The organism is Phyllobacterium sp. LjRoot231 (assembly GCF_964253365.1).
GTDB lineage: Bacteria > Pseudomonadota > Alphaproteobacteria > Rhizobiales > Rhizobiaceae > Phyllobacterium.
This window is the reverse complement of record NZ_CAXUQT020000001.1, coordinates 4,636,803-4,693,401: the sequence shown is the minus strand read 5'-3', so window position 1 is coordinate 4,693,401 and position 56,599 is coordinate 4,636,803. Positions and strand designations below refer to the sequence as shown.

The following is a 56,599-nucleotide window of genomic DNA, read 5'->3' as shown; positions in this document are numbered from 1 at the left end:
AAATCGTCGCCAGCATCGTGAATGGCACCAAGCTTGCCGGAACCGATCAGGGTGAGTTCCTGATCAACAGCGTCACCTCCAGCCTCGTGCAGGGCATCGCCGCGGCGGCGGGCGGCGGCGATGCCGCAGCCTACGCGGGGCATGAGTTCAAGTACAACTACCTGACGCACAGGCAGCTGGAAAAGCAACTCGAAGAAATGAAGGAGTGTAAGGACAAGTCATGTATTGCTGAAGTTGAAAAAAAGTACTTCGCGATTGACCTTGCACAGGACAACGAGGTGGCTGCGTGCGAGACAGTGGCGTGCGCTCAGTTTCATCTTGCTGCAATTGAGGAAGCCAAAAAGTTTTTGGCAGAAGGCGGCTATCTCGAAGAGCTTGGCCAATATTCCTTTAGTGCGGAAACTAGAATTGCCGCCAATCAGTTTGAAGGTATGTCGCCTGCTGAAGTGGCAGCGAATGCTGCTCTCGTAGATGGAGCTTATTGCGAAAGAAACTCTGGCGACCACTGTAAGATACTTAGTCGCATCCACGAAGCAGTGCATGAAGGCGCAACTGCACTTGTGCTTGGCAAAATCCTGAATGTTGCGATAGAATTCTTGTCTCCAGCGGAAGTCGCCGCTGTGAGAAGTGGCCTGCTGCCGGTTTCATAGACACTGAGTTAAGGTGTTCTGCATGAAACCGGAGAGTATGAATGCAAAGACGGAAGTTCAGCCGCGAATACAAGCTTGAAGCGGTGAAGTTGGTGAAGGAGCGTGGCGTGGCTGTTGCGCAGGCTGCCCGCGACCTTGAAGTTCACGAGAATATGCTGCGCAAATGGATCAGGGAGCACGGCTCCGATCCGGTCCAGTCCTTTCCAGGGCATGGACAGATGAAGCCGGAACAGCTTGAGATCGAGCGGCTACGTCGTGAGGTCGCGAAGCTGAAGGCGGAGCGCGATATCCTAAAAAAGGCCGCGGTGGGTTCAACCGGTCAACGCAACATCTTCGGCGAGTTTATCAGCGGGCGATCGAAAGCCAAGTGTCTTGCGAGGTCGAGTATTCAGTCGCATCGCGACCGCGTCCAGATCAGCCTGGCTATAACCTAACAAGCTGGTCCCCTTCGGAAAATATTGTCGCAGCAATCTGTTTGTATTCTCGTTGGTGCCGCGCTGCCACGGACTTTGAGGGTCGCAGAAGTAGACCTTCACATTCGTTGCCAGGCTAAATCGCTTGTGCTGCGCCAATTCGCTACCACGATCCCAAGTCAGACTCATCATCAAGTTCTCGGGAAGCTTTAACGCCTCTCTGGTCAAAGCGCCGACGACGCTGTCGGTGTCCTTTCCAGCCACATGCACAAGAACAATGTACCGGGATTTCCGCTCGACGAGAGTCGCAATATGGCTGTTGGCACTTCCAGAAAGAAGGTCTCCCTCCCAGTGGCCAGGAACTGCACGATCTTCAACGTCAGCAGGTCGCTCCCGGATCGAAACGGCGTCAATAATCTGACCGCGTGGCTGACCTTGTGTCGTCGATTTCCTGCTACGTCGCATCATGCGGTTCGTTCGCAAGTGCGCGAGCAGTTCTTTCTTCAGGACACCGCGAGCCTGAATGAAAAGGCTTTTATAGATCGTCTCATGAGACACGAGCATCGTCTCGTCGCAGTGGGAGAATTTTACTTTTAGCCATCCAGCGATCTGTTCAGGGGACCACTGGCACGCCAGTTTCCCGGCCACGATAGCACACAATGCCTGGTTCCGGGTCAGCAGGCAGGGTTTGGGACGGCAAGCCCGTTGCCAGGCGCGTTCGTCAGCTCTTACCGCTCGATAGTGCCTTCGTCCGTCATTACGGTTGATCTCACGGCTTACCGTGGATGCTGACCGTCGTAACCCTGCAGCTATGCTGCGAACGGACATGCCCGCAGCCAGCCCCCTGGAAATCTCTTCGCGTTCATATAAACGAAGTGACCGCGAGGATCGTTTACGATCCGTCGGCTGAATTCCACCTGTCGCGGACAAGACGCCGTGAACAGAGCCTGCATGTTTGCCGAGCGCACGCCCGATATCACTGAGAGACTGGCCATCTTTCCAGCGTTGCCAAAGCTCTTTCTTCTGTTGTTGCGTTAAACCTGGTCGACCTGTTCTCGCCATCGTGAGCCTCCGGATGCTTCATGAAATCAATCATGTTGCGTTGACCGGTTGAACCCACCGCAGCCTACTTTGCAAGGGACGCGATATGAAGTTCGCATTCATTGCAAAGCACCGTTCGATCTGGCCGGTGGCATGGCTCTGCGAAGCGCTGGGGGTTTCCCGTTCCGGCTTTCATGCCTGGCTCAACCGCTCGCCGAGCGACCATGCCCTCTACGACGAGGTTCTGTTGGACAAGATTGGGCAGAGTTTCAAGTCCAGCGACAGAACCTATGGTGCCCGGCGTGTCTGGCATGATGTGCTGGCTGAAGGGTTGTCGTGCGGTCTTCATCGCATAGAGCGGCTGATGCGTCAGAATGCGCTCAGAGCGAGGCCGCGTCGGCGCGGTCTGCCGAAAGATGCTGGCGACCGATCTATCATCATGCCCAATGTCCTGGATCGCCAGTTCGAAGCCGACAGACCGAACCAGAAATGGGTGGCCGACTTCACCTATATCTGGACGGCCGAGGGTTGGCTTTATGTTGCCGCCGTCATCGACCTGTTCTCACGCCGTGTCGTCGGCTGGTCGATGAATGCGAACATGACGGCGCAGCTCGTCACCGATGCCCTCATCATGGCGATATGGCGCAGAGGAAAGCCGGATGCGCTGTTGCATCATTCCGATCAGGGCAGCCAATACACCAGCGAACAGTTCCAGCGCCTGATGGGCGATCACGGCATCACCTGCTCCATGAGCAGATCGGGGAATGTCTGGGACAACGCAGCGATGGAAAGCTTCTTCTCATCACTGAAAACGGAGAGAACGGCACGAAAGGTTTATCGGACAAGAAATGATGCAAGGGCGGACGTGTTCGATTACATCGAGCGCTTCTACAACCCAAGGCGTCGCCACTCGACATTGGGCTATCTCAGCCCGAACGATTTTGAAACCAAGGTGGGATTAGCTTAACCTCGTGTCCGAAAAACCGGCAGCAGGCCACTCATGGTGAGCTTGTCGAACCACGCACTGGTAGTTTTGCCAAAAATAATTCCCGCAAACTTATCCACGCTCTCCCAACCTCGCTTATTCTAACGGCGTCCTTTCCATGGGGAACTGCTTCCGGAGCCGTTCGAAGTGGGGAGAGGATCGGCGCCTCCGATGGCGGGTAACGGACCCGTCGTCCGGGGAAGTTCTGTCCAAGGGTTCCCCTGCCGGTACTAAGGCCGGTGCGTGCTGGACGAGCACTGTGAGGGCGGCAGATTGGCTGGGCGCAGTCCTGGCCGCTGGCGTTTCCGACGCGGAACGGACGGGATCAAAAAACGCCGGACGGGCGGTCTTCGGATCGCATTTTTATTCTACAAAGACGCGCTTCGACGACCGCCCGTCTTTCCCACTACCATTCAATGGCCAGACGCGAAAGCGGGCGTGGCAAGGGGGAAACCTATGTCGCAGCTTGCACGCTTATTCCATCACCGCCGCATGATCCGCAGGGGCAGCGTTGGAGCCCGGCTTGCGCAGGAGCATGACCAAAGGGATCGATACAAGCGACATGATCATCAGCAGCTTGAAATCATCCATATAGGCGATGATCGTTGCCTGCGTCGTGATCATCCCATCCAGCGCGGCACGGCCTGCCGCCTTCAGCGGATCGAGATTTTGCAGCACCGCCGGGGCGTTGAATGCGTGGTTGAACGGCGTGACATAGGCGGCGATCGACGAATGATTGCTCTGCACATTCTCCGTGATCAAGGCTGTAACGACGGCGATGCCGACGCTCGAACCGATATTGCGCGAGAGATTGTAAAGCCCGGTGCCTTCGCCGCGCATGGGTGCGGGGAGGGTGGCAAAGGCGATTGTCGTCAAGGGCACGAACAGGAAGCCGAGACCCGCGCCCTGGATGAAGCCGACATAGACGATCGTCCATTGCGACACGTCCGGCGTCCAGCCGGTCATGTCATACATGGCCCACGCGGTCAGGCCGAAGCCGAGCACCAGCAAAAGACGCGTATCGACCTTGCCGATCAGCCGGCCGACGATGAACATGCAGACCATCGTCCCGACGCCGCGCGGTCCCATGACAATACCGGCGGTGACGACGGGATAACCCATCAGTGTCTGCAGATAGGGCGTCATCAAGGCGAGAGAGGCGAGATAGGTCACGCCGACGACGAAGATGAAGAACATGCTGACCGAGAAATTCCGGTCGAGAAACAGCCGCGGATTGACGAAGGATTTCTTCGCGGTGAACGTGTGTACGAGAAAGAGATAGAAGGCTCCGGCACAGATCAACGCCTCTATCTGGATTTCGCCGGACGAGAACCAGTCGAGCTGTTCGCCGCGGTCGAGAAAAAGCTGCAGCGTTGCGATGGCAAGACTCAAGGTGCCGAAGCCGAACCAGTCGAGCTTGGCGCTCGCCTCTTTCGTCGTTTCCGAGACGAAGGCAACAATGCCAAAGAAGGCCAGCATACCGATGGGCACGTTGATATAGAAGACCCAACGCCAGCTGATATGGTCGGTGAGCCAGCCGCCGATGACCGGCCCCAAAACTGGTCCGACCATCACCGATACGCCGAAAAGCGCCATGGCCCTGCCGCGATCTTCCACCGAATAGATGTCGAGCAGAATTCCCTGCGACAACGGCACCAGGGATGCGCCGAAGAGGCCCTGCATCAGCCGGAAGACCACGATCTGCGGCAGAGACTGGGCGAGACCGCACAGCACAGACGCGACGACGAAGCCGACAATGGCGGTCAACAGCACGTTCTTGCGGCCGAAGCGGGCAGCGAGAAAGCCCGACGGCGGCGTCATGATGGCGGCCGCAACGATATAGGAGGTGAGAACCCAGTTGATCTGATCGGCGCTCGCCGACACGCTGCCCTGAATATAGGGCAGTGCCACATTGGCGATCGTCGTGTCGAGCGCCTGCATGATGACCGCCAGGATGACGCAGGCGGTTATTGCGCCGCGATTGGCGACAACCGGTGCGGCGCTGGGGATTGCGATGGTGTTAGACATGATCCTTGCTGCCGAAAAGTCCGATAACGTCAGCAACAAACGACGGCAGGCCACGCGCATGGCCGGTATCGACACCGACGGTGACGCTCATGCCGACGCGCAAGGGAGGCTTGCCGGCCATATCATCGATGCTGACGAGCATGGGAATGCGCTGGACGACCTTCACCCAGTTGCCTGTGGTGTTCTGGGCAGGCAGCAGCGAAAAGCTGGAGCCGGAAGCCGGGCTGATGCTGGAGACCGTGCCTTTCCACTCGACGCCCGGATAGGTGTCGACACTGATAGCGACAGGCTGGCCGGGACGCGCATAGGTGAGCTCGGTTTCTTTCGGGCTCGCGGCGATCCACATATGCGTCGTCGAGACAAGGCTGAAACCGGCCTGCGACGCCTGCAGATAGGCGCCGGTCTGCAGCGAGCTTACGTTGGTGACGATCCCGTCAAACGGCGCGCGAACGACCGTATGGTCGAGGTTGCGCTGCGCATTGTCGACAGCCGATTGCTGTTGCAAGAAGGATGGGTTCTGCTCGACCGGCTGGTCGGCATTGCCGCCAAGCTGCGCCAGGGTTGCCGCAGCTTCGGCTTTGGCGACGTCGACCTTCTGCTGGGCCGCGTCGAGATCGTGCTTGGCCTGATCGTAGGTTGCGCGAGATGCGAACGAGCTGGCGTTCAGGTCCTGCTGGCGCTGCAACGACTTCTCGAAGAATGGAATGTCGGCTTCCGCCTGCGTGATCTCGGCGAGCGATTGCTTGTAGCTGGCTTCGAGGTTGAGGATCTGGTTGCGCACAACGCCAAGCTGCGCCTTCGCACCGGCAAGCGCGATGCTATAGGGGGCAGAATCGAGACGGAACAGCACGTCGCCCTGCTTGACCTGCTGATTGTCGCGGACATCGACCGACTGCACGATACCGGATACGTCGGTCGAAATGCCGACCATGTCAGCCTGTATATAAGCATTGTCGGTGGACATCACCTGTCCGCCGGTCGCGTAGAAATAGCCTCCAACGATCAACAGCACCGGCAGGAGCCCGAAGAGCAGCGGGCGCTTCAGGCTGCGCCGGGGACGCGCCGGTGCGGGAGGCACAGGTGGCGTGGTTTCCTTGGCCACGGGAACGGCGGGCGCCGGATCGATGGTCGTATCGGGCTTTTCCATGACCGCGTCATTGCGCGCGGCGGTGTCTGTATTGGCAGGAATGCGTAAGGAAGGTGAACCGTCAGCCATGATTTTTCTCTTTGTCCTCGACCGGCGTCTGGCATGCGTCGATCAAATTTGTCTTCATAAGGGTCAGTGTTCGAATGAGATGTTCGCGATCTGCATCCGGGACATCGGCGAGCGCTTCAGAGCGGGTAAGCTCTGCAACACGGCGAATGCCATCGAGGAGGGGTCTTGCCTCTTCACGGGAGAACAGCAACCGGATGCGCCGGTCAGTCGGATGCTTGCGACGTTCGATCAGGCCGCGCTCCTCAAGTTTGTCGAGGATACGGACCAACGTGATCGGCTCGACTTCCAAAAGCTCGGCCAATCCCGCCTGGTGGATTCCCTCATTTTTGGAGAGATACGCCAGCGTTTGCCACTGCGACCGGGTGAGGCCCAGATCCTTGGCGCGCTGCTCGAAACGCTTGCGCAACAACCGCGCGACTTCGTGCAGCAGAAAGCTCAGTGTCGGTGCATTGTCCATGATCGGAGGGTCAAACTCATAAGGTTGCTTATAACAGTCATGCATATAGCAAGGGTGCTCGTCGAATTAAAGGCGACAGCTTGCCTCAGCCGCAAAAATATCGAGCGGGGCCTTCAACATATTGTGAGGAGTGACACCGTTCAGTCTTTGCGCGGGAGAAAAGTTTGTTCGAAACCGCTGACGAACCGGTCAAAGAGTGTAGCAAAAGCCTCGACATCGGAGGCGGGCCAGTCTGCTACAATACCTTGCACAACCGTGAGCTTCTGCGCCTGGATTTCCGAGACCAGCCTATGCCCAAGCACTGTGATGACGACAACGATGCGCCGCGCATCAGCTTGAGAGGCCTTGCGGCGCAAGACGCCCCGCGTGACCATTTCCGCAACGATCCGGCTCGCCCGGGACGGATCGATACGCAGGATTTCTGCTATCGCGCCGACCGTCACTTCGCCAGCCGTTTCAACACGTCGTACGGCGTCGAGGACATCGAGATGCGAGAGTTCCAGGTCGGGTGCAATGTTTTGAATTGCAAGGCGGCCAATCAGACGTCTTCCGATCAACAGGCGCATACGCGTCATCACCTGGCCGATACGCACGATCTCTTCGCTGTCGGTTCGATTGGGTGCTTCACGTTTATTTGTCGTCATGGTGCCTGTCATAATTTCAGCATAACAGATATTTGCAGTCATAAGAATATGCAAATGGCATTCGAGTGCTATTGACAATTATATGCTAATAGCACATTTATGCCTGTAATCAAGCTCGAATCACTTGCTCCATGGACATGCATGCACCGCCTGCGCCGCTCGTGACGGACCACCGTCTGCGGCTCATCATCTTCTTTTTCCTGAGTTCGGCCATGTTCATGGCGACGCTGGACAACCAGATCGTCTCGACTGCCTTACCGACGATCGTTGGCGAATTTGGACATCTGGAACGTTTCGGCTGGATCGGATCGTCCTATCTGCTGGCTTCGAGCGCTGTCATGCCGATCTACGGCAAGCTCGGCGATCTCTTCGGGCGCAAATATGTGATGATGACTGCCATTGCCATCTTCACCATCGGGTCCGCTGTTTGTGGTCTCGCTGTGTCGATGAACACGTTGATCGCCGCGCGCGTACTGCAGGGGCTTGGCGGCGGTGGCATCATGGTGTCGATCTTTTCCATCAACGCCGATCTGTTCGAACCGCGCGAACGGGCGCGGTATCAGAGCTACTCAAGCCTGGTGCTGATGGCGTCCGGCGCGATCGGCCCGGTTCTCGGCGGGACCATGAGCGATCTTTTTGGCTGGCGTTCGATCTTTCTCGTAAACATTCCGGTCGGGGTCATCGTTCTCGTCGGTCTGTTCACCATGCTTCCCTACCGCAAGCCTGAACGCAAACCAACAATCGATTATGCCGGAGCTATTCTGCTGGCCCTGACCACCAGTAGTATCGTTCTCGCCGCCGACAGTGCCGAATTGTTCGGGTCACTGGTTTCACCGCAAAGCATCGCCATCGTTGCATTCGGGATTATTTGCGCTACGAGCTGGGTTTTCGTAGAGCGCCGCGCACCAGAGCCAATCGTTCCGCCGTCGCTGTTTCGAAACCCGACATTCTCGCTGCTCCTCATTATCTCGATCACGAGCGGCGCGATCGCGATCGGCATGGTCAACTATTTTGCGCTTTTCCTGCAGACAACAACGGGCCTATCGCCCTCACAGGCAGGCGTGTTTTTCATCCTGTTGACCGGCGGCATTGTCTGCGGATCGTTGATGGGTGGCCGGCTGATCTCCACGACTGGACGCTACAAGCCGTTGTCCATAGCCAGCCTTTCTCTCAGCGCCGTGGCATTCACGCTCTTTGCCCATGTCCAGGCCGGAACGCCGGTGTACCTCATCGGTATTCTTATCGCGATGCATGGCATTGGCATCGGTCTCGGCCAGCAAGTGCCGGTGATCGGCGTGCAGAATGCGGCGGACAGCCGGGACGTCGGGGCAGCGACCGGATCGGTAACGCTATCGCGCATGGGGGGCGCATCCATCGCCATTTCTGTCTACGGCGCTATTGTTGCAGCGAATCTTTCCCGTGTCGGCGTTAGCATACCCGGTGTCAGTAACATCGAGCAATTGACGCCGAAAATGCTGGCAGCGCTGCCTGAGGGCGCGCGCCAGGCCGTCGCGGACAGCTATGCTGCAGCCTTCACGCCGCTCTTCCTGACCTCTGCTTGCTTTGCCATCACGGGATTGCTGGCGGCACTCATGCTCAAACCAGTGCTGCTGCCGATCGCAGGCGCTGTGAAAAAACTGAGTGCAGCAGAATGATGATGAGTGAAATGGTGCCGCTTAGGTGACTCGAACACCTGACCCCATCATTACGAATGATGTGCTCTACCGACTGAGCTAAAGCGGCAGGGAAAGAACTTCCCGATCCTTGAAATCGGCCATCATGATATGCCGATGATGACGCGCCTGATACCTTCATTGCGCTGCGATTGCAAGCCTAGAGATCAGCGGCGCCGTCAAAATACCGGGCCCTCATGCATCCTTGATCCTCAAATGATCGCCAAATTAGAATTTATCTATTTTGACGATAGACAAGCGCGCAAGAGCGGTTAATCTCCTCTCTACCACATGAAGTCCGGAAGAGACGCATGAGTCCACGTTCTGGGAGGAACCTATGGCTAAAGTGGAACTGTTCGTGAATGGGAGAGCCGTCAAAGGCGAAGCTGAAGACCGCACGTTGCTTGTGCATTTCCTGCGTGAAAATCTTGGACTAACAGGCACCCATGTAGGATGCGACACATCGCAATGCGGGGCATGCGTAGTGCATGTCGATGGCAGGGCCGTAAAGTCCTGTACGATTCTGGCGGCCCAGGCTTCTGGCTCGACGATCACGACCATAGAGGGCCTCAGCCCGAACGGCGAACTGCATCCGCTTCAGGCTGCTTTCCGTGAAAACCATGCACTTCAATGCGGATTCTGCACGCCGGGTATGATCATGAGCTCGGTCGACATGATCCGCCGGCATCCGGACGGACTCGATGAAGAAACCGTGAGGGCTGAGCTTGAAGGCAATATTTGCCGCTGCACCGGGTATCACAACATCGTCAAAGCCGTCCTCGACGCATCGGACAAAATGGGCAAAGGCGCCGTCAAGGCCGCCTGATCATCTGAATTTCAGTCTTGCAGTCCGCTTTGGCCAGAGGCTCACGTATTTCTCTCGGCAAAGCGCCTGCGACAGGGAGAAGTAACCATGGGCGATGAAGGTATCGGAGCGCGCGTTCTCCGCAAGGAAGATAAGAGATTCATCACCGGCAAGGGCCGCTACACCGACGATATGGTTGTGCCGGGCATGAAGCATGCAGCCTTTGTGCGCAGTCCCCATGCTCATGCGAAAATCACCGGGATCGATGTCGAGGCAGCGAAGAAGATGCCAGGGGTCATTGGCGTTCTGACCGGCAAGGAACTGAAAGCGGACGGTATCGGCAATATCATTTGCGGTTGGATGATTCATTCAAAGGACGGCAGCCCGATGAGGATGGGCGCGTGGTCGCCGCTCGCAACCGATACGGTACGCTATGTCGGGGATGCTGTAGTTATCGTGATCGCTGACACCAAAGGGCAGGCGCGTGATGCCGCCGAGGCAGTCGACGTGTCTTATGAGGAACTGCCCGTGGTTGTCAGCGCAGTCGAAGCGCTGAAGGACGGCGCGCCGCAGATCCATCCTGAAGCGCCCAACAATTTGATCTTCGACTGGGATCTCGGCGATGAAAAGGCCACTAATGACGCCTTCGCCAAGGCAGCTCACGTGACGAAGCTGGACATCGTCAATAATCGTCTTGTGCCCAATGCTATGGAACCGCGCGCGACGCTAGGCGTCTATGATGCTGCGGAAGACCACTACACGTGCTGGACGACATCGCAAAACCCGCACGTCGCGCGCCTCGTGATGAGCGCGTTCTACAATGTCGCGCCGGAGAACAAACTGCGCATCATCGCGCCGGATGTCGGCGGCGGTTTCGGCTCGAAAATCTATATCTACCCCGAAGAAATCATCTGCCTCTGGGCATCGAAAAAGACTGGCGTTCCGGTCAAGTGGGTGGGTGATCGCAGTGAGAGCTTCCTGACGGATGCGCATGGTCGCGATCACGTCAGCCATGCGGAAATCGCCTTCGACAAGGACAATAAGATTCTCGGTCTGAAGGTGCAGACGATCGCCAATCTTGGTGCCTACATGTCGCTGTTCTCAAGTTCCGTCCCGACATATCTCTACGCCACGCTTCTTTCTGGCCAATATGACATTCCGGCAATCCATGCCAATGTGAGGACGGTTTACACCAACACCGCGCCGGTCGATGCCTATCGCGGTGCAGGACGGCCAGAGGCGACCTATGTGCTTGAACGAATTATGGAAACTGCGGCGCGCGAACTGAAAATCTCGCCTGTGGAACTGCGCCGCAAGAACTTTATTCGTTCCTTCCCACACCAGACGCCGGTGATCATGAATTATGACGCGGGTGATTTCGATGCGACGCTCGAAGCAGGCATGAAAGCCGCGGACTATGCAGGTTTCGAGAAGCGTCGCGCGGAAGCCGCAAAGCGCGGCAAGCTGCGTGGCATCGGTATGAGCTGCTATATCGAGGCGTGCGGTATTGCTCCATCCGCTGCTGTCGGATCGCTCGGCGCTGGTGTCGGACTCTGGGAAAGTGCCGAAGTACGAGTCAACGCGGTCGGCACGATAGAAATTCTCACTGGCTCGCATTCGCACGGTCAAGGACATGAAACGACGTTTGCCCAATTGGCGACCGAACGTTTCGGCGTCCCGCTCGATAGTATTTCCATCGTTCATGGCGATACCGACAAGGTCCAAATGGGCATGGGCACCTATGGCTCGCGTTCCGGGGCGGTAGGAATGTCGGCCATCGTCAAGGCTTTGGACAAGGTGGAAGCCAAGGCAAAGAAGATAGCTGCTCATCTGCTTGAGGCGGATGAGGCGGATATCGAGATCAAGAACGGCGATGTCAGAGTTGCCGGTACCGATAAGTCGCTGCCGTGGTTCCAGGTAGCGCTTGCGGCCTACACCGCGCACAATCTTCCCTCCGGCATGGAGCCGGGACTGAAAGAGGGGGCGTTCTATGATCCTTCCAACTTCACCTTCCCCGGTGGTTGTCATATCTGCGAAGTGGAAGTCGATCCTGAGACGGGTGTGACCGAGATCATCCAGTTCGTTGCCGCCGACGATTTCGGCAAGATCATCAACCCGATGATCGTCGAAGGACAGGTCCACGGCGGACTGGCGCAGGGCATTGGCCAGGCGTTGCTTGAGGGCACGCATTATGACGACAGCGGCCAACTGCTGACTGCAAGCTATATGGATTATACGATGCCACGCGCGCAGGATCTGCCATCGTTCAACATTATGACGACGGAAACGCCTTGTCCTTCCAATCCGCTCGGGATCAAGGGCTGCGGCGAGGCCGGAGCGATCGGCTCACCGCCAGCCGTGATTAACGCCATCACCGATGCGATCCACAACAACAACCTGACCATGCCGGCGACACCGCAAACCGTGTGGAACGCCATCCAGGCTGCGAAGTGAAGGGGAAGCGCCATGTATGAGACAAAGTATCATCGTGCCACCTCTGTCGAAGGGGCTGCGAGGCTGATGGGTGAGGCGGAAGACGGCAAGTTCCTCGCCGGCGGAATGACATTGATTCCGACCATGAAGCAACGCCTTGCATCGCCGAGCGATCTTATAGATCTGAGGAGGATCGAAGCGCTGAAGGGCATCAAGATCAATGGCCGCACGGTGCGGATTGGTGCGGTCACCACGCACTATGACGTCTCCGCCGATGTGGACCTCGCAAAGATTTGCCCGGCAATTACCAATCTCGCTGGCCATATTGGCGATCCGCAGGTGCGAAACATGGGAACGATTGGAGGTTCGATCGCCAACAACGATCCGGCTGCTGACTACCCTTCAGCTCTGTTGGCGCTTGATGCGACTATTATCACCAGCCAGCGTTCCATGCCCGCGTCGGAGTTCTTTGTCGGCCTTTTCGAGACCGCGCTCGAACCGAACGAGATCGTTACGGCGGTGGAATTCGTTGCGCCGGACAAGGCGGCCTATAAGAAATTTCCTAATCCAGCTTCGCTTTATGCGATGGCTGGCGTTTTCGTCGCCAAATCGGGCGACCAGGTTCGGGTCGCGGTAACCGGCGCGGGCGAAAACGGTGTTTTCCGGCTGGCGGATGCCGAGACAGCCCTTACCGGAAACTTCAGCCCTTCGGCACTAGACAGTCTCACTGTGGATCCGGATGGTCTCCTGTCCGACATGCATGCTTCTGCCGACTACCGCGCCAATCTGGTCAAGGTCATGGCAAAACGCGCTGTAGCCGAGATCGCAAACAGACCGATGTAAGATAGACGTGTCTGTAGGCGTCAATCTCAAAGCGGCAGTATGCGCCGGACAACGCTGGAAGATTTGATGACCGATGGCCTGGCTACAGCATGTTCGAAGAGAGCTTCCAACACGACCACGAGTGCTCACGCAGCGCAGAGTTTCGTCTTTGCCGCATGATATTCCCGTTCGAGCCGTGCAACGAGATCGCCTGCAGGGAGAATTTCCTTAATCGCGCCAATGCCTTGACCACAGCCCCAGATATCCTTCCAAGCTTTGGCGCCGGTCGTTGCTGCCTCGAAGTCCATCTTTGTAGGATCAGCTTCCGGTAAATGGTCCGGGTCCATTCCGGTCTTGGCGATGGATGGCTTCAGGTAATTTCCATGAATTCCGGTGAAGTAACTTGAATAGACGATATCAGAAGAAGTGGAGTCCACGATCATCTGCTTGTAGCCGTCGACCGCACGCGCCTCATTGGTCGCGATGAATGGTGAGCCGATATAGGCGAGGTCCGCGCCCATGGCCTGAGCGCCTAGGATAGCGCGACCGGTGGCAATGGCACCGGACAGGAGGAGCGGGCCGTCGAACCATTCGCGGATTTCCTGAACAAGTGCGAAAGGCGAGAGCGGACCCGCATGGCCGCCGGCCCCTGCTGCAACCGCTATCAACCCATCCGCGCCTTTGCGAATGGCGGAGTTCGCGTGGCGGTTGTTGATGATATCGTGGAGGACAATTCCGCCATAGGAGTGAATCGCCTCGTTCACTTCCGGAACCGCGCCCAAAGACGAAATTACGATGGGAACCTTGTACTTTACGCACATCATCAGGTCATGTTCGAGCCGTTTGTTGGAACGGTGCACAATCTGGTTCACGGCAAAGGGTGCGGCAGGACGATCCGGGTTTTTCTCGTCGTGATTGCGCAGACCTTCCGTGATCTCGGCGAGCCATTCATCAAGCTGCGCTTCGGGACGAGCATTCAAAGCTGGAAAGGAGCCAACAATTCCGGCCTTGCACTGCGCCAGCACCAACGCGGGGTGCGATATGATAAAAAGTGGTGCACCAACCACCGGAATGCGCAGCTTCGACTTCAGGATTTCCGGCAGGGCCATGGTGTATCTCCGATGAATTTTGACGTTCGCGTAAACGTAAATCTTTAGCAGACCTGTAGGGTTGGGCAAGTGAAAGGTGATCTGCCCATAATCGAACGAAGCGGCACGACACATTGAACATAACAGTTCATGATGGCAAACGGCCATCATTGCGCCGCTACAGTCTTGAATAAGCAGTGAGATACGTTATGGCTACCCAAACATTCAAGCCGCATTGAAGGGATAATCGTCGAGTTGGAAGCGATCGAACAAGCGATCAGGAATGCGTTGACAAAGGTCGACGTCGGGAACCCTGCGATTCGGCAGAAGGTCTACGAATCGGCGTGGGGCGCGCATGAGCGTTCGCTCGCAGCCAACGGGGCGCTGGACGACGAGCAACGGGACGAGCGTCGCGAACGACTGAAGGATGCAATCACCCGGATCGAGAAAGAAGTTCAGACAACTGGTTCGATAACGCTCCCGGTACCGGCTCCCGTTGCTGAAAGGCGCGAACCGGTGCTTTCGCAGTCTTCGACAAGGATCGAACCAACGATTGATGTTGGACCGGAACCTGAACTTGACGCACCGGAACTGGTAACGGATGGACCTGTTGCAGCCGACAATTATCGCCCGGACCGTTTGCGCCCACGGCTGAAGCGAAACGCGGAACGTAAGAAGGCGAGCGGCCTATCCAAATTTGTCATCATTCTCGCCATCCTGGCCCTCGCGCTCGGTCTGCTCTGGCTCGTCGCCTCCGGAATCATCAATTCGAAGCCGTCCAGCATCCCGCCAAGCACCGGCAATCCCGCCGCAAGTGGCAGCCATGAGCCGCTGAAGGAAGGCGAGTTGTCGCCCGAGGGCAACTGGATTACGATTTTCGATCCGTCCGACACGACACAGGTGTCAGTGGCCGGGCGAGCAACGGCGACGATCGATGGCGACCAGGTGGAGAAATATCTGCGTATCAAGTCGCCCAGTGAAGCCGATGAAGTCAGTTTCCAGGTCGGTCAAGGCGTTCTCGAACAGCTTGCCGGTAAAAATGCGATGTTCGATATTGTCGCCAAGAGCGAGGACGGTACGAGGACGCAAATGGCTGTGAGCTGCGACTTCGGCGAACTGGGCGATTGCGGACGCAAGCGTTTCGATGTCTCCGACGCGAGCAATGATTATCTGGTGCAGAAGCAGTTCCCAGCGGACAAGAAACCAGCGTCGGGCGGTACGATCAAGATCAATTCGGACATAACCCAGGCTGGACAATCGGTGGATATCATTTCCATCCGCGTTCAGGTCACGAACTAGACGAAGATGGAGCGCGCATTCCTGTCTTCCGGTGATCTAATTGCTGACCGCCGGGCTTCCTATGCGGACATGCTGTTCGAAACCGGAGACCATGGCGCCGCTGCGGACCTCATGCGGCAGGCGCTGGAGATAACCCCCAATTGGACCGCCGGCCTTTTTCGCCTTGGCGAGATGCATGAGGCGGCAGGGCAGGGTGATGCAGCGGCCGAAGCTTGGCGCAAATTGCTGCAGCTCGACCCAGACGATCGCTTTGGCGCAGGATTGAAGCTCGCAGCGGCCGGCCACACTGCCGTACCAGAAACGCCGCCCACGGCCTATGTTGAAACTCTGTTCGATGCCTATGCACCGACCTTTGAGACAGCGCTTTTGGACAGGCTGGAGTATCGAGTACCCGAATTGCTGGCGAATGCCATCAAGGTAGCTGTGTCGGAACGGCGTTTCCACTCCGTGCTCGATCTTGGCTGCGGTACCGGCCTCATGGGTCCATATTTCCGTGCCTATGCTGATCATTTGGGCGGCATGGACCTCTCCGAAGCCATGCTGCAGAAGGCCACCGAGAAGCAGATATATGACAGCCTCGCCAAAGGCGACGTGAACGAACTCGACACGCCCGCCCAAAGCACTGATCTCATCATTGCCGCGGATGTCTTTGTCTATGTCGGCGATCTCCACCGCGCCTTCGCCAATGTCGCGCGGGCCTTGGCTCCGGATGGGTTGTTCGCATTTTCCGTGGAGAATCATTTGGGCGACGATGAGCTGATCCTGCAGCGATCGCTGCGCTACACCCATTCTGAAGGCTACGTCCGGCGGCTTTTGGCCGAAAATTCGATGACGCTATTAACTCTTCAGCGAGAGACCATTCGCCTCGATCGGGGCGAACCGTTACAAGGGCTTATCGTTGTGGCGCGACCTGACGTCTGATCAATCCTTTCGGAATACGAGCCGTCCCATCCAGCCGGTAATGACGGCGAGGAACACTGCGAAGAGTCCGTAGAGCAGGCTGTACTGATTGGCGGCGCGGTAGATACGGAATTCCAGACCCGCTTTGACGATGTTGAGGCTCGTCGCGCTTTCACGCAAGAATTCACCATTGCGGAACAGATAGGCGCGCGCAACATGCTTACCCACGGGCACGTTAGCGGGCAGCGACAGGGTCGCACGGAACAGGGTAGATGACAGGAACTGCACATCGCCCGGGCGCTGGTTATAGAGCTGCTGTTTGAGCTTCAGCCGCGGTAACTCCTTGGTGAACTCCTTAAGGGATTCGCTTGATCCAAAACCATCGGGCGTCGGCTCGTAGTAGATATTGTTCACGCCGAGACTAAGCTGGCCGAATGTCTTCGGCGTGGTTATATCCTGAAGGTTGCGGGTTGACGCGAGCGAGTAGGAGGCTGGAATGTGCTGGAACGATACCGACTCAGCATTGACCCAGATGCCGAAGAACCTATCTTTGCGGCGTACGACAAAATCGCGTTCTGGTCCTTCCAGGACCACGACGATGTCATAGCGTCCTTGCCGCTGGATCAGTGGATCGGCATTGTCCAGCGCGCCAAATACCGTGAGGTCTGTGCCTCGGAAGCCGGATGTAATGGCGATCGTATCGGTGGAGAGGCCGATTTCAACGGTCTCCTTGTTGCCAGGCAATTGCTGCGCGCGAACCTCTTGTCCAGCAGCGAGCGCGATGATCAGCATCAGAGCAGCGGCGACGGTCTTCATGATGCACCTGTCGCCAGGGCAACAGTGATAGAATAAAGATCATCTGGCGTGACGAAAAGTTCGATCGCAAGGCGCAGGCCAACCGCCAGAACGAGCATGGCCAGCAGGGCGCGCAATTGCTCGCCGCGCAATTTCTGGCCAATACGGGCACCATACTGCGCGCCTATCACCCCGCCCGTCATCAAAAGCATCGCCAGCACGATATCGACCGACTGGTTGGTCGTCGCCTGCATCACAGTAGTGAAGGCTGTGACGAAGACGATCTGATAGAGGGACGTTCCGATAACCACGTTTGTCGGTACCTTTAGCAGGTAGATCATCGCCGGGACCATGATGAAGCCGCCGCCGACACCCATGATTGATGAAAGGAAGCCGATGGCTCCGCCAAGCACTAGAACGGGGATGATGCTCACATAGATTTTCGAGGCACGGAACCGCATCTTGAACGGCAGGCGATGCACCCAATTGTGCTGACCCGGCTTCTTCAGATTGGAGAGCTGGCCAGCTCTTGTCCGCCGCATGGCCTGAACGCTCTCATATAACATGAGGCCGCCAACCGTGCTGAGAAAGATGACATAGAGCAGCGACACGATGAGATCGAGCTGGCCAAGTTCACGCAGCAGGACAAAGACGTAAATGCCGACTCCGGCGCCGATCACGCCCCCGATGACGAGCAGCGAGCCGAGCTTGACGTCGAGCGTGCCACGTTTGAAATGGGTGAGAGCACCGCTGAATGACGAGGCGATGACCTGGTTCGCGCCGGTGGCAACTGCAACCGCCGGTGGAATATTGTAGAAAATCAGCAGTGGAGTGATCAAAAACCCGCCGCCAACGCCAAACATGCCCGATAGAAATCCCACCGCCGCGCCCATGAAAAAGAGCACGAAGACATTGACCGAAATCTCGGCTATAGGCAGGTAAATACCCAATGCGAACCCCAAACCCACTGTGGTGTTAGGACACCGTCGTAACACCACAATGACAGCAATTCTTTAAGGTTTCTTGCCCGCTTGCCGGGCTCAAGTCAAATTCTGACTGAAGGCGGCAGCGCATTGCGGTTTAAACGCGAACCCATGTGTCGCAAGTACCTTTTATCCGGCCAGAACTCGAACTCAACCGTTCTTCCGGAGCAGGTTGCGAACAAGGTCCTTGTCGATATTGCCAGTCGGCTTCAGCCCATTGTCTTTCTGGAAGGCCATGATCGCGTCACGTGTCTTCGAACCGATCTTGCCGTCTGAACCGCCTGCATCATAGCCATGCTTGTTGAGGATGAGCTGGATATTGCGAATTGCCTTTTCCATGTCGATCGAACCCGTCGTTGTCGGGCTCTCGCGCCAATCGTCCGGAACGTTGAGCGCATTGGCATCGGGGTTTAACTGCTTCGGCTTCCAAAGCTCGGCAGCAGCCTTTGCGCGTTCCAGCTGTTCGGGAGACATGGCCTTGGCAACATCGTCCCGCTTCTGGGCGGCGTCCTTGTCGCCGGCATTGGCCGCAAGGGCGAACCATTTGTAGCTCTCTTCGAGGTTCTGCGGCAGGCCCACGCCCTTGGCTGAAAGAATGCCGAGATTGAACTGGCTGTCCTTGACACCGAATTCGGCCGCCTGGGTAAACCAGCGCGCGGCCGCTTCATTGTCCGGCGCCGCGCCGTCGACCCCGGCAGCAAACAGAACTGCGAGGTTGTGCATGGCGCTGGCGTTGCCCTGTTCGGCGGCGAGTTGATAGTAGGTCTTGGCTTTCGCCAGATCGCGAGTGAGGCCAAGGCCCTTTTCGTAGAAGTTGCCGATACGATATTGGGCCGGAGCAAAGCCGCGTTCTGCCGCAAGATTGTACCATTCGGCTGCCTTGGCGAAGTCGCTGGTTACACCTCGCCCGTCCATATAGCGGTTACCGATTTCGAAAAGCGCCTTACTGTCGCCGTTTGCTGCCGCATCACGCAGCGGTTCCGGTCCGGCTTCCGTCGGGATGGACGGAATGGCTGTGGTCGATGCGGCATCGGCAGCCGGTGCGGACAGCGTGGCGTCGATGGTGGATGGCGTCGCCTGCTGCGTAGCGATCACGGCTTCCACGCTGTCCGGTGCGGGCTGTGATGCCGCGAGTTCCTTCGGTGTGCTGTTTTCGACTGGAGTTGCGGGTTCCGGAGCCTTTGCCTGCTCTGCAGGCTGTACTGGTTCGGGCGCTTGGGCAGCAACCTCCGCTGTTGGTTCCGGTGCCGCAGGCTGGGCGATAGGTGCCTTATCGAGCCCGGCCGGATGGTCGAGAAATGCGTTCTTCAACTGCAGGCCGACGATTGCGATCATGATCGCACCGATCGCGAGGAGGATCGGCTTACGCTGACGCGAGAACAAGCTGCCCTTGGCACCGTCGGCTTTGTCCGAAACGGATGAGCGCTTCTGGTTTTCGACTTCCGAAGCTGCTGCCTGGGCTGCGCGGCGGGCGGCTGCGATGAAATCGGCTTTGCCTGCAGATGTATCGCCGGCAAGCAATGTATCCCGGCGGTCATCACGAACGCGCTTCAAGATGGAATTGAGATCGGGCATGCCAGAACCGGGTTCGAGTGGACGATTGAGGATGTCCGGATCGAGTTCCGGCTTTGTATCCGCCTTCTCTGTTTCCTCGACGATATCGATTTCCGGATCCTGCGGTACGATTTCCTGCTTGCCGCGTCCCTTCAGGCTGCGAGTAAGGGTGCCGAACAGAGACTTCTTTTCGCGGGGCGCCTCTTCCGGCACTTCGGCATCACTGGCGAGCGTCAATTCCGACGACAGTTCTTCGCTTTCTGGGAGGATCTGCGCATTGAGAGCCGGCCCGACATCGATGGTGGGATCGTAGGCGAGGGTTGCCTTCATTGCCGGTTCTTCGGGGATGATTGTCTCTTCAATCCGGGCCGCAAGCGGCCTGTAGACCGGTACCGGACCGCTTTCGAGCGAGGCGAGACGGTCGACAATCTTGAGCAGTGTATCGTGGATTGCCTCGAAGGTCTTACTGTTGCGCTCTTCGGATTTGCGCGAAAGTTTTTCCAGCGTCTTCAGATCGTCGGCAAGTTCGCGGGCAATCGTGCTGTCTTGGTCGCTGCCGAAATTAGCGGTATTGCGGATCGCTTCGGCCGCAGCGTTGCGTGCAGCTTCAACGACGAAATCGCGATTGGCAGCCATCGATTCCTCAATCGCGTCGAGGCGTGGCGGGATCGCGGACATTTCCGCGTAGTGGTCATTGGATTGGGCCAGATGCTCTGCCAACCCAGCGATCTGCAGTTCAAGACTGCGGATGGCATCGTGCGTGCCATCAGTCTGAGGCACATTCTGCGCAACGTAACGCGCCATATCCTCGAAGCGGGCTTCGATATTGTCGGTCAGTCGAATATCGCTGTTCTCGGTCATCAGATGGTGATCGTCGAGGCGGCGCGTCAGTTCTTCGAAGCGCTGGTCGATCTTTTCGATGAATGCAGGATCAGCCGCGGGCTGCGGCATGGTTTCGAGCTTGTGAATGATCTGCAGGACGCGATCTTCCAGATCGCGGAAGTCGGAAATGTTGATCGCGGCCGGTGCATTTTGCAGATGGCGCGTTACTGCCGAGAGCTGTTCAGACAAGATGTCGAGATTGATCGCGGGTGCTTTGCTCTGCTCGGTGATCTGATCGACGCGTTGTGCAAGTTCACCCATGCGCTTGAGGATCGTATCCGAGGTGCGGTCGCTCGTGACCAGCGCCGTGATGCGCGCTTCCAGCCGCTCGAAGGCGTCGGCTTCTATGGACGGCGCGGAGACCGGACGTGAGGTGGCAACGATGGCGCGGCTGATCTCATCGAGGCGCTCATCGATCTGTTGCATATATTTGGTGGTCAGCGAGGTACTACTTCCAGATGTTGAAGGAACCCTCCGCGCAAAGTCGTCGAAGCGTTCATCAATTGCATCCCAGCGATTGCCAAGGTTCTGCACTGATTCTTCGCGGGCCAGCGTATTGACGGTGCGCTTCAACTCATCGAGGTCGCCGCGCAGCATGGAAAGATGACCCGTTTCCGGGCGGCTGGCCGAAGTGCGGTTGAACAAGAGATCGTTTGAAGCGGTTGACTGGCTGAGCCTGTTCATCGTTTCGCCATGCGGTTCCGGATCGGCACGGACGGGCGTCTTGATCTCGTCCTGCATCTCTTCACGGAGCTGCTTGAGCTGCGCGGCTATTGCCGAGAGGTCATGCTTGCCATCGGGTCGCTGGCGATTGGAAGCGGGGTTCGCTGCAACGTGCCGTGGCATGGCCAATTGCCCGGCGCGTGAGGCGAGGGCCGCGAAGCGATCGGCGATGTCCTGACTTTCCTCGCGGATTTCCGGTTTTTTCGGTTCCATCGCACTGCGCAACTGGCTTTCGAGGTTTTCGAGGGTGCGGTTGAGACTGTCCAGCGACGTCGCATCACGGCGTGCGCGATTCACATTGACCTGTTCCATTAGTGACCTCTGGTTCGTCATGGACGTCTGCTGCCCGAGTTGACGCCACATTGTGGCGGGTGAAAAATCATCGCTCTAGGGAAACAGCCGGTAGCGCTGTGCGCGTCGGGGCCAAACCGGAGAGCCAGGAGCTTGCGCCCCATGCGATCCGACAAGCCGTGAAAAACAAATCACACATAGACACGGTTCACCGTCATCGTGACATTGGCGAAACGTGGTAAACAACTGGTTAAGACACGGGTTCGAATGGTTAAAAATGTATTCGGCTATATAAATTTACATAGTCGATTTCATCTCAAAGCCATGTCGTGACCTTAAAACCGGTGTGCCTGCCGACTAAATGAATCGGTGAGACGTAAATCAATAAACTTTGACGTTTACGGAAACGTCAAAGTTTGTTAAATTGGACGAAATCTCAACGGCACCATGGCCTGCGTGCCGTTTTTGCTCGTTTGTTTAGGAGGAAGCTAATGCCGAGTTATCGTGCGCCTGTTGAAGACACGCTGTTTATCCTGAACGATGTCCTGGGTTTTGAGCGTTACAACAATTTGCCGGGTTTTGCCGACGCATCGCCCGATATTGTAGAGGCGATTCTGGGCGAGGGCGCGAAGCTGGCTGAGAACACGCTGTTTCCGGTGAACCAGTCCGGCGATCATGAGGGCTGTGTGCGGCATGATGACGGTTCGGTAGCGACGCCGAAAGGCTTCAAAGAAGCATTCGACCAGTATCGCGAAGGCGGCTGGGTCGGACTTGCCGTGCCGCAGGAATTCGGTGGGCAAGGCCTGCCCTATGCGCTGCATGTGGCTGTCGGCGAATATATGGCATCGGCAAACATGGCGTTGGTCATGTATCCCGGCCTGACGCAGGGCGCGATCGCCGCTATTCTGACCCATGGCACTGACGAGCAAAAGCAGGCCTACCTGCCCAAGATGACCGACGGCACTTGGACAGGCACCATGAACCTTACCGAGCCGCATTGCGGAACCGATCTTGGTTTGTTGCGCAGCAAGGCCGTGCCCAACGGCGACGGGTCCTACAGGATTTCCGGGCAAAAGATTTTCATTTCCGCGGGTGAACACGACATGGCGGAGAATATCATTCACCTGGTTCTCGCCCGCATCGAAGGTGCGCCGGAAGGAACCAAGGGCATCTCGCTATTCATCGTGCCGAAGTTCAATCTAGACGAGAATGGCAATCCCGGAACGCGCAATGGCGTGTCGTGCGGTTCAATCGAAGAGAAGATGGGCATTCACGGTAACTCGACCTGCGTCATGAACTATGATGAAGCCACGGGCTTTCTGATTGGCGGCGAGAACAAAGGCCTTCGCGCCATGTTCACCATGATGAACGAGGCGCGGCTGGGCGTTGCCCTGCAAGGCCTGTCCATCGGCGAGATCGCCTATCAGAATGCAGCCATCTATGCGCGCGACCGCATCCAGGGCCGCGCACTGACCGGGCCGAAAGAGCCAAACAAGAAAGCTGATCCGATCATCGTTCATCCGGACATTCGCCGCATCCTGTTGACGATCAAATCATTCAATGATGCCGGCCGCGCCTTCATCCTCTGGTCTGCGTTGAAATCTGACGTAGCGCACCGTTCCGGCGACGAGGCCGAAAAGCAGCTAGCGGATGACATTCTCGGCCTGATGACGCCAGTTTTGAAGGGCGTTCTGACCGACAAGGGTTTCGAGCACGCTTGCATGGCGCAGCAGGTCTTCGGCGGCCATGGTTATATCGAAGAACATGGGATGAGCCAGTATGTGCGCGACGCGCGCATCGCCATGATCTATGAGGGCGCCAATGGCATACAGGCGCTGGATCTTGTCGGTCGCAAGCTCGGTGCCAATGGCGGGCGTGCCGTCATGGCCTTCTTCAAGGAAGTCGGTGATTTCTGCGAAGAAAACCGCGGCGACGAAAATCTCGCCTTCTTCACCAAACATCTGAAGAAAGGCCTCAACGATTTGCAGGCAGCATCTATGTGGTTGATGCAGAACGGCATGGCAAACCCGGACAATGCCGGTGCTGCCTCGACTGACTATATGCATCTCTTCGGTCTGGTTGCTCTCGGCTATATGTGGGCACGGATCGCCAAGGCGTCGCATGCCAAGCTCGCGGAAGGTGCCGACAACAAGGCGTTCTATGAGACCAAGCTGGTCACCGGCAAGTTCTTCATGGAGCGCGTCATGCCGGAGACCTCGGCGCATCTTGCCCGCATCCAGACCGGAGCGGACACGATGATGGCACTGGCCGCGGAAGCATTCTAAGCTGGTCTTACGCATAGGTGAGCCGCGGCTCGCGGCTCTTCCATGGTTATCTCGGGAGGTTTGTTATGAGTCTGCGACCGGAAGAAGTGTTGGGTGTTCCGAAACCCGACTGGAAGACCGACGATGTCGTTATGCTGGAAGATATGGCCACGAAATTTCTTGAGGCCGAGGTGCTGCCGCATTATGACCGTTTCGAAAAGCAGGAAATTTTCGACCGCTCGGTCTGGGAATTAGCCGGTGAAAACGGGCTGCTGTGTGCCTCCATGCCGGAAGAATATGGCGGGGCGGGCGGCACCTATGCGCACGAAAGCGCGATCCTCGAAGCTATCAGTCACGTCGGTGTCGACGGGTTCGGCATAGCTCTGCACAATTCGATCGTTGCTCCCTATATTCTGCATTATGGCTCGGAAGAGCAGAAACAAAGATGGCTGCCGAAAATGGCGACCGGTGAACTGATTGGCGCCATTGCCATGACCGAACCTGGTGCGGGTTCTGACCTTCAAGGTGTCAAGACTAGCGCAAAGAAGGATGGCAATCACTACGTCATCAATGGATCGAAAACGTTCATCACCAATGGCCAGCTCGCTAATCTTGTCGTCGTCGTTACCAAGACCGATCCGGCGCAGGGCGCAAAAGGCACCTCTCTTTTCGTCATAGAGACCGACGGCCAGGAAGGCTTCGAACGTGGGCGCAACCTCGACAAGGTCGGATTGAAGTCAAATGACACGTCCGAATTGTTCTTCAATGAAGTCCGGGTGCCTGCCTCTAACCTCCTCGGCACCGAGGAAGGCCAAGGCTTCGTTCAGCTGATGCAGCAATTGCCGCAGGAAAGACTGCAGATTGGCGGAACTGCCATTGCCATGGCCGAGCGGGCCATCGCGATCACCTCCGACTACGTCAAGGAGCGCAAGGCCTTCGGCAAGGCGGTCATCGAGTTCCAGAATACGCAGTTCAAGCTCGCCGAGCTCAAGACTGAAGCCACCATCGGCCGCGTTTTCTACAATCACTGTGTCGAGCGCCACGTGAACGGCGGCGGGCTCGATCCGGTCACCGCCTCCATGGCGAAATACTGGCTGAGCGACCTCCAGAACAAGGTCGTTGATGAATGCCTGCAGTTGCACGGCGGCTATGGCTATATGAACGAATTTCCGATCGCCCGCATGTTCCGCGACGCTCGCGTCCAGCGGATCTATGGCGGTACAAACGAAATCATGAAGCTTTTGATCGCCCGCAGCCTTTGAGCTGCCGGTTCGAACAGGGAGAATGAAATGACTGAGGCCTATATTTATGATCACGTCCGCACGCCGCGCGGCAAAGGCAAGAAGGACGGCAGCCTGCATGAAGTGCCGGCCGTTCGTCTTGGCGCCCATGTCCTAGAAGCGCTGCGCGACCGCAATGGCCTCGATACTGGGCTGGTCGATGACATCATCTATGGCTGCGTCGATCCAGTTGGCGAGGCAGGCGCCGTCATACCGCGTTCTTCCGCGTTCGAAGCGGGCTATGACTTCAAGGCGCCGGGCATGCAGATCTCGCGTTTCTGCGCATCCGGTCTCGATGCGGTGAATTTCGCTGCGGCCAAGATCGTGCAAGGTGCCGACGATATCGTGATTGCCGGCGGCGTTGAATCCATGTCGCGCGTCGGCATGGGCATGTCGGGTGGTGCATGGTACATGGACCCGTCGGTCGGGCTGCCAAGCTATTTCATGCCGCAGGGCGTTTCCGCCGACTTGATTGCCACCAAGTACGGTTTCAGCCGCGATGATGTCGACGCCTATGCCGTCGAAAGCCAGAAGCGCGCCGGAGAAGCCTGGAAGAAGGGCTACTTCAAGAATTCGGTTCTTGAAATCAAGGATCAGAACGGACTGACGATCCTCGATCATGACGAGCATATGCGTCCGACGACGGACATGCAGGCGTTGGCCTCACTTAATCCGTCCTTCGTCATGCCCGGCGAGATGGGCGGCTTCAATGCTGTCGGCATTCAGGCTCATCCGGAAGTCGAAACGATCAACCACGTGCATCACGCCGGCAATTCGTCCGGCATAGTTGATGGTGCTGCTGGTGTATTGCTCGGTTCGAAGAGCGCCGGCAAGGCACTCAGCGCCAAGCCGCGCGCTCGTATCCGGGCCTTTGCCAATATCGGCTCCGATCCGGCGCTGATGTTGACCGGCCCGGTCGATGTGACGGAAAAATTGTTGAAGCGCGCCAAGATGAAGATTTCGGACATAGATCTGTTCGAGCTGAACGAAGCCTTCGCCGCTGTGGTGCTGCGCTATATGCAGGCATTCGACATTCCGCGTGACAAGATCAACGTCAATGGCGGCGCGATCGCTATGGGCCATCCTCTAGGAGCGACTGGTGCGATGATCCTTGGCACGGTTCTTGATGAACTGGAGCGTCGCGACCTCAATGTCGCGCTCGTGACACTGTGCATCGGTGCGGGCATGGGCACTGCAACCATCATCGAACGCGTCTGAGGGAGAACAGAAAGATGAGCTATACGAACTTCAAATTCGACGTTGACGCGGACGGAATTGCGCTTGTTATCTGGGACATGCCCGGCAAATCCATGAATGTCTTCACCGAAGAGGTGATGAAGGAACTGGACACAATCGTTGATCGCGTTGCCAAAGATGAGGCGATCAAGGGCGCTGTCATCACCTCAGGCAAGGACACGTTTTCGGGCGGTGCGGATCTCACCATGCTCAAGCGCATGTTCCAGCTTTTCCAGGAGGAAAAGGCCAAGGATCCGAAGAAAGCGGTTGAACTACTGTTCGAAAACACAGGCAAGATGGGCGGCCTGTTCCGCAAACTCGAAACCTCGGGCAAGCCGTGGGTTTCGGCGATCAACGGCACCTGCATGGGCGGCGCATTCGAGATGTCACTTGCCTGCCATGGCCGCGTGGTGTCGGATGATCCGGCAGTGAAGATGGCCCTGCCGGAAGTCAAGGTTGGTATTTTCCCGGGAGCTGGCGGTACACAACGTGTTCCGCGCCTTACCAATCAGCAAGACGCTCTGCAAATGATGACGACAGGCTCCAGCCTGACGGCCTCGCGTGCCAAGGCCATGGGACTGGTTCACGAGGTTGTTCCCGCGAAGAAGCTGGTTGATGCAGCAAAGAAGATGATCAAGGGCGGTCTGAAGCCAGTGCAGCCATGGGACGAGAAGGGTTTCAAGCTTCCCGGTGGCGCGATTTATTCCGCGGCTGGTGCCAATCTGTGGCCAGCCGCCACGGCGATCTTGCGCCGCGAAACCTACGGCAATTATCCCGGCGCGGCCTCGATCCTGAAATCCGTCTATGAAGGCCTGCTTGTACCTTTCGACACAGCGCTCAAGATCGAGCAGCGCTATTTCACCAAGATACTACAGTCGACGGAAGCAGGAATGATGATCCGTTCGCTGTTTGTCTCCCTGCAGGAATTGAACAAGGGCGCGCGGCGCCCGACCGATGTGAAGCCAACCAAGTTCAAGAAAATCGGCGTGGTCGGTGCCGGCTTCATGGGCGCGAGTATCGCCTATGTCACAGCTAGGGCAGGCATTCCGGTGGTGCTGATTGACCAGAGTGTGGATGCGGCCGAAAAAGGCAAGGCCCATTCCGCCGATCTCATTACCAAGGAGATGCAGAAGGGCCGTGCGACCGCCGAAGATAAGGAAAAGCTGCTTGGCCTGATCACAGCATCGTCGGACTATGCCGATCTGGAAGGGGCTGACCTTGTCATCGAGGCTGTATTCGAAGACCGGGAAGTCAAGCGCGCTGTTACGGAGAAGGCCGAGGCGGTGTTGAAACCAGCCGCGATCTTCGCATCCAATACCTCGACGCTGCCGATCACCGGACTCGCCAAAGTTTCGCAGCGCCCGAAGAACTTCATCGGCATTCATTTCTTCTCACCTGTCGACAGGATGATGCTGGTGGAAGTCATTCTCGGCAAGAAGACGTCGGACAAGGCGCTCGCCGTTGCGCTTGACTATGTGCGTGCGATCAAGAAAACGCCAATCGTCGTCAACGATACGCGCGGTTTCTATGTCAATCGCTGTGTCCTTCGCTATATGTCGGAAGCCTACAACATGCTGGTTGAAGGCGTGCCGCCGGCGATGATCGAGAATGTCGCGCGTATGGCCGGCATGCCGGTCGGACCGCTGGCACTGAATGATGAGACGGCGATCGATTTGTCGCAAAAGATTCTGAAAGCCACGCTGGCCGATCTTGGACCAAAGGCAGTGGACCCGCGGCATATGGAACTGGTTAACACGCTGGTTGACAAATATGACCGGCGCGGCCGTAAGAACGGCAAGGGCTTCTATGATTACCCGGCCAAGCCTGCGAAGAAACATTTGTGGCCGGAACTGAAGACGCTTTACCCGCAACAGGACCCGGACAAGATCGACGTCGAGGTGCTGAAACAGCGCTTCCTGTTCACTATCGCGCTGGAAGCTGCCCGTGTCATGGAAGAGGGTATCGTCACCGATCCGCGTGAAGCGGATGTCGGCTCAATCCTCGCCTTCGGTTTCGCCCCCTATACGGGTGGAACCCTGTCGTATATCGACGGCATGGGTGCAGCGAAGTTTGTCGAGATCGCCAAGGGCCTGCAGCGGAAATATGGTGCGCAGTTCAAGGCACCGAAGCTGCTGCTTGACATGGCCGAAAAGGGCGAGACCTTCTATGAGCGTTTCAATCCCTATCCGGTTGAAGAGAAGAAGCGGGCTGCTTGATCGCTCCTGTGTTCAAGAAAAGGCGGGCTCAGCCCGCCTTTTTCTGTGTAAAATAAGAAAGTTTTCCGTAATTTTACTCGACTTTTCCAGAATTCCCTCCTAAAACATTGGTGAAGGTATTTTTTCCTTATTTCTGGAATAGACCATGTTTTCACATGACCGCATATGGGCGGCCATCGACGCGCTGGCAGAACGCCATTCCCTTTCCGTTTCCGGATTGGCGAAGCGAGCCGGACTTGACCCAACGACCTTCAACAAATCCAAGCGCTATGCCGTCGACGGACGTGCGCGCTGGCCCTCGACGGAATCCCTGGCCAAGATCATGGACGCCACCGGTGCATCGCTGGACGAGTTTATGACGCTCGTTCTCGGCAGGGCAACAAGTGCGGGCGGCGGCGCAACGCGTTCCGTACCGCTGCTTGGCTTCGCGCAAGCCGGAGCGGGCGGCTTTTTCGACGATGGTGGCTTCCCCGTAGGGCAGGGCTGGGACGTTGTCGAGTTTCCGGTCGGATCTGCTGACGCGGTCTATGCGCTCGAGGTGTCGGGCGATTCCATGCTGCCGCTTTACCGCGATGGCGACACGATTATTGTTGCGCCGGGCGCTGCAGTTCGGCGTGGTGACCGTGTGGTGGTGCGTACAAAGGATGGCGAGGTCATGGCCAAGATTCTTGCGCGTCAGACGCCGCGCACGATCGAGTTGCAATCGATGAATCCCGAACATCCCAATCGCACCTTTGATGCGGTTCATGTCGATTGGATCGCCCGGATCCTGTGGGCGAGCCAATAGGAACGCATTCCGCATGCGCCAGCTACCGCTTTATGTTCTGACCGTTCTGGTGGCTTTGGGATTGGTCTACGCCTTCGTCGCGCCATTTAATGGCGGCCTGGATATGCCGGCAATTTCCAGCCAAGGAGTTGATGTTACGCCAGAGAATTTCGAACTGCCGGACGAGATGAAGAACGCCGCACCGGATGATACGCCTGAAGCTGCACAACCGCAGGCGCGGGTTACGTCTCCGGAGGCACGTCAGGTCGACCCGGATGGGTTTTCGCCCTCGGGCAATGAGTCTGTGCCGCTGGAGCGTGTCGAACCCCGCCAACCCTTGAGCGAAATGGGGCAGGCTTTGCCTCCTGCACCACCACCTCCTCCGACGCCGGTCGATAATACGGCAAAGCCTGTGCTCCTCTATCGTCCGGTTGCGACTGCGGCGGGCACAATTGAAGCGTCGGGCTACAAGATCGCACTTGACGGTATCGAGGCAGTTCCACCCGAGGAGACCTGCAATGCCGAAGGTGGTGCAACCTGGCCTTGCGGCATGGCAGCCCGAACAGCGTTCCGCAACTGGCTGCGATCGCGGGCTGTCGAATGCACCGTGCCGGGCCAGCCGCCAGACGAACTCATTGCGACAGAGTGCAAGCTTGGTGGTACTGATCTGGCCGAATGGCTAGTGCAGAATGGTTGGGCACGAGCAAAGGACGGCACACCGATGGCTGAGACAATGAAGCGAGCTGAAGAGGCAAAGCTCGGGATCTTCGGCAGTCCGCCCCTTGCGCTTCCGGCTACCGGAGATCTGCCGCTGCCATCATTCAGCGATGCACCACCCGCGCCGCCAGAGCCCATACCGGCGCCACCGCCATTGGCAGTGCCGAACGCACCCTTTCCGCCAAGGCCGCAATAGAATTCCTGTTTTATGCTTCGTGACAGACAGCCTCGATGTTGTGGCCGTCCGGGTCCAGCACAAACGCTCCGTAATAATTGGGATGGTAGTGCGGGCGCAATCCTGGCTGGCCGTTATCGCTACCGCCAGCTGTCAAAGCCGCCTTGTAGAAGGCGTCGACTACAGCGCGGCTATTGACGCGGAAAGCGACGTGAAGCGGTGGTTTGTTTGGCACTCCGCTTGCGACCCAGAAATCCGGCTTGCCTCCCTCGCCAAAACCGGCAACGTCCTCATTCCCTGTGACTGAAGCCGGAATTTCGAGGATCAGTTCGTATCCAATTGCGGCGAGTGTTTCAGAATAGAATTTCTTGCTCTGCTCGTAGTTACTTACAGCAACGCCCGTATGGTCAATCATTCAGTCCTCCCGCCGATTTTACCCATGCCAATCTATGATAGTTTACCCGCCAGCGCCTTTGCAATCAGGGCCCGTGTCTCGGCAATACCGTAAAGCGCAACAAACGAGCCGAAACGCGGCCCACGTTCTTGGCCGATGAGAACCTCATAGAGCATCTGGAAGAAGGATACGGATACGCCCGGACCGCCCTCGGGGCTTTTCTTCGTATGGTCCTGATATCGTTCGATGGCGCGAGCGACGTTGAGAATCGCGTTCTGAATGTCGTTGCCGTCAACATCGCTAGGAAGAGCTGCCAGCTTCTTGTCCATCTCTTCCAGCGCGCCGCGTTCCACTTCGTCGGGGGTGCGGAATTTCTTCGATGGCTTTACGAAATCGTTGAAGTAGCGGATGGCGTAACCCACCAGTGCATCCAGTTCCGGATTGTTCTCGGTCGTGACGCCTGGTGCGTAGCGCGAAATGAATCCCCAAAGAACGCTGCTGTTCTCGGCATTGGAGGCGCTGACAAGGTTTAACAAGAGGGCGAACGGAACCGGCATCTCGACAGCTGGCGGATTGCCATTGTGTAGGTGCCAGACAGGATTGTTCAGCCGGTCTTTCCAGGATTGGCGTCCATAAGCGGAGAGATAGGTAAAGTATTCGTCCACTGCCTTGGGAATGACATCAAAATAGAGCCGCTTTGCCGTTCTCGGCTTCTGGAACATATAAATACCTAGACTTTCGGTTGGCGCATAGGTCAGCCATTCGTCAATGCTGATGCCATTACCCTTCGACTTGGATATCTTCTGGCCAACATCGTCGAGAAATAGTTCATAGACGAAGTGCTCCGGAGCGCGGCCACCCAAAATCTCGCAGATGCGGTCGTAGATAATCGCATTCGTCTGGTGGTCTTTGCCAAACATCTCGAAATCAACGCCGAGGGCCGCCCAGCGCATCCCGAAGTCAGGCTTCCACTGCAGTTTGACGTTGCCGCCTGTCACAGGAAGGGTCGTCTCGACGCCGTTCTCGTCGTCAAAAGTTATGGTGCCGTTCTTCGCGTCAATGTTCTTCATCGGAACGTAGAGAACTCGACCGCTTGTCGGAGAAATCGGCAAAAAGGGGCTGTAGGTCGCCTGACGCTCCTCGCCGAGTGTCGGCAGCATTACCTTCATAATGTCGTCATAGCGCTCGGCAGCGCGCAGCAGTACTTCATCGAAGCGGCCCGATTTGTAATATTGCGTCGCGCTGGCAAATTCGTAGTCGAAACCGAATGTATCCAGGAAGCCGCATAACATAACGTTGTTGTGGTCGGCGAAACTGCTGTAGTCGCCGCCAAAAGGATTGGGAACGGCCGACAGCGGCTTGTGCAGGTGCGGTTCCAGAAACGAGCTATCCGGTACATTGTCTGGTATCTTGCGCATACCGTCCATGTCGTCGGAAAAGCACAGCAGCTTGGTGTTTACCTGGTCTTTGGTCAGGATGCGAAACGCGTGGCGCACCATCGAGGTGCGCGCCACTTCGCCGAACGTGCCGATATGCGGCAGACCGGAGGGGCCGTAGCCAGTCTCGAACAGAATCGTCTCGGGATATCCGGTCCTCTCATAACGTTTGATGATTTTCTGCGCCTCCTCGAAGGGCCATGCTTTGGCCTCTGCTGCCGCCGCAATCAGTTCGGGGGTCAGTTCGATTTGAGTGTTAAGGCGCGTAGTCATTCGTTTTTCCTGTGTTTCTTGCCATTTGGTGAGGCGCGCGGACACTATGGCGGCAGGTTGTTCGCGTCAATCGCATGTGTCCGTACGAAGACAATCCGACGCTGATTTTCAAAATCAATCAGAGACGCTCAATAAAAATCGACCGGAAAATAACGCAGATAAAGTTCTGAAACAGTGCCCTTATCTTCTACGGATTTTAGGGCAAAATCGAATGCGTCGACGAGTTTGCTGTTTTCCTGTGTGGTTGCGATCGTCATCCCATCGCCGAGAAACTGCGGCGCGATATAGGGTCCACCCGCGAAGGCGCAGCAGTTGCGCGACTCGAGGCTGCCGATCCAGAAGGATAGGTCGGACCCATCGGCGAACACGGCATCGATCTTCTTCGCCTGCAGGTCCTTGAGCATGAGGTCGCGCGACGGGTAGCCGACCCAATGGCCCTTCGGAAAGTAATCGGCAAAAATCACTTGGTGCACAGAACCCGCTACGACCCCGACTGTCTTCTTGTCGAGAGCATCGGCAAGAGGTTCCGTAAGTGGCGTTTCCTTCAGTGTCACGAATCGTGCAGGCAGCCTTATATAGGGCGTCGTGAACGCGAGTTTCTGGCGCAACGCGGCTGTTGGCCTCAATCCGGCGATAATCGCTTCCGCCTCGCCGTTTTCAAGCGTTGGCTGCAATTCATTCCACGGACGCGCTTCGATCTGACAGATTGCAGTGACAGAGAGTTCATCGCAGATCGCTCGCACCAGATCGATGTTGAAGCCGGAAATGCGCCCGGTGCTGTCGATGAAATTAAAGGGCGGGTAGTCGACCGTAGTCACAAAACGAATGCGTTCAATTGTAGAAAGATCTGGCTTGGAAATATGCTCACGTCCGTCCCAATAGTGCGGAAAATTCGACGCGGCATAAGCTTGCGACAACGCTGTCAGGACGAGGCTTAAACTGATAGCGGCAGATGTGCGGAAATGCATTCGGTCTCAACATGACGGCGTGATTTGCAGCGAGGGTAACACGATCCGGACTGCCTTGACAGATTGGGCCGCAGTCCGTTCAAAAAAAATGATGACAATCACGAAGTTTCAGTATCAATTATTATTTCATCATTTATTCCGCATTCCAAATAGATATTTCGATAAATACTACTACGGGTATGTTCATATTCTGATATTTCAATTTTTGATTGAAGGTTTTCACATGGTAATGTTGCATAGTCACATTTTTTATTTCCAGATGTCATCGAGCAGTTTAGCTGCAAACATCTTTCAATAGAATTTTTCTCGGTGACCAGGGAAATAACGATTTCGCTCGCCGCTCGTCTTTGCGCAGGTGGAATGGCGAAACCGTCGATCATCGCGGCATTCAGGCGATCTTTTACCAATGCAACTTCTTTCCTCGAAGAACTTTATGCATCCGAGGACGCCGATGAAGTGCTGATCGCCGAATGCATCGCTCGCGAAGCAGGGCTGCTGTTAGATGAGATAGCTGCAGACGTGCATGTCGTAGCGCCTGCAGGGCAGGACTTTATCGCTCTGCGCTATATAAGACACGCAGTTGTCGTCATACCCGATCATACGACGCTGATCTATATAGCACCGACATTGCGAGAAATTGCAGTGCTCAAAATGCATCTTCCCCAAAGCCGGGATATAGCAGCTCGATTGCGGATAACGACTCCCTCGCACCTTTTGAAATTCCTGCGACTGCATTACGAGCAGGTGCTCGGGGAAAATGCCGTGGACATGGTCGAAACGGCCAGTCTGGGATTTTCGGCAAGGATTGTTGTGACCGGCAGGCAAGGCATTCTCGTCGGGCTTTTGGGCGCGTCAATCCTGTTCGGACTTGCACTTGCGCCTTCTAGCTTATGGTTGATCCTTCACATGCTTTTCTCAGTGTTTTCTGGATGCATCCTACTACGCCTACTGGCAATCAGTGGAATGACCAAAAGGGTGACGAGTGTCCTCCCGATGGTTCCCGTGCGCAAACTCCCAATCTATAGCGTTATGATTGCGCTCTACCGGGAGGCCGAGGTGGTTCCTCAGCTAGTGCGGGCCATGACTGAGCTCAACTGGCCGCGCTCAAAGCTCGAAGTAACGTTCCTGTGCGAGGCGGATGACTCCGCGACCATTGCGGCGTTCGAGGATCAAGTACTACCCTATGGTTTCAAGGTCATCCCGGTGCCCGGCATCGGGCCTCGTACAAAGCCGAAAGCCCTCAACTACGGGCTGCAAATGGTGAGCGGAGAATTTGTGGTTGTATATGACGCAGAAGACCGGCCGCATCCTGATCAATTGCTCGAGGCATGGCAGCGCTTCAACACGGGAGGGGAATATCTAGGCTGCCTGCAGGCTCCACTGGTCATTGCAAACGCTCATGAAGGATGGCTTGCCCGCTTGTTTGCCTTTGAATATGCTGCGCATTTCTTTGGTTTTTTACCTTGGCTTGCCCGCAACTGTTTCGTGTTGCCACTCGGCGGAAGTTCAAATCATTTCCGCCGCAACTGTCTGGAGGCAGTCGGTGGCTGGGACCCATACAATATGACCGAAGATGCTGAGCTCGGCACTCGGCTCGCCCGCCGCGAATTTCTCGTTGAGATGCTATCGCTGCCAACGATCGAAGACGCCCCGACGGAGACCGGCGTCTGGTTGCGACAGCGGACACGCTGGCTGAAAGGCTGGATGCAGACTTGGCTCGTCGAGATGCGGCATCCGCGGCGGTTTCTTAAAGACCTCGGAATTCGCCGCTTTCTGGTTTATCACATATTCTCAGCGGGGCTGATTGTCTCGACGCTGCTCTATCCGCTCATGCTCGTTTTCATTGCCTATTCGGCACTCGATCTCATTCTGGTGGACGCTACCGTCACCGACCGCAGTATCCTTCTAATCGATTGCGTAAACATTACGATGGGATATTTGTCATTCCACGCACTGGGAAAGCGCAGCCCCGTCGGTAAAAAAGTAGCAGGTCCTATACTGCGCTGTGTACCGCTCTACTGGCTATTGGTGTCCGTGGCGGCATGGCGCGCGGTCAAGCAACTCTGCACGAAGCCTTTTCTATGGGAGAAAACCCCGCACCGCCCGGCCGCTAGAGAAAGCCTGGACCCGAACCGATGATCAACGAGTCCTCGTTGCCGATCACGTCGATATCTCGCCCCTTGTACGGTAGACTCAGCAAGATTCGGCGGATCACGGCAATGCGCGCGCGGCGTTTGTCGTTGGATCGCACGATCGTCCACGGGGCGTAGGCCGTGTGGGTCCGTGCCGTCATCTCGTCGCGCGCCCTGGTATAGTCATCCCACTTCTCGGCGCCCGCAATATCGATCGGCGAGAATTTCCAGTTCTTGAGAGGGCTGTGCCGGCGATCGTGAAAGCGCTTCAATTGCATGATCTGGCCTATATCGAGCCAGAATTTGAAAAAATGGATATTGTCGGCAACGATCATCCGCTCGAATCCGGGTGCCTCTTCGAGAAAAGATTCATGTTGTTCGGGAGTGCAAAAGCCCAACACCGGCTCTACACCGCCGCGATTGTACCAGGAGCGGTCAAAGGTAACGAATTCGCCGGTGGTCGGGAAATGCGAGACATAGCGCTGGAAATACCATTGTCCGCGTTCGGTCTCGCTTGGTTTGGGCAAGGCAACGTTGCGCGCGTTGCGTGGATTCATATATTGGCGCAAGTTGAAGATCGTGCCGCCTTTACCCGCCGCGTCCCGGCCCTCGAAAACCGCCATGACCCGCCCGCCAGTTTCCTGCAACCAGTATTGCATCTTCACCAATTGGATCTGCAGCAGTTCGAGCGTCTCCGCATATTCGTCGTTCGGCATCTTTTCCGCATACGGAAAATCGCCGGATCGCAGCGCGCCATCCTCGATCCAGCCCGGCAGTTTGGGATCATCAATGTTGAAGCTGCGCTTCTTGCCGTCAATCTTCAGTTCGAGTGTGGATTTTCCCGGTTCCGGGCTTTCCGATTTCTTTTTTGAATCTTTACTCAACGCATTCATCCTCAATTGACATAAAGCCATGTTATTGGGAGAGCGTTGCATCGTCCAGAGGCGAAAAAAGCACTGCAACGCAGGAGTTTAGTGCATGAGCATATGGGGACTGGAGGGACGGACGTTGTGGCAAAGAGCGGTGGAAAGACTGATCCGTGCGCGCTTTGTGCTAGGAGTTGCTGCGTTCATCACCGCTCTGGTCCTGAGCTCAGGCGCATCCTGGTGGCTGAGTTTCACCATCCTGATGCTGGTACTTCTCGCTGTGGTCATGCTTTCGGCGGCTTTTCCGCGCGCGAATGATACAGATGCAGATCAGCTTATGAACGACCCCGCAATCTTTCGTCTGTCGGGTCAGCAGCTCGCAGCGCAATTGCCGGATCCGCTGATCATTTTCGACCACGGGGGGACGATCCTTTATGTCAACCCAGCAGCTAGCGGTGCTTTTCGGCCATTGGCCCGGGGCGGCGCGCTATTGATGCATTTCCGTGCGCCGGAGATGCAGACACTGGTTCAGTCGGTAATGGCCGACGCGATGGCGCGTTCTGTCGATTATTTCGAGCGTGTTCCGGTTGAGCGCTGGTACCGCGCGACAGTGCTTCTGCTCGATCAGGCGGGAGGGAGTGATCGTCAATATTTGCTGTCATTCCGCGATCAAACCGAAGCGCACCGTCTGGAGCGCATGCGTTCGGATTTCATCGCCAATGCAAGTCATGAGTTACGCACGCCACTGGCCTCGCTTAGCGGCTTCATCGAAACCTTGCGAGGCCCGGCACGCAACGATGAAGCTGCGCGCGATAACTTTCTCGAGATCATGCAGAAGCAGGCCGAGCGAATGGCGCGACTGATCGACGATCTTCTGTCCCTGTCCCGTATCGAGATGAAGGCACATATCGCCGTCAAGGATCAGGTTGATTTGGCGGTGGTGCTTAATCATGTGGCGGACTCGTTGAGACCGCTCGCTGCCGATCTTGGCGTTGAGATGGAGCGTGACATCGATCCGGGTCCGGTAAACGTTCTCGGTGATCGCGATGAGCTAACGCAGGTCTTCCAGAACCTCATTGAAAACGCCTTCAAATATGGCCAATCCGGCAAAAGGATCATTATCGAGCTGAAGCGGGATGGCGAGTCGATCAAGGCAACCGTCCAGGATTTCGGACCGGGCATCCCGGATGAACACATACCGCGGCTTACCGAGCGATTCTACCGCGTCAGTCTGGAGACGAGCCGAGCGCAGAAGGGGACGGGTCTTGGTCTTGCCATCGTCAAACATATCCTGACCCGGCATCGCGCGCGGCTGGTCGTTCGCTCGAAAGTCGGCGAAGGCTCCTCGTTCACCGTCGTGTTCGGACCGCTGAAAGGCTACGGCGCGTAACAAAAAGGCGCCACTCGGCGCCTTTAGCAACAGTCGGGTCGCGAATTACCGAATGCGGCGACGATCAGACGCCGGCTGGTAGGCCAAGCGGGAATGATAGGTGCAATAGGGTCCCGACTCTCCAACATCATTGCCGCAGAAGTTGAAATCCGGCTGTAGAGGATCACCGACCGGCCATTTGCAAGTCCGCTCACTCAACTGCACAAGTTCGAGACGCCGCGAAATCGGCACGACGACATCGGTCACCGTTTTCGTGACAGTGTGGGTTATGAGGTCAGTGCTGTATTCGGCCTGCAATGCTGTTGCGCCGACGCTGCGGTTCATAACCCTGCTCGACATGTGCCCGATAGAGCCGCTGCTACGCTGACCGCCTGAAGTGCTTGTATTGACCTTCTTGCTGCGCGTTTGGGTTGAAGTGGTCTTGCCGCGTCCCGACAGTTTCAGCCGATGTACCTTGCCGATGACAGCATTGCGGCTGACACCACCCAGTTGTGCTGCGATCTGGCTTGCACTCAGACCTTCGGCCCAAAGTTTTTTCAGCTGCTCTACGCGCTCATCTGTCCAGTTCATCGTTTCCTAGCTCCATATGGGGCTCAGTTTTTGTGCGGACGTTAGACTGAATCCTTCCTCGCATCTGGATTGCTCCAGATTGGCCTGACACTATATCTATTCAGATGACGAGGACGCCGCACGAAATCTAGCTATTTCGTTTCCCAACGTACAATATGGGATGACTCTGTGACAAGAGTCGGGCGTGCGTCCCGGGGTGGGTTTTTGGGGTTTTCCCCAACTTGCGCGGTCAACTGTTGCAAAAAAGACTCGTTATGAGACTTCGAGCTTGCTCGTTAAGGTTGCAGGGACGAAATCTTAAATGCATCAATAGCTCAGGTGGCAATAAAGACTCGTAAAGTGTTCATTTGACAATTGCGGTTCGAATGATGATATTACGTGCGTGTGGCCGCCCCCAAAAATGGCATTGTGGGGCGGCTTTTTGATTTCATCGCTGCCGGTTTCTTCTTTATAATCAGCAGGTTTGATAAACTGGGTTTTGGAGCCCTTGAAGATATGACGGACGCAAACGCGCAACCGCTTTACGACACTTTTGCTCGTGCGGATCTGCGCTTTGAGCGAGGCGAGGGCGTGTGGCTCGTGACAGAGACTGGGGATCGTTATCTCGATTTCGCCGCCGGTATCGCCGTCAACGCGCTTGGCCACGCGCATCCGCACCTCGTCGAGACCCTGAAAAGCCAGGCTGAGAAGCTGTGGCATGTCTCCAATATCTATGAAATTCCCGGCCAGACGCGCTTGGGCCAGCGCCTCGTCGACAGTACTTTTGCGGATAAGGTCTTCTTCACCAATTCCGGCGCGGAGGCGCTGGAATGCGCGATCAAGACGGCGCGGCGCTATCATTATGTCAACGGCAGCCCCGAGCGCTTCCGTATCATCACTTTCGAAGGCGCTTTTCATGGCCGAACGCTCGCGACCATCGCCGCCGGCGGTCAGCCGAAATACCTTGAAGGCTTTGGACCAAAGGTCGAAGGTTTCGACCAGGTGCCTTTCGGTGACGAAAAGGCGCTAAAAGCAGCGATCGGACCCGAAACCGCAGCCATATTGATTGAGCCGATCCAGGGCGAGGGGGGCGTTCGTTCGGTGCCGGACGAAGAACTGCGCGCCCTGCGCAAACTCTGCGACGAACAAGGCTTGCTGTTGATCCTTGATGAGGTGCAGTCAGGTATGGGCCGCACGGGCAAGCTCTTCGCGCACGAATGGTCTGGCATCAAGCCGGACATCATGGCTGTCGCCAAAGGCATTGGCGGTGGTTTTCCGCTTGGCGCATGTCTTAGCACAGCGGAAGCTGCCAGGGGCATGACCGCCGGGGTGCATGGCACCACCTTTGGTGGCAATCCGCTGGCCATGGCGATTGGCAATGCTGTCCTCGACATCATCCTCGAAGAGGGTTTTCTTGAGCATGTGCAGAAAATTGCCCTGGTTATGAAACAGGGGCTGGCTTCGATTTCCGATCGCTATCCGGACGTGATTTCCGAGGTGCGCGGCCGCGGTCTCCTGATCGGCCTGAAGTGCGTTGTCCCGAACACGACGATGGTCCAGGCCTTGCGTGACGAACATTTGCTTACCGTTGGTGCAGGCGACAATGTTATTCGCCTTCTGCCACCGCTGGTTGCAACTGAAGATGAAGCTCGCGACGCTCTCTCGAGGATCGAAGCGGCAGCCGAACGTCTGTCAGTCACTGCCAGACAGAAAAGTGCGTAGAGACAGGTCTCATGATGATCAAACAAGACCTCCGTCATTTCACGGATATCTCGGCGCTTTCGCCTAAGGATTTGCGACTCATTCTCAACGACGCTCGTGCACGCAAAACGCGGCTCAAGGCCGGCGACATCGAAAAACCCTTTGCGGGCAAGGTGTTGGCAATGATATTCGACAAGCCTTCAACCCGCACGCGCGTGTCCTTCGATGTGGGCATGCGCCAGCTTGGTGGTGAGACGATCATGCTAACCGGGTCGGAAATGCAGCTTGGTCGCAGCGAGACCATTGCCGACACGGCAAAGGTATTGTCGCGCTATGTCGACATCATCATGATGCGCACGACAACACATGAGCGTCTGACTGAGATGGCCGAAAACGCCACGGTGCCAGTGATCAATGCGCTGACTGACGACACGCATCCGTGCCAGATCATGGCCGATATCATGACGTTCGAAGAACATCGCGGTCCGGTCAAGGGCAAGACTTTCGCTTGGACAGGCGACGGTAACAATGTGCTGCACTCGCTCGTCGAGGCGGCGGCGCAGTTTGATTTCAATCTCAATATCGCGACACCGGAAGGCAGCGAGCCAGATAGCAAATATCTCGATTGGGCCAAGCGCGCTGGCGGCAAGATCAGACTGACGACTGATCCGATCTCGGCCGTCGAGGGTGTCGATTGCATCGTGACGGATACCTGGGTGTCGATGGGACAGGAAGGTCGCGCGCGCGGTCACAACGTTTTCATGCCATACCAGGTCAACGACGCATTGCTGAAGCATGCTAACCCAGACGCGCTGTTCATGCATTGCCTGCCGGCGCACCGCGGCGAGGAAGTGACGGACTCTGTCATTGACGGACCACATTCCGTCGTTTTTGACGAGGCAGAAAATCGGTTGCATGCGCAAAAGGCCATTCTTGCCTGGTGTCTTGAAGGAGGGCGCCCAAATGCCTGATACTTCCATCCGCGCCGACGAATATATCTTCGCGGGCGATGATGCCGTGGTGCCGTTCCAGGTCGAGGAACTGGATGCGCGTGGACGTGCCGTCCAACTAGGGCCGACGCTTGACGATATTTTGAGCCGTCACGACTATCCGGAGCCGGTGGCAAAGCTCTTAGCGGAGGCGATCGTGCTCACGGTATTGCTTGGCACGTCGCTGAAGTTCGATGGTAAATTCATCTTCCAGTCGCAGTCGGACGGACCGGTCGATATGCTAGTCGTTGATTTTCGCACGCCGAATTCCGTTCGCGCTTACGCGCGCTATAACGAGGAAAGGCTGGCCGAAGCCATTGCCGGAAACCGACTATCGCCCGTGGAACTGATGGGTAGCGGCACGCTCGCACTTACCGTGGATCAGGGCGAATACACTCAACGCTATCAGGGTATCGTCGCTCTTGACGGCTCCAATCTCGAAGAGATCGCCAAGACCTATTTTCGCCAGTCAGAGCAGATTCCAACCGACCTTCGTCTTTCGGTTGCAAAGCTGATCGAACGTGGCGAAGACGGCAAGCCGGTCGAACAATGGCGCGCCGGTGGGATCATTGTGCAGTTCCTGCCTGAATCGGAGCTACGCTTGCGTCAACGTGATCTTCCAGCGGGTGACACGCCGGAATCCGACGACGATGATCAAATCGATCTTGTCGAGGACGATGACTGGGCGGAGATCAAGGCACTCGTAGCGACGATCGAAAGCTCGGAATTGACCGATCCGCAAGTCGGAGCCGAACGGTTGCTATACCGCCTGTTTCACGAGCGGGGCGTCCGCGTTTTCGACGCCGTGCCCGTTAACGATGATTGCTCGTGCTCACGCGAGAAAATCGCCGACGTGCTGTCTGGCTTCACTGCTGAAGAGATTACTGACAGCATCGAGGATGGCAAGATCAGTGTCACCTGCGAATTCTGCTCGACAGAATATGAATTCGATCCGGCAGAATTTTTGCCGAAGAATTGACGATAAGGAAATGCCATCGTGGAAATAAGAGACAGCAACGGCACCGAGCTCCTCGATGGCGATTCCGTCACCTTGATCAAGGATCTGAAGGTTAAGGGTACATCGGAAACGATAAAGCGCGGGACCCTCATCAAGAATATCCGGTTGAACGGTCGCGAGGGCGAGATTGAGTGTAACACCAAGCAGGTCAAAGGTCTTGTTCTGAAGGCCGAATTCCTGAAAAAGGCCTGATCAGGCGCGCATCGGCGCGGTCACTTCATGGACCACTGTCACGACGATCAGAAGTGCGATGAATGCACAGATGATCAGCCAAAGCGGCCATACTCTCGTTGATTTCTTCGCCAGCAGGCCGACGATGAGGCCGGGGACCATCACCAACGCGACCAACTGGCTGACAGCCTCCGTGCTGGTAGTGAAACTTGGCAAAGTATAGCCGAGGAATAGCGCGCCTATGGCTAGAGCGAAGGCGACAGCGGAACAGGCCAAGGCCTTGACGTAAGGCGATTGAGTGCGATTTGTCTCTTGCATCAGTTCAATGTGCGTAACTGGTCAGGAAGGTCAAGCGAGAAGGCTGGAATCTCGATGTCAAAGCGTTCTCCGCTGTCGGTCTGCATTGTATAGCGGCCGAGCATCACGCCGGATGTCGTCGTCAGCGGACAGCCGGAGGAGTATTGGAAAGAGTCGCCGGGATTGAGAATGGGTTGTTCGCCGATGACCCCAGGTCCGCGCACCTCTTCCACATGTCCGTTGCCATCGGTGATTTTCCAGTAGCGCGCACGCAATTGCACTGTGCTTTCGGACTCGTTGGCGATGGTAATGCGATATCCCCAGACGTATCTGTTTTCTTCTGGATTGGACTGCTCCTCCAGATAGAACGGTTCGACGGTGACCTCAATATCGCGAGTAATAGCTTTATACATACCTTCTCTCAGTCTATGTCCCTCATATCGCGGGTCAGCGCCATTGCGTCAACCGTCCAAAGAAAGTTGGGTTTAAATCCTTCGTGATCAGCGCATTTATCGCTAATATAGAGCTGAAGTGGTTCGGTGGAGCTAAGCAATTCTATTGATGAGCCTCGAGGAATTCGCAGAGATGGCCCTTTCATTTCCTGAAACTATTCAGGCAAGTCATTTCAACGCGACCGATTTTCGAGTGAACGGAAAAATCTTCGCGACACTGCGCCCAGAAAAGCTGCGCGGTGTTTTGTTGCTCACCCGCGAAGATCAAGCGCTCTTACATGAAACATCTGGCGAAATGTTTGAACCCGTGCCGGGAAGCTGGGGCGAAAAAGGCTCAACATTTGTCATCCTCGACAGTGCCGATGCGAATGTGGTGCGCCACGCCATGGCGATGGCCTGGAAGAAGGCCGCGCCGAAATCAGTCTCGGCGAGGCACATTCTCTGATTTTTTACCGCGCCGCTCTCAGTGCGGCATCGAGATCTTCGATTAGGTCGTCGGCATCTTCAAGCCCGACCGACAGCCGCAACAGCCCATCGGAAATACCAAGCTCGGCGCGCGCCTCGTCAGTAAGGTTCTTGTGGGTGGTCGTGGTGGGATGCGTGATGAGGCTCTTTGAATCGCCGAGGTTGTTGGAAATCTGAATGATTTCCAGCGCGTTCTCGACATTGAATGTTGCCTTCTTGCCGCCCTTTACTTCGAAGGCGATCAGTGTCGAACCGCCCGACATCTGCTTGGCGATGATGTCAGCCTGCGGATGATCGGCACGTCCAGGGTAGAGAACTTTGGAGACGGCTGGATGATCGGCGAGGAAATCGGCGATCTTCGCTGCACTCTCCGTTTGCTGGCGTACACGTACGGCCAAGGTTTCAAGACCCTTCAGCATGACCCATGAGTTGAACGGGCTGAGACCAGGGCCGGTATGGCGGAAATATTCGTGCAGGTTTTCGTCTACCCACTGCTTGTCGGAAAGGATCACTCCGCCAAGACAACGACCTTGTCCATCGATATGTTTGGTCGTGGAATAGACAACGATGTGTGCACCGAGTTCCAGCGGCTTCTGAAAGAGTGGCGTCGCAAAGACGTTGTCGACAATAAGTTTCGCGCCGACGGAATTGGCGACCTTTGCCACCGCAGCAATATCGATGACTTCCAGTGTCGGGTTGGTCGGGCTCTCGAGGAATAACACTTTGGTGTTCGGGCGTATGGCGTTTTGCCAGTTCTCGATCTTCGAGCCATCGATCAAGGTAAAGTCAACGCCATAGCGCGGCAGAAGCGTCTCGATGATGTAGCGACAGGAGCCGAACATCGCCCGTGCAGCCAGAACGTGATTGCCGGCCTTGACCTGGCAGATGATGGCTGCCGCCACAGCCGCCATGCCTGACGCCGTAGCACGCGCATCTTCAGCGCCTTCCAGTGCGCACATACGCTTTTCGAACATGTCGGTGGTCGGATTGGCATAGCGCGAATAGATGAATCCCGGCTCTTCCCCCTTGAAACGGGCTTCGGCGGCTTCGGCGCTGGGGTAGACAAAGCCTTGCGTCAGGAACAACGCCTCGGATGTCTCTCCGAAGCCTGAACGCAGCGTTCCAGCATGGACGAGTTGTGTTGCGGCGCGCAGTTTGCGGGTGGTGTTCTTGGTCATCGTCTTCTCAATCTGCCAGAATCTGGCCAATAAAAAACCGGCCTTGCGTGAATCGCAAAAAGGCCGGACGAGACCGGGCCTCTTTTAGCAAATTATTTAACGTGGCTGCAAGCCGGCCGGCCAAATCACCACGGGATAAAACTGCTTTAATCCTCTTGGCGTCTTGCGTCAACCGGGCGAGACGGTAAAGCTTTTGTATGTTTTGTAGGGTTTGGCGATCGACATGAGTAGACATCAAGCGGGCATTCTGGCGGATAACGGTATCAGGGCACTCTATCAGTCGGGCGCTCTTAAAACTGCGCGCGATTTCGATAGCGACCAGATCCAACCTGCGAGCCTCGATCTGCGGCTTGGTGCAAAAGCCTATCGTGTTCGTGCGAGTTTCATGCCGGGCCCGGGAACCGCGGTCATCGACAAGCTAGAGCGTCTGAAGCTGCATGAAATCGACCTTACCGAGGGCGCCGTGCTGGAAACCGGCTGCGTCTATATTGTGCCCTTGCTGGAAAGCCTGAGCCTGCACGCCGAGGTTTCTGCCTCCGCCAATCCCAAGAGTTCAACCGGTCGCTTGGATATTTTCACGCGCGTTATCGTCGATGGTGCACAGGAGTTCGATAAAGTGCCGGCGGGCTATCACGGTCCACTCTATCTCGAGGTCAGCCCGCGCACCTTCCCCATCGTCGCACGGACCGGTTCGCGCTTGTCGCAAATCCGCTTCCGTACCGGGCGCGCGCAATTGGAAGAGGCGGAGTTGACGGCGCTGCATGCTGCAGAAACGCTGGTCGCTTCCGATACGCCGAATATTTCCGGGGGTGGCATCGCGCTATCCATCGATCTGACCGGCGACGCGAAAGGTCTCGTCGGTTATCGCGGCAAGCATCACACCGGCGTCGTCGATGTCGACAAGCGTGGCGTGCACGACCTTTTTGATTTCTGGGAACCGATCCATGATCGTGGCGCGCGCGAGCTGGTCCTTGACCCGGACGAGTTCTACATCCTCGTTTCGCGTGAAGCGGTGCATGTGCCACCACTCTATGCCGCAGAGATGACGCCCTTCGATCCACTGGTCGGTGAGTTCCGCGTGCATTATGCCGGTTTCTTTGATCCGGGCTTCGGCCATACGGCGGCGGGTGGAACCGGCAGTCGCGCGGTGCTTGAAGTCCGCAGCCATGAAGTGCCATTCATCCTGGAACACGGCCAGATTGTTGGTCGCCTGATCTATGAGCATATGCTGGAGCGGCCCAAGGCGCTTTATGGCACCGATCTCGGTTCGAACTACCAAGCGCAGGGGCTGAAGCTCTCCAAGCATTTCAAATGACATGCAAATGATGCCGGGTGCCGCTTGACAAACACGGTCTTTGGCGAACACTGATAGGTAGATGCGGGTGTAGTTCAATGGTAGAACGGCAGCTTCCCAAGCTGCATACGAGGGTTCGATTCCCTTCACCCGCTCCATCTCTTTTCCAACACCGGAGAACAAATGTCGGAAAGAATGAACCGCTTCCTGGGAGACTCGCCCGGTCGGGTCTTTGTGAAACTCATCGTGGTTTCGCTGGTGGTTGGCGTCGTTATGAGCGCGTTCGACTGGTCGCCAATCGATATTCTCTATGGTTTCGAGAACTTTATTCGCCGTATCTGGAATCTCGGGTTTGGTGCCATCGAACGTTTTGCCGCCTATTTCCTGCTTGGTGCGGTGGTCGTCATCCCCTGTTTCATCATTTTGCGCCTGCTTAGCTACCGGCGTTGATGCCGAACTTTCCTTCGAGTCGACTTTGGGCGTGAAGGAGCCACAATTACTGGCTAGCTGGATATGTCTCATCCAGGAATTGCCCATGTCTGAAAAGAACTCTCATTTGTCGCGCCGTAACTTTCTCGGGTTCGCCGCTGCCGCCGCTATAATGCCTTTGGCTGCCTGCCAAACCGTAACGCGTACACCTGGAAAAAGCGCTGGCGCTTCGACGTCCGCCGTTTCCAACATGCAGGCCATCAGATCTGCGAGTGGTCTGGGCGGGCTGACCCCAGATTCCACACTTGAACGGGCAGCCCTGCAACAGGCAGGTTACATGGCGAGCACAGGTCGGATGTCCCATACAACACTGTGGGGCCGCAGCTTTGCCGCTCGTGCAAAAGGCAACGGAATTCATGGCGCTGCTGCCGAGAATATCGCAAGGGGTCGCATGGATATGAACCAGGTTTTCGCCAGTTGGATGGCTTCGCCGCCGCATCGGCGTAATATGCTCGACCCAAGGTTCACTCGTTTCGGTCTAGCCTATGCTGAGTCTACGAATGGCAGTACCGAGCGCTACTGGTCGTTGCTTCTGGCTAGTTAGCGCCAGTTGGGGCGATTGCACTGGAAAACGCTGCGAGGCGGTGGCATAGAGCAATAACAGCCGTGTGGTTGCAATCTCCGGTGCTTCATGACGATCGAAATTTCCCCTCCGCCAGGATCAAAAATTGTTCGCCCGTTCGAGGTAACAAACCGGCTGATGCTGGCGATTACGATTCCGGTGATGCTGGCATCGCTGACGACGCCATTGCTCGGACTGGTCGATACGGCGGTGATCGGCCAGCTCGGTGATCCGCATCTGCTGGGCGGCCTTGCAATTGGTGCACTGGTTTTTGACTTTCTGTTTTCGACAATGAATTTCCTGCGCTCAGGCACGACCGGGCTTGTGGCGCAGGCAATGGGCAGGCACGACAATGTGGAACAGCAGGCGGTATTCTGGCGCGCCATCGGTATCGCTGCAGTGGTCGGTGTGCTGTTCATTGCAGCCACGCCGCTGGTGGTGCAAGCGACGATCAGCTTCATGAATCCGGACAAGGCGATAGCGGATGCCATGTCGACCTATGTCTCGATCCGCCTGCTGTCATCACCCATGGCGCTTGGCAATTTCGTGGTCTTGGGTCTGTTGCTCGGGCAAGGCAAGGCTATGCAGGGCCTGTACGTTCAGCTCCTGCTCAACGGCGTCAATGTGGTGATGACCATCTGGTTCGGTCTCGTTATGGGCTGGGGAGTTGCCGGCATTGCGTGGGGCACTGTGCTCGGCGAAACTGTGGCGCTTGTGGTCGGCCTCTTTATGATTTACCTGCAGTTTCGTGCGGTCCCCAATCCATCCCGGGCGCGCGTACTGGATATGCACGAAATCCGCCGCATGTTTACGGTCAACCGCGATATCATGCTGCGGTCGTTCTTCCTGTTGATCGCCTATGCCTATTTCACCCGCGCTGGAACGGAAGCGGGTGCGGTGACGTTGGCAACAAATGCGGTGTTGATGAACTTCCTGCTGATTTCGGGCTATTTGATTGATGGCGTAACCACTGCGGCGGAACAGATTTCCGGTCGTGCAGTGGGGGCGCATTACCGTCCAGCCTTCGACCGTGGTATAAAGCTGTCGTTCCTGTGGGGATTGATGCTGGCGACAGCAATGGCCGCCTTTTTTCTTATATTCGGCGATGCGATTGTTGCGTTCCTGATCAAGTCGGACGAGGTGCAGGCGATGGCATCGCTTTATCTGCCTTGGGCAGCCTTGGCGCCGGTTGTCGGTCTGTTGGCTTTCCATATGGACGGCGTCTTTATTGGTGCGACGTGGTCGCGCGACATGCGCAATATGATGATCCTGTCGCTGATCGGCTATTTTGCCGCCTATTTCATCCTGCCGAAGTTCTTCGGCAATCACGGTCTATGGCTGGCACTGCACCTGTTTCTTGGCTTGCGCGGAATTTCGCTTCTATCGATCCTGCCGAGCCGCGCACGGCTGCAATTTGCCAATTAGGTCGGGATTGCTTTCATGGCCCAATCTTCAACGTCGCAGTCGCGTAGCGCAGCGATCGTGCTGATGCTGTCGCGCTTCAGGGCTGTCGACATGCCTTTGACGATTTCGCCAGCTAGACCGGGCCCGCTATAGATCATGCCGGTATAGAGCTGAACAAGATCTGCGCCGGCGCGAATTTTGGCAATGGCCGTCGCCGCGCTGTCGATACCACCAACACCGATGATCGGTAGGTCGGTACCAACACGCTGGCGCATCTTGGCGAGCACGATGGTCGAGCGCCCGAACAATGGTGAGCCGGACAGGCCGCCGGTCTGGGTTGTGCTCTTGCCGCTCTTCAGACCCGCGCGCGAGAGGGTCGTATTGGAAATGATCAGTCCGTCCAGCGAATGCAGGCCGATCTCGGCGGCGATATCGTCAAGACTGGCTTCGGTCAGATCCGGTGCGATCTTGAGGAAAACAGGACGTCTGACGCCCGGTTGAGCATCGCGTGCGTCAAGTACTTTGCCGAGCAATTCCCTGAGGCTGTCGCGCGTCTGCAGATCGCGCAAACCTGGCGTGTTTGGAGAGGAAATATTGACCGTGAAATAGCTCGCGAGAGAATGGAATTTCCGTATGCCAGCCACATAGTCCGCGACGCGGTCAGTGGAGTCCTTATTGGCGCCGATGTTCACACCGACGATGCCCGCATGAGAACGCCGATCATGCAGCCGGCGAAACGCTGCATCGTGGCCTTCATTGTTGAAGCCAAGCCGGTTGATCACCGCATTGTCCTCGACAAGTCGAAAAATTCGCGGTTTGGGATTGCCGGGCTGTGCCAGTGGCGTGAGCGTTCCGACTTCGGTAAAGCCAAAACCGAGCCGGAGCAAGGCATCTGGCACCTCGGCATTTTTGTCAAATCCTGCAGCCATACCAAGTGGATTAGGGAAGCTCAAGCCGGCGATAGCGACACGCAGCGCCGGATCGTTGTTGGGTATACATGCGGGCACGAGGCCTGTCTTCAATGCTTTGATCGAGAGACTGTGCGCATCTTCTGGGTCGAGTGTAAACAGCATCTTGCGGCCAATCGATCGAAACAATCCGCTCATGCCTGCAATTCCGGAAACTGGTGGCTGCCGTCGCTGCCGAGTGGCAAGGGCCTGACCCATCGTACAACGTCGAGCGGCAATGATGCATAGAGATGTGGAAAGAAATCACCTCCACGCGATGCTTCGTACTTGAGCGCTGTGCCGAGCTTGTCCGCCTCGACGGCGATCAACAAAAGATTATCCTGCCCGGCAAAATGCCTGGCCGCAGTCTCGACTGCCTGTGCCGCAGTTGAAAAATGGATATAGCCATCCGCGTGGTCGATCGGCGCGCCATCGAACACGCCCTTTGTTTCCGCGGCCTGCCAAAGCGCACGCGGAGCAATCTTGTAAATCAGCTGAGTCATAAGCGCATTTACTAGACGCAAAACCGCAATGCGCAAAGGGTAGACTGAACCCTTGCAACAGAAATCTCGCCTCATTTCAGATTTTCGGCGTATTATTTGATCAAGCTCTTGAAACGTAAAACGTTGGAGGTTCATCCATGTCACGAACACGAACTATGCTCATCGCGCTCGCTGCTGGGTCCCTATGGTCATTCGCCGCCATGGCACAGGAAACGACAACCTATACGCTCGAGAGAACTGATGACGGCTATGTCCGCATGAACAACAAGACCGGCGAAATGTCGATCTGTCAGGAGAAGTCGGGTCAGCTAATCTGCAAACTGGCGGCTGAAGAACGTACGGCGTACGAAGACGATATTTCCGATCTCAAGACGAGGGTCGCAAAACTCGAGGACACTGTCGCAGGCATGGGCAAGCTGCCGCCGGTCGTTCGCGATGCTCTTCCGTCCGATGAGGATTTCGAAAAGGGGCTGAGCTATATGGAGAAGTTCATGCGTCGTTTCATGGGAATCGCCAAGGAATTCGAGGACGAAAACAAAAATGACAAGCCGGGGGCACAAACTCCGCAAAAGACCTGAGCGTCGGCTGCCCGGGTGACAGTAGACTGGCAGGAGGCAAGGCCTTACAAAGCGATTTGTTCTTGATTTGTTCGAGGATTTGGTAGACTTTAGTCGCTCGGGATTCTTCTCTGGGAGCGGTGAAATGATAGCAGTGCCAAGACTGATTGGAGAGGTATCGATACGGCTTTTTGTGCGCCACGGCGATCAGCAGAAAGCCCTGGATTTCTATGAAAATGTCTTCGGGGCCCAAGTAGTTGGACGACCCTATTTGCACAATGGCGAACTGATCGCGGCCGAATTGCGCATGGGCGCATCGGTGGTGATGATCGTTGGCGCCAACCCCAAGCGCGATGCGGATGCGTCGCTCGGCGGCCCGAGATCAGTTCACGCCATCGGAGCTACGCCGGTCATGCTTGATATTCACGTGGATGACGTCGACCGCGTGATGCATCATGCGATCGAAGAGGGTGGCAATTTGCGCAATGAGGTCGAGACGCTGGATAGCGGCGATCGCGCCGGTGTGCTTACCGATCCATTCGGACATCTCTGGGTTGTCAAATCACGGCGCAAGCATCTGGCTGCATAGACGACCTGCCGCCGTCGGTTGGTCGTCTAAGACATATCAAGCAGAGAAACGTTTGGTCGCGGCGATTAGTTCATGCACGATACCAGGTTCACTCACCGCATGACCGGCATCTTCCACGATGCGCAGATCGACTTCCGGCCAAACTTTCTTCAAATGCCAGGCATTGAGCAACGGCGTGCACATGTCGTAGCGGCCGTGCACGATCACGCCGGGGATTTCGCGGATTAGGTGCGCATTGCGCAGGAGATGATCGTCTGTGTCGAAGAAGCCCTTGTTCTGGAAGTAGTGGCATTCGATACGCGCGAAGGCGATAGCGAAATGGTCGCTGCCGAAAGCTTCCTCGCGTGCCGGATCAGGCAGAAGTGACAAGGCCGAGCCCTCCCAGCGTGCCCACAATTTTGCAGCGGCCATCTGGATCGCGGGGTCCGGATCGGTCAGGCGCTTGTAGTACGCGGCAATCATATCGCTGCGTTCTGCTTCAGGAATATGCTCCTGATAGGCTTCGAACCGATCGGGATAGATGATGCTGGCACCATTCGAATAGAACCAGTCTATCTCGAAACGCCGAATCATGAAGATGCCGCGCAGGATCAATTCGCGCACGCGGTCAGGATGAGTTTGCGCATAGGCAAGTCCAAGGGTCGAACCCCAGGAACCGCCGAAGACCTGCCACTTGTCGACGCCGAGATGCTCGCGAATGCGCTCCATATCGGCGACCAGATCCCAGGTCGTATTCTCATTCAATTCCGCGTGCGGCGTCGATTTCCCGCAACCACGTTGATCGAAAAGGATGATGCGATAACGCTCGGGATCATGCAGGCGCCGCATCGTCGGATTGATCCCACCCCCCGGGCCACCGTGAACCATGATCACCGGCTTTCCATCTGGATTGCCGCATTCTTCAACATGAATGGTATGCAATTCCGATACTTCAAGCATCTGTTCCAGATGAGGTTGGGTCTCAGGGTAAAGAGTATTTGTAATCATGCATCCCACTTTCAAAAATAATCCCCACACCGAATAATCGCTCGGGAATAAGGTTTTGCCAAGGCATTTGAATGGACTAGCTTTGTCTTCACAAGAGCTTTCTACATTTAAAACTTTGACACGTGTCAAAATGCTCTTGATATATCAGTCAAATTGGCTTTAGTCGTTAGCATTACGGCTTTTGGATTAGAACTGTTTATTTTTAACGTTAAGGACTTTTGCATAATGAAATATACATTTGTCATAGTCGACGACCATCCGTTATTCCGAGGAGCGTTGAAACTTGCGCTATCCTCGAAGACTAGCAATGTTGAGATTATTGAAATTGGCGATCTGGAAAGTGCGAAAACGCTGATCCAGGCATCTACCGACATCGATCTGGTGCTTCTTGACCTGTCCCTGAATGGCATTGGCGGGCTAACCGGGCTTATCAGCTTGCGCGCACTGCAACCGCTGGTTCCTGTCGCGATTGTTTCTGCCACCGACGATGCGGTTACAATTCGGGCTGCTCTGGCGCTCGGCGCAGCGGGTTTCATCTCTAAATCCTCCAGTCCTGAAACCATCAATGAGGCAGTGCAAACGATCCTTGATGGACAAATCTGGTCGCCGCTGGTGGGAGACGAAGGGGGAGAACTCGATCCGGAGATGGTTGAGCTCATATTGTGCATGCGCAAGCTGACACCTCAGCAAGGGCGGGTGCTTGGCATGATGGCCGATGGAATGTTGAACAAACAGATCGCGCACGAACTCAATGTTTCGGAAGCGACGATCAAGGCGCATGTGTCCGCCGTCCTTTATAAACTCGGCGTCGAAAGCCGCACTCAGGCTGTCATTCGGTTGGCGCGATTCAAAGAGGAAGTGCTCCCCATCGAGGCAACGGCGGCAGGACTTCATTAGATTCCGGCGAATTATTCCGCGGCAATTGCCTGACTGAAATGTGAGAGAAGCGCGCGCAGGATAGCTGGGCGAACCAGTTTGTTGACAATGGAGATATCTTCAAGTGCTGCGCGCTCCCGCACCCTATCCGAGCGGTCAGCAGTGATCAGGGCTGCTTTGATATGCCGCTCTAAATGCTCACGGGTATATTGAATGAGGTCGAGGCCGTTTTCTTCGTCAAGATTGTAGTCCGCCAAGATAACCGCTGGCACGGCAGTGTGATTTTCGAGGCAATATGATCTTAATGCTTTGCCGCTTCTGAATGGTAAGACATTGCAGCCCCACGTCGTCAGCAATTCCTGCATGCCAGCAAGTGATCGCTCGTTATCGTCGATACACAGAACAACGAGCCCGGTGAGTGGGCTAAAAGGTCTCGCGGTTTGCTGTGCCTCGATGGCGGACAGAACCAGCATATTCGACGTCGCCATATTGACGGAAAAGACGGACCCTTTACCGACTCTCGACTGAACCATGACCGAGAGGTCAAGGATTTTTGCGACACGCTCGACAATCGATAGCCCGAGACCAAGGCCGTCCGATTCCTTCATTCCTTCAGATAAACGCGAAAATTCCCGGAATATATACTCAAGCTTGTTCGGTGCAATGCCAATTCCGGTGTCGAAAATCTGTAATTCGATTGACTCACTGCGCCGTCGCACCCCCACAAGTATTTTACCAGAGCGGCTGTACTTGATGGCGTTCGACACCAGGTTTTGAATGAGTCTCCTTAAAAGGTTGCGGTCCGTTGCTACCACCGCGGAATTGGCGACGACACGCAGATCCAGACCTTTTTCTCGCGCCATAGGAGAAAAATCCCGCGCAATCTGCTGCAGCAGCGCGTCGAGACGAAATACGGAAACGACTGGCTTGAGTGCGCCTGTATCCAATCGTGAAATGTCGAGAAGCGCACTGATAATGGACTCAACTGCTTCAAGCGATGAATCAACATTGCTGGCCAGTTCTTTCTCACGCGAATTTCCAAGTTGCTCCATCAAGGAAGAAGAGTAGAGGTGGGCAGCGTTCAACGGTTGAAGAATGTCGTGTCCCGCATCCGCCAGGAAGCGGGTCTTGCCGGTATTGGCCTCTTCGGCGCGCCGCTGTGCTTTGGCAAGTAGCTGGTTCGCGTGCGTGAGCTCCGCCGTGCGATCACGTACACGCAACTCTAGGGACTCGTTGGTCTGGCGCAACAGATTGTCGGCATTAACTGCGCTTGTTACATCGGTAAACGTCGTCACCAGACCGCCATCCGGCATGGAGTTGGAACGGATTTCGATCGTCTGCCCGGTTCTGACAAGCCTGATACGCCATGGCGCGGCAAAACCGGTAAATTGCTGAGTGAGTGTCTGGTCGGTGTAGTCAGCAAGATCGCCTCGCTCGAACAAACACGCTACGATACGGCTGAGCGGGGTCCCCATCCGCTGCAGTTCCTTCGGAAGATCAAGTATGAGCCTGAACTGCGTGTTCCAGCAACTCAGGCGATACTGGCTATCAAAGACGCTGATCCCCTGATCCATCTGGTCCAACGCGGTCTGTAACAGGACCCGGTTCTGGGCAAGCGCACCGGTCGCATGATCGAGCAGGATTTGCGCACGGCGTTGAGCGGTGCTTGTTGGCCCCATGGCGAGTGAAAGGATCATTCGAGCCGATGGTGATCCAACAATCCCAGAGAGCAGCTGCTCGGCAAAATGCACCGTCTTGAAATCTGCGGGATCGTTGCCGTCGAGGCTAATGCTTTCCTGCTTATGGAAGGAATTGAAAGCGAGGTCGGTTTGTTCGCTGCCAATATATTTCGATATTGTCGCCTTGAGTTGATTGACGGTCACGCTCGGCTGGAGACTGCCGACAGCATTTATGGACAAGGCGTTTTCTGCGATGAATACCGAGGCCTGGATACGTTCGAGAGGAGTGGCGCTCCTGGAAAGCGAGCCGACGATAAAAAGTATTATATTGACTGATAAGCTCCAGAACAGGGAGTTTATATAATTGCTGGCCTCAAAGCCGAACAGCGCGTGGGGTCGAAGGGCGACCAGGCCGAACAGACCGTCCACGACAATTGACGATGTGGTATCGAGCATGGTTGGCAGCACCATTGTGTAGGCCCAGACGCAGAAGCCTGCGAGCATCCCCCAAATCGCGCCCCTTGCCGTGCCTCGACGCCAGAACAGCCCGCCAAGTAGCGGTGGTAGGAGTTGCATCATGGCAATGGCCGAGATCAGCGCCATGACAGCGAAGTCGACACGAACGGAGACAACAAACTGATAGGCAAAGGCTGCCACGAGAATCCCTATGAGAGTTGCACGTCTCAGATTTGGGATAATCTTGGTGAAATCCTTTGCAACCTCTGGCGGCGTACCAGCAGATCGCTTAAGCGATACTGGCAAGAGAAGATCATTTGAAATCATGACTGATAGTAGAATCGAGGGAGCGATTATCATTGTGGTTGCTGCCGGCACTCCGCCGGCGAAAGCTATGATGGCCAGCCAGGGCTGTCCCGCAGCCAAAGGCAGTGAGAGAAAGTAGAAATCTGCAGATGCTTGCGCTGGAAGAATCATTGATCCGATTGCAGCGATGGGTAAGACAAATATGCCGACAATCAGCAGGAACAATGGAACAAACCATCGCGCCATACTGAGTTCGGAAGGGCCTCGATTCTGGACGATCGTTAGATAGAACTGGTTGGGCAACAACAGGACCGATGACGCGCCAATGAGTATCAGGCCGCTGAAATTGCCGGCTGACATACTTTGCTGGAGTGCTGGTATACCGGGTTGATTTACCGCCACCCGAGCGAAAATTTCGGATGGCGAACCAAACAAAAATGTGACTGCGGCGGTCCCGACCAGCACGAAGCCGGCGAACTTGATGATGGTGCCAACAGCCAAGGCATGAATGAGCCCTTCATAACCCTCTTTGAAATGCGGTGAGCGCGCGCTGTAGAAGACGGTGTATAGACCGATACCGATCTCTACTGCGAATACAAGCAGATGCGGACGGTGCTGATCGACCGTGTCATTGAGGTCATAAGTGCCGCTAAAAACCTCAATCAAATAATGGATTGCCGTCATCTGCAACGAAATATAGGGGATGAGGCCGATGGTGGTAATCACAGTCACCAGTGCAGCTTTTACCGTACCGCGCGCCAATGAAATCCGATATCGACTTGATGCCTTCTGATTTTGCCAACTGGACGATTTTTCGCAGGAGCGGAAAGCCCAAGGTGAAAACAAGAACGATGCCAACATAAAGACCGGCAAATTCGATGCCGTGCTTTGCGGCGTAACTGGTTGATCCGTAGTACATCCAGGAACTGCCGCTCGCGGCCAGGCTCAAGGAGTAAATGAACGGACGTAAGGTGTTGCTCTTCGCTTCAGTCTGTTGATCAGCCGACTTGATCACCCAATACTGTATTGAAAAGTAAATTATTACGACCAGTGATGCAGCCAAGCCCCTCATGGGCCACAACCTTCCGTCATTTTGCGTTAGCCGCTTCCCGTCCAAATAAATTTTAGGTCGGCAGAATCTCGCATAATGTGCCGCGGCGACCATTAATACTGTTGGAAAGAGCAAACACTCTCTCAATATTATAAAAACTTCTGTTACTGTCTTCCTTGCCAAGCAGCATCGCCGTAGACAGTTCGCCTGCATTAACACACAATACTGGAGAGTGGTATATCATGCTGAAGGAATTCAAAGAATTTGCCTTGAAGGGAAACATG

The 56,599-nt window shown here is 56.1% G+C and carries 50 protein-coding genes, 2 tRNA genes, 2 pseudogenes and 1 riboswitch (2 of these 55 only partly in view); of the genes and pseudogenes, 31 read left to right on the top strand and 23 right to left on the bottom strand.

The features are described from left to right. Together ACSQ3H_RS23380 and ACSQ3H_RS23375 are read left to right on the top strand one after the other, a co-directional pair. A protein-coding gene (locus ACSQ3H_RS23380; protein WP_436119251.1) for a hemagglutinin repeat-containing protein crosses the window boundary here: on the top strand, positions 1-650 show its final stretch. Its footprint begins 1,501 nt before the window's first position; only the last 650 of its 2,151 coding nucleotides appear in the window; the start codon falls outside the window, past its left edge; the stop codon is at positions 648-650. 41 nt (positions 651-691) lie between these two features. Then, positions 692-949 (top strand): annotated as a pseudogene (locus ACSQ3H_RS23375) (transposase); the annotation flags it as partial. A 12-nt stretch (positions 950-961) separates the two neighbouring features. Here the strand turns inward: ACSQ3H_RS23375 and ACSQ3H_RS23370 are convergent. Then, positions 962-2,125, bottom strand: coding sequence for an IS30 family transposase (locus ACSQ3H_RS23370; RefSeq protein ID WP_436116132.1), 1,164 nt, complete (start codon positions 2,123-2,125; stop codon positions 962-964). Between the two features lie 58 nt (positions 2,126-2,183). Here ACSQ3H_RS23370 and ACSQ3H_RS23365 point away from each other — a divergent pair. After that, a pseudogene (locus tag ACSQ3H_RS23365) lies at positions 2,184-3,071 on the top strand (IS3 family transposase); the annotation flags it as partial. 492 nt (positions 3,072-3,563) lie between these two features. Here the strand turns inward: ACSQ3H_RS23365 and ACSQ3H_RS23360 are convergent. The 4 genes from ACSQ3H_RS23360 to ACSQ3H_RS23345 form a co-directional block, all read right to left on the bottom strand. Beyond that, positions 3,564-5,117, bottom strand: a complete 1,554-nt coding sequence (locus ACSQ3H_RS23360; RefSeq protein WP_436119250.1) for an MDR family MFS transporter — start codon at positions 5,115-5,117, stop codon at positions 3,564-3,566. Further along, positions 5,110-6,333: an HlyD family secretion protein gene (locus tag ACSQ3H_RS23355; protein WP_436119249.1), complete on the bottom strand. Its 1,224-nt coding sequence runs from the start codon at positions 6,331-6,333 to the stop codon at positions 5,110-5,112. The genes ACSQ3H_RS23360 and ACSQ3H_RS23355 overlap by 8 nt, the downstream gene beginning before the upstream one ends. After that, positions 6,326-6,790, bottom strand: coding sequence for a MarR family winged helix-turn-helix transcriptional regulator (locus ACSQ3H_RS23350; protein WP_436119248.1), 465 nt, complete (start codon positions 6,788-6,790; stop codon positions 6,326-6,328). Before ACSQ3H_RS23350 ends, ACSQ3H_RS23355 begins: the two co-directional genes overlap by 8 nt. A 140-nt stretch (positions 6,791-6,930) precedes the next feature. Beyond that, positions 6,931-7,434 (bottom strand): MarR family winged helix-turn-helix transcriptional regulator, encoded by a 504-nt coding sequence (locus ACSQ3H_RS23345; protein ID WP_436119247.1) that lies wholly within the window; start codon positions 7,432-7,434, stop codon positions 6,931-6,933. A gap of 131 nt (positions 7,435-7,565) precedes the next feature. Between ACSQ3H_RS23345 and ACSQ3H_RS23340 the strand changes: the two genes are divergently transcribed. Next, a complete protein-coding gene (locus ACSQ3H_RS23340; protein ID WP_436119246.1) occupies positions 7,566-9,089 on the top strand; it encodes an MDR family MFS transporter in 1,524 nt (507 codons plus the stop codon). Between the two features lie 12 nt (positions 9,090-9,101). On the opposite strand, the gene ACSQ3H_RS23335 is transcribed toward ACSQ3H_RS23340, so the two are convergent. Continuing rightward, positions 9,102-9,177: transfer RNA gene (locus ACSQ3H_RS23335), tRNA-Thr, on the bottom strand. A gap of 267 nt (positions 9,178-9,444) precedes the next feature. Between ACSQ3H_RS23335 and ACSQ3H_RS23330 the strand changes: the two genes are divergently transcribed. The 3 genes from ACSQ3H_RS23330 to ACSQ3H_RS23320 all read left to right on the top strand — a co-directional run bounded on the left by ACSQ3H_RS23330 (position 9,445) and on the right by ACSQ3H_RS23320 (position 13,188). Beyond that, positions 9,445-9,933 (top strand): (2Fe-2S)-binding protein, encoded by a 489-nt coding sequence (locus ACSQ3H_RS23330; RefSeq protein WP_436119245.1) that lies wholly within the window; start codon positions 9,445-9,447, stop codon positions 9,931-9,933. Positions 9,934-10,020: 87 nt separating this feature from the next. Next, positions 10,021-12,366 (top strand): xanthine dehydrogenase family protein molybdopterin-binding subunit, encoded by a 2,346-nt coding sequence (locus tag ACSQ3H_RS23325; RefSeq protein WP_436119244.1) that lies wholly within the window; start codon positions 10,021-10,023, stop codon positions 12,364-12,366. 12 nt (positions 12,367-12,378) lie between these two features. Then, a complete protein-coding gene (locus tag ACSQ3H_RS23320) occupies positions 12,379-13,188 on the top strand; it encodes an FAD binding domain-containing protein (protein WP_436119243.1) in 810 nt (269 codons plus the stop codon). 125 nt (positions 13,189-13,313) lie between these two features. On the opposite strand, the gene ACSQ3H_RS23315 is transcribed toward ACSQ3H_RS23320, so the two are convergent. Next, the gene (locus tag ACSQ3H_RS23315) at positions 13,314-14,276 is read right to left on the bottom strand and encodes an NAD(P)H-dependent flavin oxidoreductase (protein WP_436119242.1); all 963 of its coding nucleotides are present in this window, start codon (positions 14,274-14,276) and stop codon (positions 13,314-13,316) included. A 267-nt stretch (positions 14,277-14,543) separates the two neighbouring features. Here ACSQ3H_RS23315 and ACSQ3H_RS23310 point away from each other — a divergent pair, with 267 nt between their 5' ends. Beyond that, the gene (locus ACSQ3H_RS23310; RefSeq protein ID WP_436119241.1) at positions 14,544-15,554 is read left to right on the top strand and encodes a hypothetical protein; all 1,011 of its coding nucleotides are present in this window, start codon (positions 14,544-14,546) and stop codon (positions 15,552-15,554) included. 6 nt (positions 15,555-15,560) lie between these two features. Continuing rightward, complete coding sequence (locus ACSQ3H_RS23305; protein ID WP_436119240.1) at positions 15,561-16,475, top strand: methyltransferase domain-containing protein; 915 nt, start codon at positions 15,561-15,563, stop codon at positions 16,473-16,475. Here ACSQ3H_RS23305 and ACSQ3H_RS23300 read toward each other — a convergent pair whose 3' ends face one another. From ACSQ3H_RS23300 to ACSQ3H_RS23290, 3 genes are all read right to left on the bottom strand, one after another. After that, positions 16,476-17,246 (bottom strand): TIGR02186 family protein, encoded by a 771-nt coding sequence (locus ACSQ3H_RS23300; protein WP_436119544.1) that lies wholly within the window; start codon positions 17,244-17,246, stop codon positions 16,476-16,478. A 20-nt stretch (positions 17,247-17,266) separates the two neighbouring features. Continuing rightward, positions 17,267-18,199: a sulfite exporter TauE/SafE family protein gene (locus ACSQ3H_RS23295; RefSeq protein WP_436119239.1), complete on the bottom strand. Its 933-nt coding sequence runs from the start codon at positions 18,197-18,199 to the stop codon at positions 17,267-17,269. Positions 18,200-18,382: 183 nt separating this feature from the next. Continuing rightward, positions 18,383-21,724, bottom strand: a complete 3,342-nt coding sequence (locus tag ACSQ3H_RS23290) for a peptidoglycan-binding protein (RefSeq protein WP_436119238.1) — start codon at positions 21,722-21,724, stop codon at positions 18,383-18,385. Positions 21,725-22,173: 449 nt separating this feature from the next. Here ACSQ3H_RS23290 and ACSQ3H_RS23285 point away from each other — a divergent pair, with 449 nt between their 5' ends. From ACSQ3H_RS23285 to ACSQ3H_RS23260, 6 genes are all read left to right on the top strand, one after another. Then, positions 22,174-23,967 (top strand): acyl-CoA dehydrogenase C-terminal domain-containing protein, encoded by a 1,794-nt coding sequence (locus ACSQ3H_RS23285; protein ID WP_436119237.1) that lies wholly within the window; start codon positions 22,174-22,176, stop codon positions 23,965-23,967. Positions 23,968-24,032: 65 nt separating this feature from the next. Beyond that, positions 24,033-25,208 (top strand): acyl-CoA dehydrogenase family protein, encoded by a 1,176-nt coding sequence (locus tag ACSQ3H_RS23280; RefSeq protein WP_436119236.1) that lies wholly within the window; start codon positions 24,033-24,035, stop codon positions 25,206-25,208. Between the two features lie 27 nt (positions 25,209-25,235). After that, entirely contained in the window at positions 25,236-26,444 is a 1,209-nt protein-coding gene (locus ACSQ3H_RS23275; protein ID WP_436119235.1) for an acetyl-CoA C-acetyltransferase, read from the top strand. Between the two features lie 14 nt (positions 26,445-26,458). Continuing rightward, positions 26,459-28,678, top strand: coding sequence for a 3-hydroxyacyl-CoA dehydrogenase NAD-binding domain-containing protein (locus tag ACSQ3H_RS23270; RefSeq protein WP_436119234.1), 2,220 nt, complete (start codon positions 26,459-26,461; stop codon positions 28,676-28,678). A 145-nt stretch (positions 28,679-28,823) separates the two neighbouring features. After that, positions 28,824-29,465 carry a S24 family peptidase gene (locus ACSQ3H_RS23265; RefSeq protein ID WP_436119233.1) on the top strand — a complete coding sequence of 214 codons (642 nt, stop codon included), beginning with the start codon at positions 28,824-28,826 and terminating at the stop codon, positions 29,463-29,465. Between the two features lie 13 nt (positions 29,466-29,478). Next, entirely contained in the window at positions 29,479-30,357 is an 879-nt protein-coding gene (locus ACSQ3H_RS23260) for a thermonuclease family protein (protein ID WP_436119232.1), read from the top strand. A gap of 10 nt (positions 30,358-30,367) precedes the next feature. On the opposite strand, the gene ACSQ3H_RS23255 is transcribed toward ACSQ3H_RS23260, so the two are convergent. The 3 genes from ACSQ3H_RS23255 to ACSQ3H_RS23245 form a co-directional block, all read right to left on the bottom strand. Next, the gene (locus tag ACSQ3H_RS23255; RefSeq protein WP_436119231.1) at positions 30,368-30,751 is read right to left on the bottom strand and encodes a VOC family protein; all 384 of its coding nucleotides are present in this window, start codon (positions 30,749-30,751) and stop codon (positions 30,368-30,370) included. Positions 30,752-30,783: 32 nt separating this feature from the next. Continuing rightward, positions 30,784-32,439, bottom strand: coding sequence for a lysine--tRNA ligase (locus tag ACSQ3H_RS23250; protein WP_436119230.1), 1,656 nt, complete (start codon positions 32,437-32,439; stop codon positions 30,784-30,786). Between the two features lie 128 nt (positions 32,440-32,567). Beyond that, complete coding sequence (locus ACSQ3H_RS23245; RefSeq protein ID WP_436119229.1) at positions 32,568-33,407, bottom strand: transporter substrate-binding domain-containing protein; 840 nt, start codon at positions 33,405-33,407, stop codon at positions 32,568-32,570. A 309-nt stretch (positions 33,408-33,716) separates the two neighbouring features. Here ACSQ3H_RS23245 and ACSQ3H_RS23240 point away from each other — a divergent pair, with 309 nt between their 5' ends. Continuing rightward, the gene (locus ACSQ3H_RS23240) at positions 33,717-35,546 is read left to right on the top strand and encodes a glycosyltransferase (protein ID WP_436119228.1); all 1,830 of its coding nucleotides are present in this window, start codon (positions 33,717-33,719) and stop codon (positions 35,544-35,546) included. Here ACSQ3H_RS23240 and ppk2 read toward each other — a convergent pair. Beyond that, complete coding sequence (gene ppk2, locus ACSQ3H_RS23235; protein WP_436119227.1) at positions 35,518-36,432, bottom strand: polyphosphate kinase 2; 915 nt, start codon at positions 36,430-36,432, stop codon at positions 35,518-35,520. The two genes, ACSQ3H_RS23240 and ppk2, sit on opposite strands and share 29 nt — an antisense overlap. A gap of 85 nt (positions 36,433-36,517) precedes the next feature. Here ppk2 and ACSQ3H_RS23230 point away from each other — a divergent pair, with 85 nt between their 5' ends. Next, positions 36,518-37,795, top strand: coding sequence for an ATP-binding protein (locus ACSQ3H_RS23230; RefSeq protein WP_436119226.1), 1,278 nt, complete (start codon positions 36,518-36,520; stop codon positions 37,793-37,795). Between the two features lie 45 nt (positions 37,796-37,840). Here ACSQ3H_RS23230 and ACSQ3H_RS23225 read toward each other — a convergent pair whose 3' ends face one another. Beyond that, on the bottom strand, positions 37,841-38,365 hold the full coding sequence (locus ACSQ3H_RS23225) for a GcrA family cell cycle regulator (RefSeq protein ID WP_436119225.1): 525 nt from the start codon (positions 38,363-38,365) through the stop codon (positions 37,841-37,843). Between the two features lie 495 nt (positions 38,366-38,860). Between ACSQ3H_RS23225 and ACSQ3H_RS23220 the strand changes: the two genes are divergently transcribed. The 4 genes from ACSQ3H_RS23220 to ACSQ3H_RS23205 are packed head-to-tail and all read left to right on the top strand — an operon-like array spanning position 38,861 to position 42,244. Continuing rightward, positions 38,861-40,066: an aspartate aminotransferase family protein gene (locus tag ACSQ3H_RS23220; RefSeq protein WP_436119224.1), complete on the top strand. Its 1,206-nt coding sequence runs from the start codon at positions 38,861-38,863 to the stop codon at positions 40,064-40,066. Positions 40,067-40,077: 11 nt separating this feature from the next. Beyond that, positions 40,078-41,016 (top strand): ornithine carbamoyltransferase, encoded by a 939-nt coding sequence (gene argF, locus ACSQ3H_RS23215; protein WP_436119223.1) that lies wholly within the window; start codon positions 40,078-40,080, stop codon positions 41,014-41,016. Continuing rightward, positions 41,009-42,013, top strand: a complete 1,005-nt coding sequence (locus ACSQ3H_RS23210) for an Hsp33 family molecular chaperone (RefSeq protein WP_436119222.1) — start codon at positions 41,009-41,011, stop codon at positions 42,011-42,013. Before argF ends, ACSQ3H_RS23210 begins: the two co-directional genes overlap by 8 nt. Before the next feature lie 18 nt (positions 42,014-42,031). After that, positions 42,032-42,244: an alkylphosphonate utilization protein gene (locus ACSQ3H_RS23205; protein WP_436119221.1), complete on the top strand. Its 213-nt coding sequence runs from the start codon at positions 42,032-42,034 to the stop codon at positions 42,242-42,244. On the opposite strand, the gene ACSQ3H_RS23200 is transcribed toward ACSQ3H_RS23205, so the two are convergent. Then, positions 42,245-42,541 carry a hypothetical protein gene (locus tag ACSQ3H_RS23200; protein ID WP_436119220.1) on the bottom strand — a complete coding sequence of 99 codons (297 nt, stop codon included), beginning with the start codon at positions 42,539-42,541 and terminating at the stop codon, positions 42,245-42,247. Then, the gene (apaG, locus tag ACSQ3H_RS23195; protein WP_436119219.1) at positions 42,541-42,933 is read right to left on the bottom strand and encodes a Co2+/Mg2+ efflux protein ApaG; all 393 of its coding nucleotides are present in this window, start codon (positions 42,931-42,933) and stop codon (positions 42,541-42,543) included. Before apaG ends, ACSQ3H_RS23200 begins: the two co-directional genes overlap by 1 nt. A gap of 148 nt (positions 42,934-43,081) precedes the next feature. On the opposite strand from apaG, the gene ACSQ3H_RS23190 reads away from it, so the two are divergent. Further along, complete coding sequence (locus tag ACSQ3H_RS23190; protein WP_436119218.1) at positions 43,082-43,417, top strand: MmcQ/YjbR family DNA-binding protein; 336 nt, start codon at positions 43,082-43,084, stop codon at positions 43,415-43,417. 4 nt (positions 43,418-43,421) lie between these two features. Here the strand turns inward: ACSQ3H_RS23190 and ACSQ3H_RS23185 are convergent, their stop codons facing one another. Beyond that, a complete protein-coding gene (locus ACSQ3H_RS23185) occupies positions 43,422-44,615 on the bottom strand; it encodes an O-succinylhomoserine sulfhydrylase (RefSeq protein ID WP_436119217.1) in 1,194 nt (397 codons plus the stop codon). Positions 44,616-44,677: 62 nt separating this feature from the next. Then, a riboswitch (SAM riboswitch) is annotated at positions 44,678-44,757 on the bottom strand. An 81-nt stretch (positions 44,758-44,838) separates the two neighbouring features. On the opposite strand from ACSQ3H_RS23185, the gene ACSQ3H_RS23180 reads away from it, so the two are divergent. From ACSQ3H_RS23180 to ACSQ3H_RS23160, 5 genes are all read left to right on the top strand, one after another. Further along, entirely contained in the window at positions 44,839-45,930 is a 1,092-nt protein-coding gene (locus tag ACSQ3H_RS23180; protein WP_436119216.1) for a 2'-deoxycytidine 5'-triphosphate deaminase, read from the top strand. A 63-nt stretch (positions 45,931-45,993) separates the two neighbouring features. After that, positions 45,994-46,067 (top strand) — tRNA-Gly (locus tag ACSQ3H_RS23175). Positions 46,068-46,092: 25 nt separating this feature from the next. Then, on the top strand, positions 46,093-46,359 hold the full coding sequence (locus tag ACSQ3H_RS23170) for a DUF6460 domain-containing protein (RefSeq protein ID WP_436119215.1): 267 nt from the start codon (positions 46,093-46,095) through the stop codon (positions 46,357-46,359). An 85-nt stretch (positions 46,360-46,444) separates the two neighbouring features. Next, the gene (locus ACSQ3H_RS23165; RefSeq protein WP_436119214.1) at positions 46,445-46,942 is read left to right on the top strand and encodes a CAP domain-containing protein; all 498 of its coding nucleotides are present in this window, start codon (positions 46,445-46,447) and stop codon (positions 46,940-46,942) included. An 87-nt stretch (positions 46,943-47,029) separates the two neighbouring features. Beyond that, positions 47,030-48,385, top strand: a complete 1,356-nt coding sequence (locus ACSQ3H_RS23160) for an MATE family efflux transporter (RefSeq protein WP_436119213.1) — start codon at positions 47,030-47,032, stop codon at positions 48,383-48,385. Here ACSQ3H_RS23160 and ACSQ3H_RS23155 read toward each other — a convergent pair. After that, positions 48,382-49,470 (bottom strand): quinone-dependent dihydroorotate dehydrogenase, encoded by a 1,089-nt coding sequence (locus ACSQ3H_RS23155; RefSeq protein WP_436119212.1) that lies wholly within the window; start codon positions 49,468-49,470, stop codon positions 48,382-48,384. The two genes, ACSQ3H_RS23160 and ACSQ3H_RS23155, sit on opposite strands and share 4 nt — an antisense overlap. Beyond that, positions 49,467-49,814, bottom strand: a complete 348-nt coding sequence (locus ACSQ3H_RS23150; protein WP_436119211.1) for a DUF952 domain-containing protein — start codon at positions 49,812-49,814, stop codon at positions 49,467-49,469. The genes ACSQ3H_RS23155 and ACSQ3H_RS23150 overlap by 4 nt, the downstream gene beginning before the upstream one ends. A 137-nt stretch (positions 49,815-49,951) precedes the next feature. On the opposite strand from ACSQ3H_RS23150, the gene ACSQ3H_RS23145 reads away from it, so the two are divergent. Together ACSQ3H_RS23145 and ACSQ3H_RS23140 are read left to right on the top strand one after the other, a co-directional pair. Then, a complete protein-coding gene (locus ACSQ3H_RS23145) occupies positions 49,952-50,392 on the top strand; it encodes a hypothetical protein (protein WP_436119210.1) in 441 nt (146 codons plus the stop codon). A gap of 124 nt (positions 50,393-50,516) precedes the next feature. After that, positions 50,517-50,960 (top strand): VOC family protein, encoded by a 444-nt coding sequence (locus tag ACSQ3H_RS23140; RefSeq protein ID WP_436119209.1) that lies wholly within the window; start codon positions 50,517-50,519, stop codon positions 50,958-50,960. A 36-nt stretch (positions 50,961-50,996) separates the two neighbouring features. Here the strand turns inward: ACSQ3H_RS23140 and pip are convergent, their stop codons facing one another. After that, positions 50,997-51,947 carry a prolyl aminopeptidase gene (gene pip / locus ACSQ3H_RS23135; RefSeq protein ID WP_436119208.1) on the bottom strand — a complete coding sequence of 317 codons (951 nt, stop codon included), beginning with the start codon at positions 51,945-51,947 and terminating at the stop codon, positions 50,997-50,999. A gap of 225 nt (positions 51,948-52,172) precedes the next feature. Between pip and ACSQ3H_RS23130 the strand changes: the two genes are divergently transcribed. Beyond that, the gene (locus ACSQ3H_RS23130; protein WP_436119543.1) at positions 52,173-52,844 is read left to right on the top strand and encodes a response regulator transcription factor; all 672 of its coding nucleotides are present in this window, start codon (positions 52,173-52,175) and stop codon (positions 52,842-52,844) included. An 11-nt stretch (positions 52,845-52,855) separates the two neighbouring features. Here ACSQ3H_RS23130 and ACSQ3H_RS23125 read toward each other — a convergent pair whose 3' ends face one another. After that, positions 52,856-55,996 carry a hybrid sensor histidine kinase/response regulator gene (locus ACSQ3H_RS23125; RefSeq protein WP_436119207.1) on the bottom strand — a complete coding sequence of 1,047 codons (3,141 nt, stop codon included), beginning with the start codon at positions 55,994-55,996 and terminating at the stop codon, positions 52,856-52,858. Next, positions 55,923-56,336, bottom strand: coding sequence for a hypothetical protein (locus ACSQ3H_RS23120; protein WP_436119206.1), 414 nt, complete (start codon positions 56,334-56,336; stop codon positions 55,923-55,925). The genes ACSQ3H_RS23125 and ACSQ3H_RS23120 overlap by 74 nt, the downstream gene beginning before the upstream one ends. A 221-nt stretch (positions 56,337-56,557) precedes the next feature. Here ACSQ3H_RS23120 and mscL point away from each other — a divergent pair, with 221 nt between their 5' ends. Beyond that, positions 56,558-56,599: the start of a large conductance mechanosensitive channel protein MscL gene (gene mscL / locus ACSQ3H_RS23115; protein WP_436119205.1), read on the top strand. The gene runs 363 nt beyond the window's last position; only the first 42 of its 405 coding nucleotides appear in the window; it begins with the start codon at positions 56,558-56,560; its stop codon lies beyond the right edge, outside the window.

Excerpts from the sequence above, each read along its gene's own strand:
- ACSQ3H_RS23320 (WP_436119243.1), top strand. The coding sequence starts at position 12,379 with ATGTATGAGACAAAGTATCATCGTGCCACCTCTGTCGAAGGGGCTGCG.
- ACSQ3H_RS23280 (WP_436119236.1), top strand. The coding sequence starts at position 24,033 with ATGAGTCTGCGACCGGAAGAAGTGTTGGGTGTTCCGAAACCCGACTGG.
- ACSQ3H_RS23145 (WP_436119210.1), top strand. The coding sequence starts at position 49,952 with ATGTCACGAACACGAACTATGCTCATCGCGCTCGCTGCTGGGTCCCTA.
- ACSQ3H_RS23180 (WP_436119216.1), top strand. The coding sequence starts at position 44,839 with ATGAGTAGACATCAAGCGGGCATTCTGGCGGATAACGGTATCAGGGCA.
- ACSQ3H_RS23305 (WP_436119240.1), top strand. The coding sequence starts at position 15,561 with ATGGAGCGCGCATTCCTGTCTTCCGGTGATCTAATTGCTGACCGCCGG.
- ACSQ3H_RS23190 (WP_436119218.1), top strand. The coding sequence starts at position 43,082 with ATGAGCCTCGAGGAATTCGCAGAGATGGCCCTTTCATTTCCTGAAACT.
- ACSQ3H_RS23350 (WP_436119248.1), bottom strand. The coding sequence starts at position 6,790 with ATGGACAATGCACCGACACTGAGCTTTCTGCTGCACGAAGTCGCGCGG.
- ACSQ3H_RS23155 (WP_436119212.1), bottom strand. The coding sequence starts at position 49,470 with ATGAGCGGATTGTTTCGATCGATTGGCCGCAAGATGCTGTTTACACTC.
- ACSQ3H_RS23130 (WP_436119543.1), top strand. The coding sequence starts at position 52,173 with ATGAAATATACATTTGTCATAGTCGACGACCATCCGTTATTCCGAGGA.
- ACSQ3H_RS23250 (WP_436119230.1), bottom strand. The coding sequence starts at position 32,439 with ATGACTACGCGCCTTAACACTCAAATCGAACTGACCCCCGAACTGATT.
- ACSQ3H_RS23330 (WP_436119245.1), top strand. The coding sequence starts at position 9,445 with ATGGCTAAAGTGGAACTGTTCGTGAATGGGAGAGCCGTCAAAGGCGAA.
- ACSQ3H_RS23185 (WP_436119217.1), bottom strand. The coding sequence starts at position 44,615 with ATGACCAAGAACACCACCCGCAAACTGCGCGCCGCAACACAACTCGTC.
- ACSQ3H_RS23230 (WP_436119226.1), top strand. The coding sequence starts at position 36,518 with ATGAGCATATGGGGACTGGAGGGACGGACGTTGTGGCAAAGAGCGGTG.
- apaG (WP_436119219.1), bottom strand. The coding sequence starts at position 42,933 with ATGTATAAAGCTATTACTCGCGATATTGAGGTCACCGTCGAACCGTTC.
- argF (WP_436119223.1), top strand. The coding sequence starts at position 40,078 with ATGATGATCAAACAAGACCTCCGTCATTTCACGGATATCTCGGCGCTT.
- ACSQ3H_RS23300 (WP_436119544.1), bottom strand. The coding sequence starts at position 17,246 with ATGCTGATCATCGCGCTCGCTGCTGGACAAGAGGTTCGCGCGCAGCAA.
- ACSQ3H_RS23290 (WP_436119238.1), bottom strand. The coding sequence starts at position 21,724 with ATGACGAACCAGAGGTCACTAATGGAACAGGTCAATGTGAATCGCGCA.
- ACSQ3H_RS23225 (WP_436119225.1), bottom strand. The coding sequence starts at position 38,365 with ATGAACTGGACAGATGAGCGCGTAGAGCAGCTGAAAAAACTTTGGGCC.
- ACSQ3H_RS23170 (WP_436119215.1), top strand. The coding sequence starts at position 46,093 with ATGTCGGAAAGAATGAACCGCTTCCTGGGAGACTCGCCCGGTCGGGTC.
- ACSQ3H_RS23260 (WP_436119232.1), top strand. The coding sequence starts at position 29,479 with ATGCGCCAGCTACCGCTTTATGTTCTGACCGTTCTGGTGGCTTTGGGA.
- ACSQ3H_RS23245 (WP_436119229.1), bottom strand. The coding sequence starts at position 33,407 with ATGCATTTCCGCACATCTGCCGCTATCAGTTTAAGCCTCGTCCTGACA.
- ACSQ3H_RS23220 (WP_436119224.1), top strand. The coding sequence starts at position 38,861 with ATGACGGACGCAAACGCGCAACCGCTTTACGACACTTTTGCTCGTGCG.
- ACSQ3H_RS23345 (WP_436119247.1), bottom strand. The coding sequence starts at position 7,434 with ATGACGACAAATAAACGTGAAGCACCCAATCGAACCGACAGCGAAGAG.
- ACSQ3H_RS23160 (WP_436119213.1), top strand. The coding sequence starts at position 47,030 with ATGACGATCGAAATTTCCCCTCCGCCAGGATCAAAAATTGTTCGCCCG.
- ppk2 (WP_436119227.1), bottom strand. The coding sequence starts at position 36,432 with ATGAATGCGTTGAGTAAAGATTCAAAAAAGAAATCGGAAAGCCCGGAA.
- ACSQ3H_RS23340 (WP_436119246.1), top strand. The coding sequence starts at position 7,566 with ATGGACATGCATGCACCGCCTGCGCCGCTCGTGACGGACCACCGTCTG.
- ACSQ3H_RS23210 (WP_436119222.1), top strand. The coding sequence starts at position 41,009 with ATGCCTGATACTTCCATCCGCGCCGACGAATATATCTTCGCGGGCGAT.
- ACSQ3H_RS23165 (WP_436119214.1), top strand. The coding sequence starts at position 46,445 with ATGTCTGAAAAGAACTCTCATTTGTCGCGCCGTAACTTTCTCGGGTTC.
- ACSQ3H_RS23360 (WP_436119250.1), bottom strand. The coding sequence starts at position 5,117 with ATGTCTAACACCATCGCAATCCCCAGCGCCGCACCGGTTGTCGCCAAT.
- ACSQ3H_RS23370 (WP_436116132.1), bottom strand. The coding sequence starts at position 2,125 with ATGGCGAGAACAGGTCGACCAGGTTTAACGCAACAACAGAAGAAAGAG.
- ACSQ3H_RS23275 (WP_436119235.1), top strand. The coding sequence starts at position 25,236 with ATGACTGAGGCCTATATTTATGATCACGTCCGCACGCCGCGCGGCAAA.
- ACSQ3H_RS23140 (WP_436119209.1), top strand. The coding sequence starts at position 50,517 with ATGATAGCAGTGCCAAGACTGATTGGAGAGGTATCGATACGGCTTTTT.
- ACSQ3H_RS23150 (WP_436119211.1), bottom strand. The coding sequence starts at position 49,814 with ATGACTCAGCTGATTTACAAGATTGCTCCGCGTGCGCTTTGGCAGGCC.
- ACSQ3H_RS23315 (WP_436119242.1), bottom strand. The coding sequence starts at position 14,276 with ATGGCCCTGCCGGAAATCCTGAAGTCGAAGCTGCGCATTCCGGTGGTT.
- ACSQ3H_RS23270 (WP_436119234.1), top strand. The coding sequence starts at position 26,459 with ATGAGCTATACGAACTTCAAATTCGACGTTGACGCGGACGGAATTGCG.
- ACSQ3H_RS23265 (WP_436119233.1), top strand. The coding sequence starts at position 28,824 with ATGTTTTCACATGACCGCATATGGGCGGCCATCGACGCGCTGGCAGAA.
- pip (WP_436119208.1), bottom strand. The coding sequence starts at position 51,947 with ATGATTACAAATACTCTTTACCCTGAGACCCAACCTCATCTGGAACAG.
- ACSQ3H_RS23285 (WP_436119237.1), top strand. The coding sequence starts at position 22,174 with ATGCCGAGTTATCGTGCGCCTGTTGAAGACACGCTGTTTATCCTGAAC.
- ACSQ3H_RS23200 (WP_436119220.1), bottom strand. The coding sequence starts at position 42,541 with ATGCAAGAGACAAATCGCACTCAATCGCCTTACGTCAAGGCCTTGGCC.
- ACSQ3H_RS23355 (WP_436119249.1), bottom strand. The coding sequence starts at position 6,333 with ATGGCTGACGGTTCACCTTCCTTACGCATTCCTGCCAATACAGACACC.
- ACSQ3H_RS23120 (WP_436119206.1), bottom strand. The coding sequence starts at position 56,336 with ATGAGGGGCTTGGCTGCATCACTGGTCGTAATAATTTACTTTTCAATA.
- ACSQ3H_RS23325 (WP_436119244.1), top strand. The coding sequence starts at position 10,021 with ATGGGCGATGAAGGTATCGGAGCGCGCGTTCTCCGCAAGGAAGATAAG.
- ACSQ3H_RS23255 (WP_436119231.1), bottom strand. The coding sequence starts at position 30,751 with ATGATTGACCATACGGGCGTTGCTGTAAGTAACTACGAGCAGAGCAAG.